Annotated in this window: 51 protein-coding genes (1 of these 51 cut by a window edge); 32 read left to right on the top strand and 19 right to left on the bottom strand. The window is 73.9% G+C overall.

Annotation, left to right across the window (positions count from 1 at the left end):
• Positions 1-24: 24 nt before the first annotated feature.
• The 6 genes from K7472_RS26515 to K7472_RS26490 all read left to right on the top strand — a co-directional run bounded on the left by K7472_RS26515 (position 25) and on the right by K7472_RS26490 (position 4,930).
• Positions 25-366, top strand: coding sequence for a hypothetical protein (locus K7472_RS26515; RefSeq protein WP_222981084.1), 342 nt, complete (start codon positions 25-27; stop codon positions 364-366).
• A 240-nt stretch (positions 367-606) separates the two neighbouring features.
• Positions 607-1,065 carry a helix-turn-helix domain-containing protein gene (locus K7472_RS26510; RefSeq protein ID WP_222981083.1) on the top strand — a complete coding sequence of 153 codons (459 nt, stop codon included), beginning with the start codon at positions 607-609 and terminating at the stop codon, positions 1,063-1,065.
• A 73-nt stretch (positions 1,066-1,138) separates the two neighbouring features.
• The gene (locus K7472_RS26505; protein ID WP_308014097.1) at positions 1,139-1,693 is read left to right on the top strand and encodes a ParH-like protein; all 555 of its coding nucleotides are present in this window, start codon (positions 1,139-1,141) and stop codon (positions 1,691-1,693) included.
• Complete coding sequence (locus K7472_RS26500; protein WP_222981082.1) at positions 1,686-2,939, top strand: MAB_1171c family putative transporter; 1,254 nt, start codon at positions 1,686-1,688, stop codon at positions 2,937-2,939. Before K7472_RS26505 ends, K7472_RS26500 begins: the two co-directional genes overlap by 8 nt.
• A 193-nt stretch (positions 2,940-3,132) precedes the next feature.
• Positions 3,133-3,312 carry a hypothetical protein gene (locus tag K7472_RS26495; protein ID WP_372458080.1) on the top strand — a complete coding sequence of 60 codons (180 nt, stop codon included), beginning with the start codon at positions 3,133-3,135 and terminating at the stop codon, positions 3,310-3,312.
• Between the two features lie 442 nt (positions 3,313-3,754).
• Positions 3,755-4,930, top strand: a complete 1,176-nt coding sequence (locus tag K7472_RS26490) for an acyl-CoA dehydrogenase family protein (protein WP_222981080.1) — start codon at positions 3,755-3,757, stop codon at positions 4,928-4,930.
• A 169-nt stretch (positions 4,931-5,099) separates the two neighbouring features.
• Here the strand turns inward: K7472_RS26490 and K7472_RS26485 are convergent, their stop codons facing one another.
• The gene (locus K7472_RS26485; RefSeq protein WP_222981079.1) at positions 5,100-5,582 is read right to left on the bottom strand and encodes a hypothetical protein; all 483 of its coding nucleotides are present in this window, start codon (positions 5,580-5,582) and stop codon (positions 5,100-5,102) included.
• A gap of 218 nt (positions 5,583-5,800) precedes the next feature.
• Between K7472_RS26485 and K7472_RS26480 the strand changes: the two genes are divergently transcribed.
• The 5 genes from K7472_RS26480 to fxsA all read left to right on the top strand — a co-directional run bounded on the left by K7472_RS26480 (position 5,801) and on the right by fxsA (position 11,705).
• Positions 5,801-6,241: an Lrp/AsnC family transcriptional regulator gene (locus K7472_RS26480; protein WP_109454256.1), complete on the top strand. Its 441-nt coding sequence runs from the start codon at positions 5,801-5,803 to the stop codon at positions 6,239-6,241.
• Between the two features lie 88 nt (positions 6,242-6,329).
• Complete coding sequence (locus tag K7472_RS26475; protein WP_222981078.1) at positions 6,330-7,949, top strand: amidohydrolase; 1,620 nt, start codon at positions 6,330-6,332, stop codon at positions 7,947-7,949.
• A 697-nt stretch (positions 7,950-8,646) separates the two neighbouring features.
• On the top strand, positions 8,647-10,320 hold the full coding sequence (gene lnt, locus K7472_RS26470) for an apolipoprotein N-acyltransferase (protein ID WP_372458074.1): 1,674 nt from the start codon (positions 8,647-8,649) through the stop codon (positions 10,318-10,320).
• Positions 10,317-11,111, top strand: a complete 795-nt coding sequence (locus K7472_RS26465) for a polyprenol monophosphomannose synthase (protein ID WP_222981077.1) — start codon at positions 10,317-10,319, stop codon at positions 11,109-11,111. Before lnt ends, K7472_RS26465 begins: the two co-directional genes overlap by 4 nt.
• A gap of 3 nt (positions 11,112-11,114) precedes the next feature.
• Positions 11,115-11,705 carry an FxsA family membrane protein gene (gene fxsA / locus K7472_RS26460; protein WP_222981076.1) on the top strand — a complete coding sequence of 197 codons (591 nt, stop codon included), beginning with the start codon at positions 11,115-11,117 and terminating at the stop codon, positions 11,703-11,705.
• A gap of 405 nt (positions 11,706-12,110) precedes the next feature.
• On the opposite strand, the gene K7472_RS26455 is transcribed toward fxsA, so the two are convergent.
• The 4 genes from K7472_RS26455 to yczE form a co-directional block, all read right to left on the bottom strand.
• On the bottom strand, positions 12,111-12,485 hold the full coding sequence (locus K7472_RS26455) for an RNA polymerase-binding protein RbpA (RefSeq protein ID WP_109454260.1): 375 nt from the start codon (positions 12,483-12,485) through the stop codon (positions 12,111-12,113).
• A 282-nt stretch (positions 12,486-12,767) separates the two neighbouring features.
• The gene (locus tag K7472_RS26450) at positions 12,768-14,141 is read right to left on the bottom strand and encodes an MFS transporter (RefSeq protein ID WP_222981104.1); all 1,374 of its coding nucleotides are present in this window, start codon (positions 14,139-14,141) and stop codon (positions 12,768-12,770) included.
• A gap of 95 nt (positions 14,142-14,236) precedes the next feature.
• On the bottom strand, positions 14,237-15,022 hold the full coding sequence (locus K7472_RS26445) for a glycerophosphodiester phosphodiesterase family protein (RefSeq protein WP_222981075.1): 786 nt from the start codon (positions 15,020-15,022) through the stop codon (positions 14,237-14,239).
• A gap of 23 nt (positions 15,023-15,045) precedes the next feature.
• Positions 15,046-15,651: a membrane protein YczE gene (gene yczE, locus K7472_RS26440; RefSeq protein WP_222981103.1), complete on the bottom strand. Its 606-nt coding sequence runs from the start codon at positions 15,649-15,651 to the stop codon at positions 15,046-15,048.
• Between the two features lie 231 nt (positions 15,652-15,882).
• Between yczE and yczR the strand changes: the two genes are divergently transcribed.
• Entirely contained in the window at positions 15,883-17,388 is a 1,506-nt protein-coding gene (yczR, locus tag K7472_RS26435; protein ID WP_222981074.1) for a MocR-like transcription factor YczR, read from the top strand.
• Positions 17,389-17,396: 8 nt separating this feature from the next.
• Here yczR and K7472_RS26430 read toward each other — a convergent pair whose 3' ends face one another.
• Both K7472_RS26430 and K7472_RS26425 read right to left on the bottom strand, forming a co-directional pair.
• A complete protein-coding gene (locus tag K7472_RS26430; RefSeq protein WP_222981073.1) occupies positions 17,397-19,082 on the bottom strand; it encodes a hypothetical protein in 1,686 nt (561 codons plus the stop codon).
• 125 nt (positions 19,083-19,207) lie between these two features.
• Entirely contained in the window at positions 19,208-19,402 is a 195-nt protein-coding gene (locus K7472_RS26425; RefSeq protein WP_109454264.1) for a hypothetical protein, read from the bottom strand.
• A gap of 178 nt (positions 19,403-19,580) precedes the next feature.
• Here K7472_RS26425 and K7472_RS26420 point away from each other — a divergent pair, with 178 nt between their 5' ends.
• A complete protein-coding gene (locus K7472_RS26420; protein WP_222981072.1) occupies positions 19,581-20,006 on the top strand; it encodes an ankyrin repeat domain-containing protein in 426 nt (141 codons plus the stop codon).
• Between the two features lie 71 nt (positions 20,007-20,077).
• Here the strand turns inward: K7472_RS26420 and K7472_RS26415 are convergent, their stop codons facing one another.
• Complete coding sequence (locus K7472_RS26415; protein ID WP_372458078.1) at positions 20,078-20,875, bottom strand: exodeoxyribonuclease III; 798 nt, start codon at positions 20,873-20,875, stop codon at positions 20,078-20,080.
• 113 nt (positions 20,876-20,988) lie between these two features.
• On the opposite strand from K7472_RS26415, the gene K7472_RS26410 reads away from it, so the two are divergent.
• The 3 genes from K7472_RS26410 to K7472_RS26400 all read left to right on the top strand — a co-directional run bounded on the left by K7472_RS26410 (position 20,989) and on the right by K7472_RS26400 (position 22,915).
• Complete coding sequence (locus tag K7472_RS26410; RefSeq protein WP_222981070.1) at positions 20,989-21,510, top strand: GNAT family N-acetyltransferase; 522 nt, start codon at positions 20,989-20,991, stop codon at positions 21,508-21,510.
• Positions 21,511-21,523: 13 nt separating this feature from the next.
• Positions 21,524-22,543 carry a GNAT family N-acetyltransferase gene (locus tag K7472_RS26405; protein WP_222981069.1) on the top strand — a complete coding sequence of 340 codons (1,020 nt, stop codon included), beginning with the start codon at positions 21,524-21,526 and terminating at the stop codon, positions 22,541-22,543.
• Positions 22,544-22,669: 126 nt separating this feature from the next.
• A complete protein-coding gene (locus K7472_RS26400; protein WP_222981068.1) occupies positions 22,670-22,915 on the top strand; it encodes a DUF397 domain-containing protein in 246 nt (81 codons plus the stop codon).
• Positions 22,916-22,992: 77 nt separating this feature from the next.
• Here the strand turns inward: K7472_RS26400 and K7472_RS26395 are convergent, their stop codons facing one another.
• Entirely contained in the window at positions 22,993-23,493 is a 501-nt protein-coding gene (locus tag K7472_RS26395) for an ATP-binding protein (RefSeq protein WP_222981067.1), read from the bottom strand.
• 225 nt (positions 23,494-23,718) lie between these two features.
• Here K7472_RS26395 and K7472_RS26390 point away from each other — a divergent pair, with 225 nt between their 5' ends.
• Together K7472_RS26390 and K7472_RS26385 are read left to right on the top strand one after the other, a co-directional pair.
• On the top strand, positions 23,719-24,600 hold the full coding sequence (locus K7472_RS26390; protein ID WP_222981066.1) for a Sco1979 family transcriptional regulator: 882 nt from the start codon (positions 23,719-23,721) through the stop codon (positions 24,598-24,600).
• Between the two features lie 115 nt (positions 24,601-24,715).
• Entirely contained in the window at positions 24,716-26,173 is a 1,458-nt protein-coding gene (locus K7472_RS26385; RefSeq protein ID WP_222981065.1) for an aldehyde dehydrogenase family protein, read from the top strand.
• Between the two features lie 24 nt (positions 26,174-26,197).
• On the opposite strand, the gene gad is transcribed toward K7472_RS26385, so the two are convergent.
• Positions 26,198-27,583: a glutamate decarboxylase gene (gene gad / locus K7472_RS26380; RefSeq protein ID WP_222981064.1), complete on the bottom strand. Its 1,386-nt coding sequence runs from the start codon at positions 27,581-27,583 to the stop codon at positions 26,198-26,200.
• Between the two features lie 175 nt (positions 27,584-27,758).
• Between gad and K7472_RS26375 the strand changes: the two genes are divergently transcribed.
• The 4 genes from K7472_RS26375 to lysX all read left to right on the top strand — a co-directional run bounded on the left by K7472_RS26375 (position 27,759) and on the right by lysX (position 33,922).
• On the top strand, positions 27,759-28,379 hold the full coding sequence (locus K7472_RS26375) for a cysteine hydrolase family protein (RefSeq protein WP_222981063.1): 621 nt from the start codon (positions 27,759-27,761) through the stop codon (positions 28,377-28,379).
• Positions 28,380-28,386: 7 nt separating this feature from the next.
• Entirely contained in the window at positions 28,387-29,286 is a 900-nt protein-coding gene (locus K7472_RS26370) for a GlxA family transcriptional regulator (protein ID WP_222981062.1), read from the top strand.
• A gap of 218 nt (positions 29,287-29,504) precedes the next feature.
• Positions 29,505-30,473, top strand: a complete 969-nt coding sequence (locus K7472_RS26365; RefSeq protein WP_222981061.1) for a TauD/TfdA family dioxygenase — start codon at positions 29,505-29,507, stop codon at positions 30,471-30,473.
• Positions 30,474-30,604: 131 nt separating this feature from the next.
• Positions 30,605-33,922, top strand: a complete 3,318-nt coding sequence (lysX, locus tag K7472_RS26360) for a bifunctional lysylphosphatidylglycerol synthetase/lysine--tRNA ligase LysX (protein WP_222981060.1) — start codon at positions 30,605-30,607, stop codon at positions 33,920-33,922.
• Positions 33,923-33,946: 24 nt separating this feature from the next.
• Here lysX and K7472_RS26355 read toward each other — a convergent pair whose 3' ends face one another.
• Positions 33,947-35,506 (bottom strand): PucR family transcriptional regulator, encoded by a 1,560-nt coding sequence (locus tag K7472_RS26355; protein WP_222981059.1) that lies wholly within the window; start codon positions 35,504-35,506, stop codon positions 33,947-33,949.
• Between the two features lie 278 nt (positions 35,507-35,784).
• On the opposite strand from K7472_RS26355, the gene K7472_RS26350 reads away from it, so the two are divergent.
• Entirely contained in the window at positions 35,785-36,621 is an 837-nt protein-coding gene (locus K7472_RS26350) for an FAD binding domain-containing protein (protein WP_222981058.1), read from the top strand.
• A 2-nt stretch (positions 36,622-36,623) separates the two neighbouring features.
• Complete coding sequence (locus K7472_RS26345; RefSeq protein ID WP_222981057.1) at positions 36,624-39,368, top strand: molybdopterin-dependent oxidoreductase; 2,745 nt, start codon at positions 36,624-36,626, stop codon at positions 39,366-39,368.
• Positions 39,369-39,412: 44 nt separating this feature from the next.
• Here the strand turns inward: K7472_RS26345 and K7472_RS26340 are convergent, their stop codons facing one another.
• A complete protein-coding gene (locus K7472_RS26340; protein ID WP_222981056.1) occupies positions 39,413-40,348 on the bottom strand; it encodes a trypsin-like serine peptidase in 936 nt (311 codons plus the stop codon).
• Between the two features lie 205 nt (positions 40,349-40,553).
• Between K7472_RS26340 and K7472_RS26335 the strand changes: the two genes are divergently transcribed.
• The gene (locus K7472_RS26335; RefSeq protein WP_252396267.1) at positions 40,554-41,195 is read left to right on the top strand and encodes a nucleoside/nucleotide kinase family protein; all 642 of its coding nucleotides are present in this window, start codon (positions 40,554-40,556) and stop codon (positions 41,193-41,195) included.
• Positions 41,196-41,228: 33 nt separating this feature from the next.
• On the opposite strand, the gene K7472_RS26330 is transcribed toward K7472_RS26335, so the two are convergent.
• From K7472_RS26330 to K7472_RS26320, 3 genes are all read right to left on the bottom strand, one after another.
• Complete coding sequence (locus K7472_RS26330; protein WP_222981054.1) at positions 41,229-41,891, bottom strand: TNT domain-containing protein; 663 nt, start codon at positions 41,889-41,891, stop codon at positions 41,229-41,231.
• 164 nt (positions 41,892-42,055) lie between these two features.
• Positions 42,056-43,558 carry a DHA2 family efflux MFS transporter permease subunit gene (locus K7472_RS26325; RefSeq protein WP_222981053.1) on the bottom strand — a complete coding sequence of 501 codons (1,503 nt, stop codon included), beginning with the start codon at positions 43,556-43,558 and terminating at the stop codon, positions 42,056-42,058.
• Between the two features lie 78 nt (positions 43,559-43,636).
• Positions 43,637-44,236 carry a TetR/AcrR family transcriptional regulator gene (locus tag K7472_RS26320; RefSeq protein ID WP_222981052.1) on the bottom strand — a complete coding sequence of 200 codons (600 nt, stop codon included), beginning with the start codon at positions 44,234-44,236 and terminating at the stop codon, positions 43,637-43,639.
• A gap of 696 nt (positions 44,237-44,932) precedes the next feature.
• On the opposite strand from K7472_RS26320, the gene K7472_RS26315 reads away from it, so the two are divergent.
• Both K7472_RS26315 and K7472_RS26310 read left to right on the top strand, forming a co-directional pair.
• Complete coding sequence (locus K7472_RS26315; RefSeq protein WP_222981051.1) at positions 44,933-45,607, top strand: YoaK family protein; 675 nt, start codon at positions 44,933-44,935, stop codon at positions 45,605-45,607.
• A 183-nt stretch (positions 45,608-45,790) separates the two neighbouring features.
• Positions 45,791-47,182 (top strand): NADP-dependent succinic semialdehyde dehydrogenase, encoded by a 1,392-nt coding sequence (locus tag K7472_RS26310; protein WP_222981050.1) that lies wholly within the window; start codon positions 45,791-45,793, stop codon positions 47,180-47,182.
• A 198-nt stretch (positions 47,183-47,380) separates the two neighbouring features.
• On the opposite strand, the gene K7472_RS26305 is transcribed toward K7472_RS26310, so the two are convergent.
• Positions 47,381-47,995 (bottom strand): histidine phosphatase family protein, encoded by a 615-nt coding sequence (locus K7472_RS26305; RefSeq protein ID WP_222981049.1) that lies wholly within the window; start codon positions 47,993-47,995, stop codon positions 47,381-47,383.
• 149 nt (positions 47,996-48,144) lie between these two features.
• On the opposite strand from K7472_RS26305, the gene K7472_RS26300 reads away from it, so the two are divergent.
• On the top strand, positions 48,145-49,581 hold the full coding sequence (locus K7472_RS26300) for a dihydrolipoyl dehydrogenase family protein (protein ID WP_222981048.1): 1,437 nt from the start codon (positions 48,145-48,147) through the stop codon (positions 49,579-49,581).
• A 72-nt stretch (positions 49,582-49,653) separates the two neighbouring features.
• On the opposite strand, the gene acs is transcribed toward K7472_RS26300, so the two are convergent.
• Complete coding sequence (gene acs, locus K7472_RS26295; protein ID WP_222981047.1) at positions 49,654-51,615, bottom strand: acetate--CoA ligase; 1,962 nt, start codon at positions 51,613-51,615, stop codon at positions 49,654-49,656.
• Between the two features lie 60 nt (positions 51,616-51,675).
• Positions 51,676-52,308 carry an acetate uptake transporter gene (locus K7472_RS26290; protein ID WP_222981046.1) on the bottom strand — a complete coding sequence of 211 codons (633 nt, stop codon included), beginning with the start codon at positions 52,306-52,308 and terminating at the stop codon, positions 51,676-51,678.
• A 357-nt stretch (positions 52,309-52,665) separates the two neighbouring features.
• Here K7472_RS26290 and K7472_RS26285 point away from each other — a divergent pair, with 357 nt between their 5' ends.
• The 4 genes from K7472_RS26285 to K7472_RS26270 are packed head-to-tail and all read left to right on the top strand — an operon-like array spanning position 52,666 to position 56,676.
• On the top strand, positions 52,666-53,535 hold the full coding sequence (locus K7472_RS26285) for a LytR/AlgR family response regulator transcription factor (protein ID WP_222981045.1): 870 nt from the start codon (positions 52,666-52,668) through the stop codon (positions 53,533-53,535).
• The gene (locus K7472_RS26280) at positions 53,532-53,912 is read left to right on the top strand and encodes a hypothetical protein (protein WP_222981044.1); all 381 of its coding nucleotides are present in this window, start codon (positions 53,532-53,534) and stop codon (positions 53,910-53,912) included. Before K7472_RS26285 ends, K7472_RS26280 begins: the two co-directional genes overlap by 4 nt.
• Positions 53,909-55,453 (top strand): sodium/solute symporter, encoded by a 1,545-nt coding sequence (locus tag K7472_RS26275; RefSeq protein ID WP_222981043.1) that lies wholly within the window; start codon positions 53,909-53,911, stop codon positions 55,451-55,453. Before K7472_RS26280 ends, K7472_RS26275 begins: the two co-directional genes overlap by 4 nt.
• Complete coding sequence (locus K7472_RS26270; RefSeq protein WP_222981042.1) at positions 55,450-56,676, top strand: GAF domain-containing sensor histidine kinase; 1,227 nt, start codon at positions 55,450-55,452, stop codon at positions 56,674-56,676. The genes K7472_RS26275 and K7472_RS26270 overlap by 4 nt, the downstream gene beginning before the upstream one ends.
• A 55-nt stretch (positions 56,677-56,731) precedes the next feature.
• Here K7472_RS26270 and K7472_RS26265 read toward each other — a convergent pair whose 3' ends face one another.
• Positions 56,732-57,153, bottom strand: the 3' portion of a protein-coding gene (locus K7472_RS26265; protein ID WP_222981041.1) for a TetR/AcrR family transcriptional regulator. Its footprint extends 229 nt past the window's final position; only the last 422 of its 651 coding nucleotides appear in the window; its start codon lies off the right edge, out of view; its stop codon occupies positions 56,732-56,734.

Genomic DNA, 57,153 nt, shown 5'->3' with positions numbered 1-57,153 from the left:
CGTCACGTGTGGTGAGGAGTCCCCATGCCCGAGTCCCGCGCCGGGTCCGGCGAAGCGGACACCTGTCCGGCCGTCTGCGGTCACACGCACCTGTTCCCGGGCGCGCGCTGCCGCGTCCAGGGGTTGTCCGACCCCCGTGCGTTCGCGGCGGACCCGTGGCCGGTCGAACTGGATCTGCGCTTCTCCGACGGGGTGGTCGCCGACGCACGACTGCGTACGGGGGGATCCGAGGGCGCGGTCCTCGTCGTCCCGCCCTACACCACGGGCGCCGGCACCCCGATCGACGCGCGCGCCTGGACGATCCGGGAGTTCGCCGGGACGGGGGACGAGGTCGAGCTGATCATCGGCAGGCACGCCTCGGCCTGAGCGGCATCGGGAGGCCGGGTGCGGCGAGGCCGCCGGTCTTCCGCTTGCACCGGCCGTGTCGATCGTGGCAACCGACCGCCAGTCCTCTGAATCCCTGGTTCCACCCGGCTGAAACCCATCAACTGGCGTGCGCGGTAAAGGGATGACATCGATGTGCCGCCAGCTAGGATGGATGGCGGGGTCGGTCGGGCGCGCGGTGACCGGGCCGTACCGACCGGGACGGATCGAGGGAGGTGGCGGATGGCTCCGCCGGAACCGACGGCGACACCTCGCCCGCAGGCGTCGACGCTGGCCGAGAAGATCGACGCGTTGTTCCGTGTCGTACGGCGGCCCAGTCACGAGCAGTTCAGCCACGAAGAGGTCGCCAAGGCGTGCCGCGAGGCCACCGGGGAGAGCTTCTCCGCGACCTACCTGTGGCAGTTGCGCACCGGCCGCCGGGACAACCCCACCAAACGCCATCTCGAAGCGCTCGCCCGGTTCTTCCAGGTGCCCGTCGCCTACTTCTTCGACGACGACCGCGGTGCCGCCATCGCCAAGGAACTGGAGTTGCTCGGCGCGCTGCGGGACGCGGGCGTGCGCAGCGTCGCGCTGCGCGCGGTGAACCTCTCGCCCGAAGGCGTGGGCACCATCAGCGACATGATCGACGTGATCGCCCGCCGGGAGCGCGGCGGTGGTGGCACTCTGGGGTCCGGCGACTGAGCGCGGTCCCGTGCTCGTCGGCCCGACCGGCGCGGGACCAGGCGCACTTGGCACGGCGGAAGAGGTACGGCGGGTGAGTACGGGTGGGCGCCTGCGCGCGCTGCGGGAGAGACGCCGACTGAAGCTGCGGTGCCGGCAGACCGTGGACGCGCTCGAACTGCCCCGCCCGTTCGACGCGTTCGCCTTCATCGCCTCGCTGGCCCGGACCCGGGGCAGGCCGATCGAACTCATACCGGTGACCGACCGCCCGCACACACCGTGCGGACTGCTGGTCACCACCGACCGTGCCGACTGCATTCTCTACGCGGCGGACACCACCCCCCTGCACCAGCAGCACATCCTGCTGCACGAGGCGGCCCACATCATCTGCGGCCATTACGACACCGCCCCCTCAGCCACCTCGGCCGCGCACGTGCTGATGCCCAACCTGCCCCCGGCGCTGGTCCAGCGCGTGCTGGGACGCACGGTCTACACCGAACCGCAGGAACGCGAGGCCGAACTCGTCGCGTCGCTGATCCGGTGCCGGGCCGCCCGCGACGACGGACTGCGGCCACCGGCCCTCGTTCCGCGCAACCGGGTCGAGTCGCTGCTCAGCCCGCCGGACGGCCGTGGTCCACGCCGTGGTTGAGCTGATCGCGTACGTGGCGGCGGCCGTGCTCGCCGGATTCGGCGGCTACCGTGTCCTGCTCGCACGCGGCTCCGGCGCGGACCCCGCGCAGCGCTACGTCTGCGGCTTCGCGCTCTGCCTCGGTGTGTCCTTCGTCCTGCTGACCCCGGCGACGCTCGCCTGGCTGGACGCCGTACTGCCGGGCGTCGTGGTCGAGTTGGCGGGTGACTCGGTGAAGACGGCGGGCCTGAGCTTCCTCGCCCTGCTGGCGCTCTCGCTGACGAACGAGACCCCTTACGCGCCCGGGGGCGTCGCCGCCGGCCCCGGGCCCGACCCCGTACGGCCGGACCTGCGGCACCACGTGCTGGTCGCGATCGCCGTCCAACTGGTCTCCGCAGTCCTGCTGTTGGGTGCCGAGCCCAGCATGCGCGGCGGCTCCATGGCGGTCCACGGGCCGGCCGCGCGGATCCTGCTCTCGTCCTACGACGCGTTGTTCACCTGCTACGCCATCTGGTGCCTGCTGGTGCTGACCCGGGTGATCGTGCCGCACATGCGCCGCGCCGGGCCCGGGCCCCTGCGCTTCGGCCTCGAACTGACCACCGCGGCGATCGTGGTCGGCGCGCTGTGGACCGCGTGGTCCCTGGACGACGTGGCCGACGTGCTGGCCGGCGGCGTGCAGGACGGCGGTGAGGACACGCTCTCCAACGTGCTCGGTGTGATCTGCGCCGTGCTGACGGTGTCCGGCGCCACCGTGACGCTGTGGGGAACCCGGCTGGCGACCCCGTTGCGCTGGCTGCGGGCGCACCGGCGGCACCGCGCGCTGGAGCCGCTGTGGTCCGCGCTGCACGCCGAACTTCCCGAGATCGCGCTGGCCCCGGGGCGGCCGTCACGCCGACTGCCGCCCTGGCGTGCCGAGTTCGCGCTCTACCGCCGCATCATCGAGATCCACGACGCGGCCCTGGCGTTGCGCCCCTACCACGATCCGCACGTGGCCTCCTGGATCGCCGACCGGGACCCGGCCGGTCCCGGCGGGGCCGTGGTGGAGGCGGCCGTCCTCGCCGCGGCCCTGGAGAACCGCAGGCACGGCCGCCGCCACGTGGACGACCCGGACGCCGGGCACCCCGCCCCGACGCTCCCGGGCACCATCGACGCCGAGGCGCTGTGGCTGGTGCAGGTGGCCGAGGCGTTCCGCGCCTCACCGGTGACCGCGTACGTCCGCGGGCAGGCGGCGCGCACGGCGCTCACCGGCGCGGCGCGCGAGGACTGACCGGGCGCACGGCACGCCCTGCCCTTGTGGCGGCGCGCGCCGACGCGCCCTGCCGTCGCGGTACTTGGCCCGGGGCTCGCTGTCCGGAAGCTGTGCGGCGAACGGTACGATCAACGGCGCCGATGGCAGGAACATGCTCGATGCATGGAGGCCCCTGCCGAGAACCCGACCGAGGAGCACCACGTTGTCCCGTGTGAAGACCGCGTCCCGTGTGCGGACCGCCGCCGCGGCCGTCACCCTGGCCGCCACCGCCGTGCTGGCCACCGGCTGCGCGAGCCACCACCACACCACGACCGTGGTCCACCACACCGTCGTCCACCACACGGTGACCCACCACGTCGTCACGCACCACGTCGTCACCCACCGTCACTGAGCGCGGGACATGCTGGACGGCCGGGTCGTACGGGAGGACACGAGCGCCCGCCGACCGGCTCGGCACGCTGCCCGATCCGCGCGACGCCCGGCCCGATCCGGTCTACCGGCTGATGGCGTTCGAGCGGATCGCCTGAGCGGCCCGCGCTGACGCGGCGACCGCCGGGCCGGGAGCCGGGTGCGGGGTCGCATTCCGGCTCGCGCTACGGCGTGTGTGGCTCGAATGCGACGGGTGCGACCGCCGCGCCCCCGCCCGCGCCCTCGCGCGGCCTTGCCACCCCGTGACGAACAGCGCCCGATCGGGCATACTCCAACCGCCACAGACCGCTGATCAGCCCAGACCGCGACCCGGCGGGAGATCATCGGCCGAGGGTACATCCATGCGGCGGCGCTGCCCCACCCCTGGCCCGCCGCCGACCCGCCCGACAGGGAGGAGCGCCGCCATGCCCGCCGACGGCCCGCAGCCGGTCGAACGTCACCTGCCCACCGAGGAGGCCCGCGACCTGCTCGGCCTCACCCGCGACATCGCCGCGCGGGAGATCCGGCCACGGACCGCCGAGGAGGAGGACGCGGGGCGCTTCCCGCGCGAGGTCTTCACCACCATCGGCGCGGCCGGTCTGCTGGGCCTGCCGTACCCGGCCGAGTACGGCGGCGGCGAGCAGCCGTACGAGGTCTACCTCCAGGTCCTCGAAGAGCTGGCCGCGATCCGCCTCACCGTGGGCCTCGGCGTCAGCGTCCACACCCTCGCCTGCCACGCGCTCGCCGAGTTCGGCACCAAGGAGCAGCGCGCGGAGCACCTCGACGCCATGCTGGGCGGCGAACTCCTGGGCGCCTACTGCCTGTCCGAGCCCAGCGCGGGCTCCGACGCCGCCAGCCTGCGCACCCGCGCCACGCGCGACGGCGACCACTGGGTGATCGAGGGCACCAAGGCGTGGATCACCCACGGCGGCGTGGCCGACTTCTACACGGTGCTGGCCCGCACCGGCGCCGACGGACCGCGCGGTATCACGGCGTTCCTGGTCCCCGGCGACGCGGAGGGCCTGAGCGCGGCGGCCCCGGAACGCAAGATGGGCCTGAAGGGCTCGCCCACCGCGCAGGTCCACTTCGACGGCGTACGGGTGCCCGACACCCGGCGGGTCGGCGAGGAGGGCCAGGGCTTCTCCATCGCGCTGTCCGCCCTGGACTCCGGCCGCCTCGGCATCGCCGCCTGCGCGACAGGCGTCGCGCAGGGCGCACTGGACGAGGCGCTGCGATTCCTCGCCGAGCGGCGGCAGTTCGGCCGCCCGCTGGTCGACTTCCAGGGGCTGCGCTTCATGCTCGCCGACATGGCCACCGCGATCGAGGCGGGCCGCGCGCTCTACCTGGCCGCCGCCCGGCTGCGGGACGCCGGGCAGCCGTTCGGCAAGCAGGCGGCGATGGCCAAGCTGCTGTGCACCGACACCGCGATGAAGGTGACCACGGACGCGGTCCAGCTGATGGGCGGCTACGGCTACACCGCCGACTTCCCCGCCGAGCGCTACATGCGGGAGGCCAAGGTGCTCCAGATCGTGGAGGGCACCAACCAGATCCAGCGCATGGTGATCGCCCGGCACATCGCGGGCCCGGAGAGCCGGGACTAGCCCGTACGGAAAGGGGGCCGTACCGCCAGGCGGTACGGCCCCCTTTCCGTATCCGACGTGCCGCCGTCCGTCATCAGAAGTGACGGGAGATCAATTACCTTGATGGTGACGAGAGTTGACGGGTCGTCCGATCAAGGCGATGAATCGGCCGATTTCCACTGCCGGCCCGTCAGGCGTGCGGCGCGCGCATCTCGGGGAGGCGCATCGGGCGCGATCCCGGGCCGCCCGCGTGCGAGAACGGCTGGGTGCGCCAGTCGAGTCCGGCGGGCAGGGTGAGCAGGGCGGCGACGTCCCCCTCGGCCCCCTCCTCGTCCTCCTCGACCGGCCGGGCGTCCGCGACCGAACGGCCGGAACCGGCGCACACGGTGAGACCGAACGGGTTCCACGGCGACGGGCACTGCGCGTGCTCCGGGAGCGTCTCCTCGTCCGCGAGCAGCGCTATCGGCCGGGCGCAGTCCGGGCAGTGCACCCGGAAGATGCCGAAGGCCTCCTCGTCGAGGTCGTCCAACTCCCCAACGGCCTGCGGCGTGTTGAGCTGCTCGCCGGTGGTGTCGGTGTCGTCCTCGACGGCCTGCGGAACGGCCTGGCCGGGCTCGTCTTCGAGCGCGGACCGCGTGCGGTCACCGCGGCCTTGCCGCTTCAATGCGCGCATGGTGGTTCTCCCCCTGTGACGGGCGCCCCTTGGCGGGCGGGTCGGGCCGGACGCGACGTCCACGGCCCGAGCAGAGCATTTCCCGCCACGCCCAACCGATAATCTCCCCGGCATCATCCTGCCGGAGCACGGCCTGTGGCATTCGTCACACGAGGGGGCGCACGGGGCGCGCGGCTCCACGCGCCCCCTGGTCCCCGCGAGGCGATAGGTTGGGCGGCGTGGAGGAGCTGGACCGGCGGATCGTGGAGCTGCTCGTCGCCGATGGGCGGATGAGCTACACCGACCTGGGCAAGGCCACCGGCCTGTCCACCTCGGCGGTGCACCAGCGGGTGCGCAGGCTGGAGCAGCGCGGGGTGATCCGCGGCTACGCGGCGATCGTCGACCCCGAGGCGGTCGGCCTGTCCCTGACCGCGTTCATCTCGGTCGCGCCCTTCGACCCGAGCGCCCCCGACGACATCGCGGACCGGCTCGCCGACGTCCCCGAGATCGAGGCCTGCCACAGCGTGGCGGGGGAGGAGAACTACATCCTCAAGGTCCGCGTGGCCACCCCGGGCGCGCTGGAACACCTGCTGGCCCGCATCCGCAGCCTCGCCGGCGTCTCCACCCGCACCACCGTGGTCCTCTCCACGCCCTACGAGGCCCGCCCCCCGCACCTGTAACCCCGTCGCGCCGCCCTCCGCCCGAGCCGCGCCGCCGTCGATCAACCCGGGTGCGGCCACGCGGCGGACAGGCGCCAGACTGGTGCGCATGAACGACGAGCGCCCCCCGGGCACCGTGCTGCTGCGCAACGGCAGCGTGTACAGCCCCGCCGACCCCTTCGCCACCGCCATGGTCACCGACGGCGCCACCGTCGCGTGGATCGGCTCCGAGGGCGCGGCGGACGGCTTCGCCGACTCCGTGGACGAGGTCGTGGACCTGGACGGTGCCCTGGTCACCCCGGCGTTCACCGACGCCCACGTGCACACCACCTCCACCGGCCTCGCGCTCACCGGGCTCGACCTGGGCACCGCCACCGGCCTGGCCGACGCCCTCGCCCGGGTCGCCGCGCACGCCGCCGCCCGCCCCGACGACCAGGTGCTGCTGGGACACGGCTGGGACGAGACCCGCTGGCCCGAGCGCCGTCCGCCGTCCCGCGCCGAACTCGACGCCGCCTGCGCCGGCCGTCCTCTCTACCTCAGCCGCACCGACGTCCACTCGGCGCTGGCCAGCACCGCGCTGGCGCACGTGGCCCGCAGGCTGGACGGCTACCACGACGACGCCCCGCTGACCCGCGACGCCCACCACGCCGTGCGCCGTGCCGCCCTGGCGGCCGTCAGCCCCGCCCAGCGCGCCGACGCCCAGCGCGCCGCGCTGCGGCACGCCGCCTCCCAGGGCATCGCCACCCTGCACGAGTGCGCCGGCCCCGACATCTCCTCGCAGGACGACCTCACCGGCCTGCTCGCGCTGGCCGCCGCCGAGCCGGGACCCCGGGTCTTCGGCTACTGGGCGCAGGCCGTGAGCCGCCCCGCCGACCTGGACGCGATCCGCGACCTCGGCGCGCTCGGCGCCGCCGGGGACCTGTTCGTCGACGGCTCCCTCGGCTCCCACACCGCCTGCCTGAGCGGCCCGTACGCGGACGCCGACCACACCGGCACCGCGTACCTGACGGCCGAGCGCATCGCCGACCACGTGACGGTGTGCACCGAAGGCGGTGTCCAGGCCGGGTTCCACGCCATCGGGGACGCCGCGGTCGCCGCCGTGCTCGACGGGGTGCGCCGGGCCGCCGCCCGCGTCGGCGTCGAGCGCGTACGCGCCGCCCGGCACCGGGTCGAGCACGCCGAGATGCTGGACGCCGCCGCCATCGCGGGCTTCGCCGAACTCGGCCTGGTCGCCTCCGTCCAGCCCGCCTTCGACGCGGCGTGGGGCGGCGACGCGGGCATGTACGCGGACCGCCTCGGCGCCGACCGCGCCCGCGGCCTCAACCCGTACGCCGCCCTGCTCAAGGCGGGCGTGCCGCTGGCCCTCGGCTCCGACAGCCCGGTCACCCCGCTGGACCCCTGGGGCACGGTGCGCGCCGCCGCGTTCCACCGCACCCCGGAGCACCGGATCTCGGTGCGCGCCGCCTTCACCGCCCACACCCGCGGCGGCTGGCGGGCGATCCGGCGCGACGACGCGGGGACCCTGGTGCCCGGCGCGCCGGCCGACTACGCCGTCTGGGGGACCGGCGACCTCGTCGTCCAGGTGCCCGACGAGCGCGTCGCCAACTGGTCGACCGACCCCCGCTCCGGCACCCCCGGACTGCCCGACCTCACCCCCGGCGAGCCCCTCCCGCGGGCCCTGCGCACCGTCGTGGCGGGCCGTGTCGTGCACGAGCGGCCGAACGAGTGACCCGCGGCGGCACGCGTACCGCCGAACGATGATCCCTCGGCCTGTCGCGCCCGCCCGACAGGCCCCGCACTGACCTGCTGATTTGTCGAATTGCCGCAGGTCACACGGGTGTTGACAGGCTGCGGTCGCGGGCGAGTAGGTTCGGCGGAGTCCACCACAGGACGTCCGACCCGGGATCCCTCGTGCTTCCCGGCGACCGCAGGCAGCTGGGCCATGGGGTGGCGCGCCGCACGTGCGCACCACCACTGGGAGCCAGGTCCAGGGCTCGCGGTACGCCGAGCACGACCCGCCAGGGCCCCTTCCCCGCCCGGCGGGTCAGGGGGGATGCCGCCCGGGCGGCGGGTGCGACCCGGGTGGGGCCCGGACGTTCAGTAGACAACGGCTCTCGGTCGATCCGCAGCCAGCGGGTTCCAGGTCGGCCCGAAGGGCGTTCCGGGCCCCCATCCGCAGTCCACCGCACCGCACGCGCCGTGTGCGCCGACGCGGCCCCGTCCCGGCGGGACGCCCCCGAGAGGGGACCGTTGGGGAAAGACCGGGCAAAGCGACCCGTGGCCAACCCTTTGCGCCCCCGTACGCCGTCCTGGCACCGTGGCGTTGTACCGTCACTGGACCACGGGTGGCTCAGCCGCCCGGCCGTCCGCGCCGCGACCGTCCCCCAGGTGTCCGCGGCGGCAGAAGCAGAAGAGGTAAGACCCGCGTGTCTCCGCGTCCCGACACCGCCACCGCGTCGCCACCCGGCGGTACGGGCCGAGAACCCGAGGGCGCGCAGGGTGGCCAGGCCGAAGCCGCCGGGCCGCGCGGGCCCGGCCGGGTGCGCCGGATGGCCGCCGCTCTGCGTGCCGACTGGCGTCGCAGCGTGCTGGCCGCCCTCAGCGGTCTGGCGCTGGCCGCGGCCTTCCCGCCGTACGGCTACTGGCAGCTGTCCGTCGTCGCGGTGACCGCGCTCGCCCTGCTCACCAAGGGCAGACGGCCGAAGCAGGCCGCCTGGACCGGCTTCGTCTTCGCGGTGCCGTTCTTCATCTGGCTGCTGCAGTGGCTGCACGTCGTCGGCTGGGACGCCGTGGTGGGCCTGTCGGTCATCGAGGCGGCCTTCTTCGTCCCGCTCGGCGCGGCGCTCGCCCTGATCTCACGGCTGCCCGGCTGGCCGCTGTGGGGCGCCTGCCTGTGGGTGGCCGAGGAGGCGGCCCGCGACCGGTTGCCGTTCGGCGGCTTCCCGTGGGGGCGGCTGGCGTTCGCCAACGCCGGATCGCCCTTCACCCCGCTCGCGGCGCTCGGCGGGGCACCGCTGGTCACCTTCGGCGTCGCGCTGTGCGGCGGACTGCTGGCCGCGGGCGCCCTGGCCCTGTGGCGACTGCGCGCCGAGGGCCGCACCGTGCGCGCCGTCACCGGCGTGGCGGGCCGGGTCGTGCTGGCCGCCGCCGTGCTGTGCGTCGGGTTCGCGGTGCCGGTGCCCACCAAGGCGGACGGCACCATGCGGGTCGCCGTCGTGCAGGGCAACGTCGCCCGCCCCGGCATGCACTTCCTGGGCCGCCCGATGCAGATCCTCGACAACCACGTCCAGGCCACCCTGCAACTGGCCAAGGACATCCAGGCGGGCCGCGCGCCCAAGCCGGACCTGGTGATCTGGCCGGAGAACTCCTCCGACCTCGACCCGTTCGCCTATCCGCAGGCCTACACGAAGATCACCCAGGCGGTACGGGCGGTCGGCGTGCCGGTGCTGGTCGGCGCGCTGGTCGACGGCCCCGACACCCAGCACGTGCAGAACGAGGGCATCCTGTGGGACCCGCTGAGCGGCCCGGGCGCGGAGTACACCAAGCAGCACCCCGTGCCGTTCGGCGAGTACGTGCCGTTCCGCAAGGAGCTCACCAAGGTCATCAGCCGCCTCAACGAGATCCCCAAGGACTTCTACCCCGGCAAGCACACCGGTGTGATGCAGATGGGCCCGGCGAAGCTCGGTGACGTCATCTGCTTCGAGGTCGCCTACGACGGCATCGTCCGCGACACCGTGGACGCCGGCGCCCGCGCCATCGTCGTGCAGACCAACAACGCCACCTACGGGCGCAGCGGCCAGCCGGAGCAGCAGCTCGCCATGTACCGGCTGCGCGCCGTCGAGCACGGCCGCGCGGTCGTCGCGGCGGCCACCAGCGGCATCAGCGCCCTCGTCGCCCCGAACGGCAAGGTCGAGGCGCACACGAAGGAATTCACCCGCGCGGTCCTCGACGTCAACCTCCCGTTGCGCGACCAGACCACCGTGGCGGACCGGATCGGCGAGGTACCGGAGTGGACACTCGCTATCGTGGGCGTCCTGTCCTGCGCCGCCGCGATCCGGCTGAGCCGGCGGGGACGTCCGGAACGTAAGGGGAAGCAGTGAACGACGGCGGAAAGGCCACCCTCGGCGACACCAGGGGCAGGCAGTTCGGTCCGCTCGGCGAGGTCCTGGTCATCATCCCGACCTACAACGAAGCCGAGAACGTCCAGCCGATCGTGGGCCGGGTGCGGGCCGCGGTGCCCGAGGCACACGTGCTGGTCGCCGACGACAACAGCCCGGACGGCACCGGCAAGCTCGCCGACGAACTCGCCGACGCGGACGACCACGTCCACGTGCTGCACCGCAAGGGCAAGGAGGGGCTCGGCGCCGCGTACCTGGCGGGCTTCCGCTGGGGCATCGACCACGGCTACGGGGTGCTGGTCGAGATGGACGCCGACGGCTCCCACCAGCCGGAGGAACTGCCCCGGCTGCTGACCGCCCTCAAGGGGGCCGACCTGGTGCTCGGGTCGCGCTGGATCCCCGGCGGGCGGGTCGTCAACTGGCCCAAGTCGCGCGAGGTCCTCTCCCGCGGCGGCAGCACCTACTCGCGGCTCATGCTCGGCGTCCCGATCCGCGACGTCACCGGCGGCTACCGGGCCTTCCGCAAGGAGACCTTGGAGGGCCTGGGCATGGACGAGGTGGCCTCGGCGGGCTACTGCTTCCAGGTCGACCTGGCCTGGCGCGCCGTTAAAAAGGGCTTCCACGTGGTGGAGGTGCCGATCACCTTCGTCGAGCGCGAACGCGGCGACTCCAAGATGAGCCGCAACATCGTCGTCGAGGCGCTGTGGCGGGTCACCACCTGGGGCGTCGGCGACCGCGTCACCCGGTTGCGCGGCGGAGCCAGGCACAATTGAGGCATGACCTCCGGCACGCCTGATCCCCGCACCCGCCAGCGGCGGCCCCAGGGCCGCTCCCGCGTCCGCACCGCCGTCCTGCTGACGGCGGCGGTGTGGGCGGTGCTGGAGATCTGGCTGCTGATCGTGGTGGCCCACGCCATCGGGGGCGGCACCGTGCTGCTGCTCCTGCTGGCGGGCCTGGTGCTCGGCGGCATCGCGGTCAAGCGGGCCGGCCGCCGGGCCTGGCAGAGCCTGACCGCCTCCGCCCGGTCCGGGGAGGCGGTACCCGGTTCGCACGCGGGCGGCGCGGGCCTGGCGATGCTGGGCGGACTGCTGCTGATGGTCCCCGGCTTCGTCTCCGACGCGGTCGGGCTGCTGTACCTCTTCCCGCCGACCCGCAAGCTGCTGGCCGCCGGGGCGGGCGCGCTGACCCGCAGGCTCGGCGCCCGCCAGTACCCGCCCGGCTCGTTCGGCGACGCCTTCCAGCAGGCGAGGATGCACATGCCGGACGGCAAGGTGGTCCCGGGCGAGGTGGTCCACGACGACCACCCCTCCGGCGCACAATCCGACGGCGCCCAGGACAGCCCGCCGTGGGGCAGGCTGCCGCGCTAGCGGCGCCCGCAGCGGAGACATGGTGCGACGGACGCGCGCCCGATGGCGGCGCGACAGGGACCCGGCCCCGGAGCAGCGCGGCAAGGACCCTGCCCGCCTCGGCGCTCCCGCGCCCCCCGGCGCTCTGACGACCACCCGCGCCCACACGAACGCAGCTGGCAGCCGTCCGTCCCGCGCGCCGCGGAGCGGCGGCGTCGCCCGCGCCCTCACGACCGGCGGCGGCAGCCGTCCGTCCCGCGCGCAGCGCAGCCGCAGGGCGCCATCCAGCCCCCGACCGCCGCACGAGGCACCCCAAAGAGCCGCGCGCAGCGCGAAACGCACGCACGCGAACGGGCCTGACGCCACGCTCTCGCGTGGTCGCCGGCCCGTTCGCGTCGCTCGCCGCCCTGGGGCGCTTCGCGCTGGTTATGCCGTCTTGCGGTTGTCGCGCGGATGCACCGCGATGTTCATCCCACCGGAGCGCAGGACCGCCAGCCGCTCGGCCAGCACCTCCTCCAGCTCCTCCCGCGTGCGACGCTCCATGAGCATGTCCCAGTGCGTGCGCGCGGGCTTGGTCTTCTTCTCCTCGGGGCCCTCTCCGTCCACCAGAAGAGCCTGAGCACCGCAGGCGCGGCACTCCCACTCCGGCGGAATCTCAGCCTCCATAGAGAACGGCATCTCGAATCGATGGCCGTTCTGGCATGCGTACTCCACCGTCTGGCGCGGGGCCAGATCGATGCCGCGGTCGGTCTCGTAGCTGGTGGCCCCGAGTCGCGTGCCGCGGAGAGCTCGCTCACTCATGAATCGTGCCTCCCGGGCTTGTCGCCCACAGGACAGGTGTCGCTGTCGTCGTCATCCGGTCAACGTCCGGCCGGCGGTGAAGATTCCCGAAATCGGAACATGGGCCCGCCGGAGGCGCTGCGCGCCGCCTGTCTCTTTCGCGCCGCCCCATTTTGTACCCGTCGCCGCCCGTTTTGTCACATCTGACAGGAGATATCACCCGTCGTTTTCGTATCGTCAGCGCGCAGTAACGGTCCATCCGCCTGGCCAACGGCGTACACTACCCGCCCCGAGCCCCAGGACCTAAATCACATCCGGCACCGGGCGACCGGTGGCCGCCACCGCGCGTGCCACCGGCACCCGCGCCAGCAGCACGAAACCGACCGCGAAGAACACCACCAGGGACACGATGGCCACCCGGTAGCTCCCGGTCAGCTGGAACGCGAGCCCGAACATCAGGGGCCCAAGCCAACTCGTGCCCCGGTCGCTCACCTGGTACACCGCGAAGTACTCCGCTTCCTTGCCGACCGGCACCAGGTGCGAGAAGAGCGAACGCGACAGCGCCTGGCTGCCGCCCAGCACCATGCCGATCGCCGCCGCCAGCACGAAGAACCCGATCGGCTGCCCCGCGGGCAGGAAGTATCCGATGCCCACGGTGGCCGTCCAGGCCACCAGTGAGCCCAGCACCGTGCGCTTGGCGCCGAAGCGCCGGGCCAGCCGGCCCAGCAGCAGCGCCCCGGCCACCGCCAGCACCTGCACCAGCAGCACGGCCGCGATCAACGTCGTCTGGCCCAGCTTCAGTTGCTCGGAGCCGTACAGCGAGGCCTGCGAGATCACCGTCTGCACGCCGTCGTTGTAGATCAGGTAGGCGAGCAGGAAGCTCAGCGTCAGCGGATAGCGCCGCAAGTCCCGCACGGTTTCGGCCAGTTGCCGGAAGCCCTGCCCGACCCCCGCGGAATCGGCCGTCCGCGTCACGGGGCGGTCGCGCAGCCCGATCAGCGGCACCAGCGTCCAGATCGCCCACCACACCCCGGCCGAGGCCAGGCACAGCCGCACGGCCGTGGTCTTCGTCAGCCCGAACGCGTCGTGGTCCAGGAAGAGCGCGAGGTTGACGACGAGCATCCCCGCCCCGGCCACGTAGCCGGAGGCCCAGCCGCGCGAGGAGACCGCGTCGCGTTCGTGCGGCTCGGCGATCTGCGGCAGGTAAGCGTTGTAGACGACGATGGACGTGCTGTAGCTGACGTTGGCGACGACCAGCAGCAGGCCGCCCAGCAGATAGCGGTCACCGTGCAGGAAGAACATGCCCGCGGTGGCGGCGGCGCCGATGTAGGCGAACAGTCCCATCACCGGCTTCTTGCGCCCGGTCCGGTCGGCGATCGCGCCCGCCAGCGGCATCACGAACACCGACAGCAGCACGGAGGCGGAGACGGCGTAGGCGAAGTACGCCCCCGCGCGCACCGGGATGCCCAGCGGATGGACGAAGCCGTGCGCGTCGGCCGCGGCGTTGGTGATGTCGGTGAGGTACGGGCCGAGGAAGACCGTCAGCACGCTGGTCGAGAAGACGGTGACGGCGAAGTCGTAGACGTACCACGCGCGCTGCTCGCGCCGCCGCGCCGGATCCGGCGTCGTCGCGTGGACGCCGGTCCCGGCATCCGTGCCGGAGGCGTCGTCGGCCACGGCCGTCACAGCCGTGGTGTCCTTCTCGCGCGAGCCCACGCTGTCCCCTCGTCGGTCCCCGTCGTCCGCGCCGCCCAGGGCGGGCGGGGGCGCGCTCAGACCGGATCCGGCCAGGCCCCTCGCTCGGCCAGCACGGCGCGCAGCGTCTCGATGTGATCGGTCATGATGCCATCGACGCCCAGGTCCAGCAGCGCCGACATCCGGTCGCGATCGTTCACCGTCCACACGTGAACCTGCAAGCCCCTGTGACGCGCGGCACGCAGGAAGCGCCGGTCGACCACCGCCACCGGCCCCGACCGGTCCGGCACCTGCACGCAGACCGCCCGGCCCGGCACCGCCGCCCGCGCCGGATCCGGCACCGACCGCTCGAAGGGGCTGCGCAGCCGCAGCGCCAGCACCTCGCGCACCCCCATCGAGGTCGCCAGCCGGGGCCCGGCCAGCCGCCGCACCGCGTCCAGGCGGGCCTGCGAGAACGAGCCGACGCACACCCGGTCCCAGGCGTCCGCCGCGCGGATCGCCTCCACCAGCGGGGCGATCGCGCCGGGCGCCTTGACGTCGATGTTGAACCGGGCGCCGGGGAACTCCTCCAGCAGGTCGGCGAACAGGGGCACCGGTTCGCGGCCCGCCACCTTCGCCCTGCGCACCTCGCGCCACGGCAGGTCGGCGATCGCGCCCTTGCCGTCGGTCACCCGGTCCAGCGTCGCGTCGTGCAGGGCCACCAGCGTGCCGTCCGACGTGGCATGCACGTCCGTCTCCAGGTAGCGGTAGCCCAGGTCCACCGCGCGGCGGAAGGCGGTCACGGTGTTCTCCAGGCCGTCCGCCGCACCGCCGCGGTGGGCGAAGGCGATCGGGCCCGGATGGTCGAGGTAGGGGTGCGTCACGCAGGCAGTATGACCTGATCGCGTCACGCGTGATCATCCGTGTGGCCGACGTCATGACGCGTCCCGCCCCCGGGCAGCGCGAAGACCCGCAGGAACAGCTGGGCCAGCGGTCCGATCGCCAGGGCGTACGCGAGCGTGCCGACGCCCACCGAGCCGCCGAGCACGAAACCGGCGACCAGGACGGTCACCTCGATGCAGGTGCGCACCAGCCGCAGGGAACGCCCGGTGCGCCGGTGCAGGCCCGTCATCAGGCCGTCGCGGGGCCCGGGGCCGAAGCGCGCGGAGATGTACAGGCCGGTGGCCACTCCGTTGAGCGCGATCGCCGCGGCGAGCAGCGGCACGCGGACCGCGAGGGCGTGCGGGGCGGGCACCAGGTCGAGCGTCGCGGTCATCGACAGGCCGACCACGAAGACGTTGGAGACCGTGCCGAGTCCGGGCCGCTGGCGCATCGGCCACCACAGCAGCAGCACCAGCGCGCCCACGATGATCGACACCGTGCCGATGCCGATCCCGGTGTGCCGGGCGAGGCCCTGGTGCAGCACGTCCCACGGGTCGAGGCCGAGCCCGGCGCGCACCAGCAGCGCGTCGCTCACGCCGTACAGCACCAGGCCCACGTAGAGGTGGACCAGCCGCCGGGCGACGCGCCGCGTGGACGCGCGGTCCGGCGGGCCGACGCGCCGGGGACGGGCCGACGAGTGGACCGGCGGGTGGCTCGGCGTCGGTGCGGTGGACGGGTCGGCTGGAGCGGGTGTAACGGGCAAAACGGGCACCCCCTGGTGAGACCGGCTGATCGCATGCCACTCTGGACGCAGGTCGCGGTCCAATTCCACGGCCAATCCGGGGAAGGTGGACTGGTTCGCATGACTCAGTGGAGTGCCACCGTGGGAGCCGCCCAACTGGCACGGCTGCTCGCGCCGCAGGACGAGGCCGCCGCCCGCGACAACGGCCGACGGGTGCCCGCGTACCGCGGACTCGCCGAGCGGGTACGGCTGTTGGTGCTCGAAGGCCGCGTACCGGTCGCCGCCCGGCTGCCCGCCGAGCGCGAACTCGCCGTCGCGCTGGGCGTCAGCCGGACCACCGTCGCCGCCGCCTACGAAGCGCTGCGCGCCGAGGGCTTCGTCAAGTCCCGCAGGGGAGCGGGCAGTTGGACCGCCGTCCCGGACGGCCGCCCGGTGCCCGCCGGAGGTCTCGAACCGCTGCCGCCGGAGACCGCCGCCTCCGTCATCGACCTGGGCTGCGCCGCGCTGCCCGCGCCCGAGCCGTGGCTGACCCGGGCCATCGAGGGCGCCCTGCCCGAACTGCCCGGCTACGCCGCCACCCACGGCGACTACCCCGCGGGCCTGCCGACGCTGCGCGAGGCGATCGCCGACCACTACACCGCGCGCGGCGTGCCGACGATGCCCGAGCAGATCATGGTGACCACCGGCGCGATGGGCGCGGTCGCCGCCGCCTCCCGGCTGCTGGCCGGACCCGGCGAGCGCATCGCGGTCGAGTCGCCCAGCTATGCCAACGTGCTGCAACTGCTGCGGGAGAACGGCGCGCGCATCGTGCCGGTCGCCATGGCGGACGGTGCCGCCGGATGGGACCTGGCCGCCTGGCGGCGCGTACTGCGCGACGCCGCGCCGCGCATGGCGTACGTCATCCCCGACTTCCACAACCCCACCGGCGTCCTGATCGGCGACGAGCAGCGCCGGGAACTGGTCGAGGCGGCACGCGCCTCCGGCGTGGTGCTGGTCGCCGACGAGACGATGGCGGAACTGGCCATCGACCCGGTGGGCGGCATGCCGCGCCCGCTCGCCTCGTTCGACAAGGGCGGCGGCACCGTGCTGACCGTGGGCTCGGCCAGCAAGACCTTCTGGGCGGGCATGCGGATCGGCTGGGTACGTGCCGCGCCCGAGGTCGTACGGCACATGGTCGCCGCCCGCGCCTACCTCGACCTCGGCTCACCGGTCGTCGAACAGCTCGCGGTGGCCTGGCTGCTGCGTGGCGAGGGCTGGGGGCGCGCCCTGGACCTCCGGCGTGAGCAGGCCAGGGCCAACCGCGACGCGCTGGTGGACGCGCTGCGCCGCCGGGTGCCGGACTGGGAGTTCGAGGTCCCGGCGGGCGGGCTGACGATGTGGGTGCGCACCGGCGACGTCTCCGGTTCGCGGCTGGCGGTCGCGGGGGAGCAGTTCGGGGTGCGGGTGCCCTCCGGGCCGAGGTTCGGCGTGGACGGCGCCTTCGAGGGCTACATCCGGCTGCCGTTCAGCGCCCAGGCGACGGTGGCCGACGAAGCGGTGGCCCGGCTGGAGCGGGCGGCCGAGGCGGTCCGCGCGGGCGGCCCGGCGTTCGGCCTCCAGTCCGCGGCGGCGTCGCTGGTGGCCTGAGCCCCAGGTCAGCCCTCCGTCACGTCGACGGTCTCCCGCCGCGGCGCCTTCGCCGGATCGGGCGCGGCGAGCCGCATCGCGGGCGCCTCGGCCAGATCCCCGGACGACGCCTTCGTCATGTCCACCGGGGACGCCTTGGTCATGTCCACCGGAGCGGCCTTCGTCATGCTCACCGCCGCGGGCGTCGTCGGCAGCAGGGCCAGCACCGCTCTGCGGTGGCCGTCCTCGGTCTCCTCGTCGTGCGGGTCGGGCGTGGCCGGCACCTGGAGCCGGTGCACCGGACCGTCGCCCAGCCGGGCGTAGCCGCGCCCCGCGGGCGTCTCCCCGGACGGCGTGGTGTGCGGCGGCACGCCGAGGACCGCCTCCACCTGGTCGGCCCCGGCCGGGCCCAGCACCACGCGGGCCCGGGTGTGTCCGCGTACCGTCGCGCCCAGCGCGTCCGCCGCGTCCAGGGCGTCCGCGATCGCCACCGTCACGCCTGCGGCGCGTCCGTGCAGCAGCGGGGTCTCCAGCAGTTCCTGCGGGTCGGGACGGCCCTCGACCTGGGCGAGCTGGCTGAGCGCGGTCGGCCGGTCGGCCAGCACCCACAGCGGCCGGCGGCAGTCTTCGGGCGCCGGACGTCCCGCCTGCCGGGCCCGGTTGACGGCGATCAGCCGCCGCTGGGTCTCGTGCGCGGCCCACTCCAGCACCGCGAGCGTCCCGGCGAGTCCGCTCTCGACGGCGAGCACGCCCGGCCGCCCGGCCAGGAACGCGTAGTCCCCGGTCCCCGCTCCGTCCACCACGACCACGTCGCCGTGGTGCAGCGCCTGGAGGGCCAGCGACCGCAGCAGCGTGGTGGTGCCGCTGCCGGCCCGGCCCAGGGCGAGCAGGTGCGGCTCCGTGGAGCGCGGGCCGGTGCGCCACACCACCGGTGGCGCGTTCCGGCTGCGGTCGCCGTCGCGCACCGGGATGGTGCGCCGCACGTGCAGGTCGTCGGTGAAGCCGAGGACGGTCTCGCCCGGCGCCGTGACGAACCGCTGCGCGCCGATTCCGGTGGCCAGCGGCGGGAGCGCGGTGAGGGTGAGGTGGTTGTCCTCCTCGTCCCAGTCGAAGCGGTACTCCCTGCCGCGCCCGGCCTTGGCGTGCAGCAGCCGTTCGACGCGGGCCCGTGAGGCGGGCTCGCCGTCGGTGAAGTAGGCGGGGTAGCGCAGCCGCAGACGCGTCAGCCGCCCCTCCTCGAAGACGTGGGAGGCGAACGCCTGCTGCCAGTCGCCGTCGTGCGCGTAGAGCGGTGCCGGGTCGTTCGGGTCCGACAGGTAGGGCACCAGCGCCTCGTAGAGCGCCTTGAGCTTGGCGGCCTCGACCGGGTCCGGCCCCTCCGGCTCCGGCGGGGTGCGGTCCCGGCCCGCCCACCCCGCCGATCCCATCAGCCCGATCACGGCAAGCAGCGGCCCGTACGGCATCAGCGCGACCACGGCGACCCCCGTCGCCACCAGCAGCAGCGCGGGGCCCCGCTTGTCCTTGGGCGCCGCCTTCCACCAGTCGCGGGCCCACGCCAGATGGTGCCGCAGCCCGCGGCCGATCGTCAGGACCGGCTGGAGGACGTCCCCGGCGCCTTCGGCCGCGGACCGCGCGGCCCGGGCGACGTCTCGCCCGCGGGCCAGCGACGGCCGGGCCCTGTTGGTCAGGATGCTGGGGAGGGGTCGCCGGGCCACGAGTGCTCCAGAAGGTGCGGGGGCGGGGGATCGGGGCCCGGAGCGGGACGCCCCGGTCCGGGCCCTGCGGGAGGGAAGGCCGTCCCGTCGCAGCCGGCGGTGGACCGGCTGCCGGCCGGCTCGGGCTAGATCTTGATCCCGCCGAGCATGCTTGCCAGGCTGGCGCCGCCCGCCTTGATGCTCGGCGCGATGGCGGTCCCGGCGAGGTAGAAGCCGAACAGCGAGCAGACGATGGCGTGCGAGACCTTGAGCCCGTCCTTGCGGAAGAACAGGAAGGCGATGATGCCGAGCAGGACGACGCCGGAGATGGTCAGGATCATGGGTTCTCCTGTGGGCTAGGGACGGTCACCATGAGTGTCACCACGATCGCAAAAAGTAATAAACGGTTAAAGGGGTCATTCGGGTGATTACTCGGACTGTTCACCGGGGTGGCGGGAGAGCCGTCCCGGGCGGCTCGACGGGTGCGCCGGACCGCGTGCCCGCATAGGGTGAGGCGCCATGACGCACTCCACCCCGGGGGTAGGCCCCGAGTCCGAGCCCGCGCACGACCCCGAGGTCATCCAGCTCGCCGCCAAGGTCTTCGACCTCGCCCGGCAGGGCACCACCGACACCCTTGCCGCCTACGTGGACGCGGGCGTGCCGGCCAACCTGCACAACGACCGCGGTGACACGCTGCTGATGCTCGCCGCCTACCACGGCCACGCGGAGACGGTCGCCGCCCTGCTGGCGCGCGGCGCGGACCCCGACCGGGCCAACGACCGGGGCCAGACCCCCCTGGCCGGGGCGGTCTTCAAGGGGGAGGACGCGGTGGTCACCGCGCTGCTGGACGGCGGCGCCGATCCGCTCGCGGGCACGCCGTCGGCGCTGGACACCGCCAGGATGTTCGGCAAGCAGGAGCTGGTGACCCGCTTCGAACGCGGCTGACCCGGTCCCGTCCCCCGAAGGCGTGGCTGACCCGGGCCCGTCCCCCGGAAGACGGGGCGGGGGCCCGGCCGTCAGACGCGGTACGTGACCGTCACCGGCGCGTGGTCCGACCAGCGCTCGGCGTGCGTGGCCGCCTGCTCCACCACCGCCTCGACCGCCCGCGCGGCCAGGCCCGGCGTCGCCACGTGGTAGTCGATGCGCCACCCCGCGTCGTTGTCGAACGCCCTGCCCCGGTAAGACCACCACGAGTACGGCCCGGTGGCCTGCGGGTGCAGGGCGCGCACCACGTCCACGTAGCCGGTCCCGTCGAAGACACCGGACAGCCAGGCGCGCTCCTCCGGGAGGAATCCGGCGTTGCGCGTGTTGGCCCGCCAGTTCTTCAGGTCCGCCTCGCGGTGCGCGATGTTCCAGTCGCCGCAGACCAGCACCTCACGCCCGGCCGCCTCGGCCCGCGCCTTCAACTCGCCCAGATGGACGGCGAATTCCTTGCAAAACCGGTCCTTCTCCGCCTGTCGCTCGGTGCCCACCTCTCCGGAGGGCAGGTAGAGGCTGGCGACGGTCAGGCCCGGCAGGTCCGCCTCGACGTAGCGGCCCGAGGTGTCGAACTCGTCCGAGCCGAATCCCACCCGCACCCGCTCGGGCTCGCGCCGGGTGTAGAGCGCGACGCCCGCCCGGCCCTTCGCCGCCGCCGGGGCGTGCACCGCGTACCAGCCGTCCGGCTCCCGCACCCCGTCGGGCAGCTGCGCGGCCTCGGCCCGCACCTCCTGCAGGCACACCACGTCGGCCGCGGTCCCCGCCAGCCACGGCACGAAGCCCTTCCTGGCGGCGGCACGCAATCCGTTGACGTTCACCGACGACACGGTCAGCACGGGCATCCTCCGATCGGCACGACAGCCCCGGCAGCCTACGGGACCCGCGCGCCGATGCCCGCCCCGGCCGCAGGTCACGACGGGGTGGGCCGGCCGTCCCGTACCCTGCCGGGGTGGAGATACGACACGTGCGCTACGACCACCCGGACGCGGTGCTGCTGACGGCACGGGTGCAGCAGGAGTACGTGGAGCGGTACGGCGACCCCGACGCGACCCCGGTCGACCCGGGCGACTTCGAGCCGCCGCGCGGGCTCTTCCTCGTCGCCTACCTCGACGGGGTGCCGGTGGCCACCGGCGGGTGGCGCGCGCAGGACGCCTCGCCGGAAGGGCACGAGGACGGCGACGCCGAGCTGAAGCGGATGTACGTGGTCCCCGAGGCGCGCGGACGCGGCCTCGCCCGGCAGGTCCTGGCCGCGCTGGAGGACAGCGCCGCCGCCGCGGGGCGCTCCCGGATGGTGCTGGAGACCGGCACCAGGCAGCCGGAGGCCATCGCGCTGTACGTCTCCTGCGGCTACGTGCCGATCACCAAGTTCGGGCTGTACCGGGACGATCCGCTGAGCCGCTGCTTCGGCACGGACCTGGCCGTGCGCCCGGTCCGTGGGAACGTCTTGCAGGCCGAGGTGCCGGGCCGTTAGCGTCCGGCCCACCATGACCTTCGCCATCGCGCCCATGTCGGCCGAGCACGTGCCGGAGTCCGCCGCCCTCCTCGACCGCTGGTACGGCAGAGCGCGCAGACCCCGCGGGTACGCGGGCGTCGGCGGCCGGGGCGCCGCCGCACCCGACCACGACGGCGAGGCGGTGATATCCGCGCTGCTCGGCGCGGTCGGCGCACAGAGCGCGCTGGCCCGCGACAGCCGCTCCCGGCTGGCGGGATACCTCATCGCCGCGCCCACCGAGGGCCTCGGCGACGAGCGGCCCGACGACCACGGGCACGCGGGCAGCGCCCTGGTGGGACACGGCGGCCATGCCCTGCACCCGGGCCAGGAGACCGCCGTGCTGCGCGAGTTGTACGCGGCGGTGTCCGAACGCCTGGTGGCGCGCGGGCGGTTGGTGCACCACGTGTGGCTCCCGGCGGACGACACCGTGGCGATGGCGTGGTTCCGGCTGGGCTTCGGACTGGAACAGCTGCGCGGCCTGATGCCGGTGCGGGCCACCGGACGGCAGCCGCGCGGTGTCGAGGGCCTGTCGATCCGCCGCGCCGGACCCGCCGACCTCGCGGCGGTCGGACGGATGGCGGCCGACGCGGCGGCCCACCGCAGACAGGCGGGCATGTTCCAGCCGCAGCCCGAGGACGTGCTGATCCGCCAGCGCCTGCGGTACGCGGACGCCCTGGCCGATCCGTGCTGCGGCGCGTGGCTGGCGGTGCGGCGCGGCGAGGAGGCCGGGATGATCGTGCTGACCCCGGCCCCGCCCGGCCCCTTCATCCCGGAGGCGACCGCCGAACTGGCGGAGGCGTACGTCGAGCCGTCCTCGCGCGGCGAGGGCGTCAGCAGGGTGCTGCTGGCCACGGCCCTGGCCTGGGCGTACGGCAGGGGCTACCGCCAGGTCGCGGCGACCTGGCCCACCGCCTCCCGGCTCTCGGCCGGTCACTGGCCCAGCCTGGGATTCGCGCCGGTCGCCTACCGGCTGTGCAGAGTCCTGGACCCGCGCGTCGCCGAACGCGACTGACGCTGCGTCAGACCGACAATAACCGGCCCATGGGAACGGATTTGCGCGGGGTGGATGCACGCGCAGCTGCATGTGCATCGCGCTATCATTCCCGCCGGTGAGAACGCACGTTCCAGGAGGTTGAGAGTGCGGCGCACGTACAACGGCATGGCTGCCACCGAACTCCAGGGCGTCGTGTGGTGCAAGAGCCGGCGCAGCAACTCGCAGGGAACGTGCGTGGAGTTGGCGAAGCTGCCGGACGGTGACGTGGCGGTGCGCAACTCCCGTTTCCCGGAAGGGCCCGCGCTGATATACACCCGCGCCGAGATCGAGGCGCTGCTGCTCGGTGTGAAGGACGGCGAGTTCGACCATCTGGTGCGCCCGGCGACCTGACGGCCCGACCCCGCGCGGTCTCGCCCCCTTGGCGGAATTCACCGTATTCCCGCCGTGTTATCGGGCTCGTATTCCGATCAGTCGGCGGTGTGCGCCGGTATCGGAAAGAGCGCCCAGACGACCTTTCCGCTCCCCGGCAGCGGGTGCCATCCCCAGGCCCCGCTGCACGACTCGACCAGGTGCAGGCCGCGGCCGGACTCGGCCGCGAAGTCCGGCGTGGTCGGGACCGGTCCGCGATCGCTGGGATCGCGGACCGAGCACACCACGCGCGACGCCCAGTGGGCCAGGCTCAGCCGGACCGGCGCGGTGGTGGAGGTCTGCGCGGCGTTCGGGTGCGGCCCCGTGCCCGTCCCGACGCCGTGCCGCAGCGCGTTGGTGACCAGTTCGGAGGTCACCAGCGCGACGTTGTCGAACAGCTCCGCCAGGTCCCAGCCGGCGAGCGTGGCCCGGGTGAAGCGCCTCGCCTGCGCCACGGACTCGTACCGGGCGAGCAGTTCGCACGCCGAGGACGCCAGCCGGTCCGTCGCGGGCGCCACGCCCTTTAAGGGGGCGAGGACGCTGGGGCCGTCACTCCTCATGGCAGACACCTCGGCTGTCGTGAGCTGTGTTCGACGTGTGCACGACGAACATCGTCCCCAACGCCGTTCCCGTATGCAAGGGCGGATGCACGTGCATCTGCAAACTTGGCATATGCAGGCGCAGGTTCACGTGCATCGATTCGGCCATCGGCCGGTGAAGCGCTGGTCCGCGGGGCCGGGGAAGGTGGCAGACTGCGCCTGTTCGTCGTCAGGAGGGGCCATCCAATGTCGGCAGATCAGTCCGCGGGCACGCAGCCCGGCGGCGGATCGATGGTGCGGCGGATCCTGCTCGGCTCGCAGTTGCGCAGGCTGCGGGAGTCGCGCGGGGTCACGAGGGAGGACGCCGGGTACTCGATCCGGGCGTCGGAGTCCAAGATCAGCCGGATGGAACTCGGCCGGGTGAGCTTCAAGGAACGCGACGTCGCGGATCTGCTCACTCTTTACGGTGTCACCGAACAGGCCGAGCGCGACGCCCTGCTGGGGCTCGCCCGGGAGGCCAACGTCACCGGCTGGTGGCACAGTTACGGCGACGTGCTGCCTGGCTGGTTCCAGACGTACGTCGGCCTGGAGGAGTCGGCCTCCGCCCTCTCCACCTTCGAGGTGCAGTTCGTCCACGGCCTGTTGCAGACCGAGGAGTACGCCCGCGGCGTCGTCCTGCTCGGACAGCCCAACGCCTCGCAGGACGAGGTGGCGCGCCGGGTGGACCTGCGCATGCGCCGCCAGAAGATCCTGGCGGGCGACCGCTGCCCCGGCTTCACCGTGGTGCACGACGAGGCGGCGCTGCGCAGGCCGTTCGGCGGCCGGGCGGCGATGCGCGGACAACTGGAACGGCTGCTGGAGATGTCGGACCACCCGGGCGTGGACCTGCGTGTCATGCCGTTCGCGCGAGGCGGCCACGCGGCGGAGAGCGGCGCGTTCACCGTCCTGGGATTCCCCGAGTCCGATCTGCCCGACGTGGTCTATCTGGAACAGCTCACCAGCGCGCTCTACATCGACAAGCGCGACGAAGTGGCGCAATACGTGAGGGTGATGGACCGCCTCCTCGCCGACAGCCTCACCCCGGAAGCCACCCGGGATCTGCTGCGCTCCCTTCTGCGCGAGCTGTGAGCCGTGCGCGCCGACCACTCGTGACGCGACGTCAACTCGCTTGCCGAATCCGTATTATGAGGCCGCATCAGAACAATTCCCGCGCGCCCGACCCCGACCCCGCGAGAGGTATGGCATGTCCCTTTCTTCCGAATTGGCGCTCCAGTGCATCGACGGTGAATGGAAGTCCGGGAGCGGCTCCTGGGACATCATCGACTTCAACCCGTACAACGGTGAGAAGATCGCGGCCATAACCGTCGCCACCGTGGCCGAGGTCGACCAGGCCTACCGGGCGGCGGAGCGGGCGCAGCGGGAATGGGCCAGGGTCAACCCGTACCAGCGGCGGATGGTCTTCGAGCGGGCGCTGCGCGTCATCGAGGAGCGCGAGCGGGAGATCACCGAGACCATCATCGAGGAACTCGGCGGCACCCACCTGAAGGCGGGCTTCGAACTCGCCCTGTCCAAGGACATGTTGCGCGAGGCGATGCAACTGGCGCTGCGCGCCGAGGGACGGATCCTGCCCTCGCCGGTGGACGGCAAGGAGAACCGCCTCTACCGGCTGCCGGTCGGCGTGGTGGGTGTGATCAGCCCGTTCAACTTCCCGTTCTTCCTGTCGCTGAAGTCGGTGGCCCCGGCGCTCGCGCTGGGCAACGGGGTGGTGCTCAAGCCGCACCAGAACACCCCGATCGTCGGCGGCACCCTGATCGCGAGGATCTTCGAGGAGGCCGGTCTGCCCGCCGGGCTGCTCAACGTGGTGGTCACCGACATCGCCGAGATCGGCGACGCGCTCATCGAGCACCCGGTGCCCAAGGTGATCTCCTTCACCGGTTCCGACAAGGTCGGCCGCCACGTCGCCCAGGTCGCCGCCGGACACTTCAAGCGCACGGTCCTCGAACTCGGCGGCAACAGCGCCCTGATCGTGCTCGACGACGCCGACCTCGACTACGCGGTCGACGCCGCGGTCTTCAGCCGCTTCGCCCACCAGGGTCAGGTGTGCATGGCGGCCAACCGCGTGCTGGTCGACCGCACGGTGGAGAAGGAGTTCAGCGAGCGCTTCGTCGCCAAGATCCGCACCCTGAAGGTGGGCGACCCGCAGGACCCGGCCACCCACATCGGCCCGCTGATCAACTCCACCCAGGCCGACAGCATCGAGGCGCAGGTCAGCGCCGCCATCGAGGCCGGTGCCACACCGCTGCTGCGCGGCAGTACGGACGGCACCATGATGGAGCCGACCGTGCTGGGCGCGGTCCCGGCCGGCGCGCCGATCCTGACCTCCGAGATCTTCGGCCCGGTCGCCCTGGTCATCCCGTTCGACGACGAGGACGAGGCGGTGCGGATCGCCAACGACACGCCGTTCGGCCTCAGCGGCGCCGTGCACACCGCCGACACCGAGCGCGGGGTGCGCGTCGCCCAGCGCATCGACGCGGGCATGGTCCACGTCAACGACGGCACCATCGCCGACGAGCCGATCGTGGCGTTCGGCGGCGAGAAGAACTCCGGCGTGGGACGGCTGGGCGGCGACGCCACGGTGGAGGCCTTCACCACGGTCAAGTGGATCTCCGTCCAGCACGGCCGCAGCGCCTTCCCGTTCTGACCGCTCGCGGGGCCGGGGGAGCGGTCAGTGGTGGAAGCCCGGCTGCTCCTTCGCCCCGCCGACGCCACGGCGGTTGAGCTCGGCGACCGCCTTCTCGATGTCCGCCAGCAGCAGTGTGGCCAGGTCCCGGCTGACGCCGTGCCGGACCACCACCCGCTGCACCACGATGTCGTCACGGTCGGCGGGCAGCGGGTAGGTCGGCACCTGCCAGCCGCGCATCCGCAGCCGCTCCGACAGGTCGTAGAGGGTCCAACTGTCCGGCTGGTCCTCGGGCTTCATCGTCCAGCACACCACCGGCAGTCCCGTCCTGCCGTCGTGCAGGACCGTGAACGGCCCCAACGCGCCGACGGCGTCGGCGAGTTCGACGGCTGTGTCGGCGCACGCCCGCTGCACGTCGTGGTACCCCTGACGCCCCAGCCGCAGCAGGTTGTAGTACTGCGCGACCACCTCGCCGCCGGGACGGCTGAAGTTGAGCGCGAAGGTCGGCATGTCGCCGCCCAGGTAGTCGACGTGGAAGACGAGTTCGTCGGGGAGTTCGGCGGCGTCACGCCAGACGACCCAGCCCACGCCGAGCGGCGCGAGCCCGAACTTGTGGCCGGAGGAGTTGATGCTCTTGACCCGCTCCAGCCTGAAGTCCCACACCAGGTCCGGCTGGAGGAACGGAGCCACGAAGCCGCCGCTGGCCGCGTCCACGTGCATCGGGATGTCGAGACCCTTGGTGCGTTGCAGTGCGTCCAGTGCCTGCGCCACGGCGGCCACCGGCTCGTACCCGCCGGTGAAGGTGACGCCGAGTGTCGTGACGACGCCGATGGTGTTCTCGTCGCAGTAGTCGGCCAGCTGCTCCGGCCGCATCGTCAGGCTGTCCTTGAGCAACGGGATCTGCCGCAGCTCGACGTCGAAGTAGCGGCCGAACTTCTCCCAGCACACCTGGACCGGACCGCACACCAGGTTGGGCCGGTCGGCCGGCTGTCCCGCCGCGCGGCGCCGGGCACGCCAGCGGCGTTGCAGCGCCAGGCCCGCCAGCATCGCGGCCTCGCTGGAGCCGGTGGTGGAACACCCCATGGTGGTCGCGCCCTGAGGCGAGTTCCACAGGTCGGCGAGGATGTGCACGCACCGCGACTCCAGTTCGGCCGTCTGCGGGTACTCGTCCTTGTCCACCAGGTTCTTGTCGAGCGTCTCGGCCATGATGGCCTTGACCTCGGGCTCGACCCAGGTGGTGCAGAAGGTGGCGAGGTTCTGCCGGGAGTTGCCGTCCAGCGCGAGCTCGTCGTGGACCAGCCCGAACGCGGTGCGGGCGGCCATCGACTCGTCCGGGATGCGATAGCGCGGCAGCGCCTCGCCCGCCCAGGGCAGGGCGTACAGGTCGTCGGGTGCTTGCTGGCGGTCGCGGTCGACGCGGTGCAGTGCCATGGGACCTCCTGGGGGTCACCTCCATCGTGCAACGCCTGCCCACCGGGCGCCCGCCGCAATGCCGAGGACCCCGCCGGGTCCTTCGCGGGCGCCCGCCCGGCGCTGACCGGATCGTTCCGCATCGAGGCATGATGGTGTCTGTCGCGGAACGCGGCGCACCGGCCAGGATCGGATCATGAACAACGCACTCGTCGTCATCGACGTCCAGGAGTCCTTCCGGCAGCGGCCCGACTGGCAGGCCGTCTCCGAGCCCGCCGTCGCGGCCAAGGCGGCCCGTCTCGTCGACGCCGCCCGGGAACGCGGCGACCTGGTGGTCTGGGTGCTGCATAGCGAGCCCGGCAGCGGCACCGTCTTCGACCCCGCCGGCGGCCACGTCCGGCTGATCGAGGGCCTGCGGGAGCGCGAGGGCGAGCCGGTGATCACCAAGACCTCGCACAACGCCTTCACCACCACCAACCTCCAGCAGCTGCTGACCAGCCGGGGCGTGGGCGCCTTGACGATCTGCGGCATCCGCACCGAGCAGTGCTGCGAGACCACCGCCCGGCTCGCCTCCGACCTCGGCTACGAGGTCACCTTCGTGATCGACGCGACCGCGACCACCCCGCGCGAACACCGCGACGCCCCGGCCGGCCGCACCCTGGAGGAGATCCTCGCCGACCCGCGCACCCTGTCCACCGCCGACATCCTGACCCGCACCGAGTACGCGCTGGCCGGGCGCTTCGCCACCATCGCCACCGTGGACGAACTGGCCGGCCCCCGCGCGTCGGCCGAGCCCGCGGCGACCTCGAGGAGCTGACCGGATCGTGCCCCGCGTCGTCTTCCTGCTCGCGCCGCAGGTCCACCTGCTGAATCTGGCGGGGCCCGCCCAGGTGTTCTCCACCGCCGCGGACCTCGGCCACGACTACCGCCTGGAGTACGTGGCCGAGCGGGAGGACGTGCCGAGCGCGCAGGGCCTGCCGCTGCGCGCCCGCGTCGCATGGCCCGCCACCGCCCCCGACGACCTGCTGGTCGTCCCCGGCTGGCGCGCGTCGGCGCCGGACGGGGCGCCCGGTGAGGCGGCGCTGCGGCGGCTGCGCGCCCACCACGCGGCGGGCGGCACGGTGGCGAGTGTCTGTTCCGGCGTACGGGCGCTGGGCGCCGCGGGCCTGCTGGACGGACGGCGGTGCACCACGCACCACGAGATCCAGGACGAGCTCGCCCGCCGCCACCCGCGGGCCGAGCTGGTGCGCGACGTGCTCTACGTGACCGACGACCGCGTCGTCACCTCCGCCGGGATCGCCAGCGGCATCGACCTCGCCCTGCACCTCGTCGCGGTCCGGCACGGCCCCGCGGCGGCGGCCAGGGTCGCCCGTTCGATGGTGGTCTACGCCCGGCGCAACGGCGACGACCGGCAGGAGGGCGCGATGCTGCGCCACCGCGCGCACCTGAGCGACGCGGTGCACCGCGCCCAGGACCTCATCGAGGCCCGTTTCACCGGCACCCTGCGGCTGTCCGCGCTGGCCGCCGAGACCGGGGTCAGCGAACGCACCCTGACCCGCCGGTTCACCGCCGCCACCGGGCTCACCCCGCTGCGCTACCAGCAGGTGCTGCGGGTCGAGCGCGCGGAGCACCTCATCGGCCACGGCACGACGGTGGAGGCCGCGGCCCGCGCGGTCGGCTTCGAGGACGCCCGCATGCTGCGCCGCCTGCGCGCGAGAGGATGAGCCGCGCGCGCAGCGGTCCGGGCCGAAGCCGGCCCGTCCCGCGACGCCGCACGCTCTCCGGCGGGCTCATTCGACACGCTCTCCGGCGGGCTCACGCGACACGCTCCCCGGCAAGCTCAGATGTTGCTCAAGGAATGACCCCGCGTGGACGGGCGTGATTCGGCCGGGGTTACCGTCGAGCACGACCCGAGCGCCCCGCACGAGGAGAACCTGACGGCATGTCTGACGTTCCGCCGCAGCGCGTGATCATCCCCGGCGACGTCACCGCGTCCCTGTCGGCGGATCTGCGCGAACCCGGCGGCGTCGACGGACTGCTGCCGGACGACGACCCCGGCGCGTACGGCGGGACGGGCGCCAAGCTCCTGCGCAACCACCTTCCGGCCGCCGTCCTGGAGCGCCTGACCGCCTGGCGCCGGGAGCCCGAACCCTGGCTGACGGTCGGCAACCTGCCGCGGCCGCGGGACTTCGTGCCCACCCCGCGGGACGGCTTCGCCGACGAGAACGCGCTGACCGTGCCCAACCTCGTCCACCTCGGCCTGCTGCGCCTGCTCGGGGTGACGCCGGTCGCGTACCGCTGGGAGAACGAGGGGCGGCTGATGCGCAACGTCGCGCCCCGGCCCGGCTCCGCCGGAGCCCTGACCTCCTGGGGCTCGACCGCCCCGCTGGACTGGCACACCGACGACTCCGTGCTCGACCACCACGACGGCGCGGGCCCGGCGGACGCCATACCGCACTACCTGTCGTTCTACGGGATGCGCAACGAGGAGCGGGTGCCGACCGACCTGCTGGATGTGGACACGGTCCTCGCCGGGCTGCCCCGCTGGACCCACGACGACCTGCGGCGACCGGAGTTCGCGGTCAGCGCGCCCGAGTCGTACGCGCCCGCCGACGGCGACCGCCCCGCGCGGGAGGCCGTGCCGCTGCTGTGGACGCTGCCCGACGGGCACGACGCCGTGCGGTACGGGCCCGGCCGGATCACCGGGCGCACGACGCGGGCCGTGCGGGCGCTGACCCGGTTCGAGCAGCGCCTCGGCGAGCTGGAGGGCGGGTCGGTGCTGGTCGGGGCGGGCGACTTCCACATCTTCGACAACCGCAGGGTGCTGCACCGCCGGGTGCCCTTCCAGCCGGCCGCGCAGGAGACGGCCCGCTGGCTGCGCCGCTGCTACGCCCGGGCCCGCCAGGACTGAGCGCACCGGTCGCGAGGCCACCCCCGTACGGCGGGTGCTCCGCAGGGCGAACCCGGGCGGGCCTGGATACCGTGGATCGTGGCGGAACCGGCGCTTGCGGCGCCCGGGCCCGGCACGACACCAGGAGGGCCATGAGCAGCGCCGAGGGCACCACGGGAACCGGGGTGTGGCAGCGCTTCCTGGCCCGCGTCCCGGCCTGGCTCGGCGCCTTCTTCGGCGCCCTGGGCGTGCTGTGCGCGGTCACCGCCGTCATCGCGCCGCTGCGCCACCTGCTCGCGCCGGTGCTGCGCTTCATCGACGACTGGCTGGTGCCCGCCTCGCCCAACCTCGCCTACGCGGTCTTCCTGCTGCTGCTGTCCGGCGCGCTGCTGGCCAGGAAACGCGCCGCCTGGTGGTGGGTCACCTTCTACGTGGGCCTGGTGCTGCTCGCCGAGGCGCTGACGGTGACCATGGTCAGTGTCACCGAGTCCGCGGTGTCCATCGCCATCACCGCCGCCGTCTTCGCGGTGCTGATCCTCGGGCGGGCGCAGTTCCCGGCCCGGGTGCGGCGCGGCGCGTTCTGGCGGGCGCTGGGCGTGCTGCTGCTCGGCCTCGTGGTGGCGGTGCTGGCCGGATGGGCGCTGGTGGCCGCCTTCCACGGCGGCCTTCCGGCCCGGCAGTGGCTGCTGTGGTCGGCCAACCGGGTGCTGGGCGGCCTGACCAGCACCCGCCACTTCACCGGGCGCCCGCCGCACACCATCGACTTCTTCCTCGGCCTGTTCGGCGCGCTGGCGCTGCTGAACGCCGCCCGGGTGCTGTTCCGTTCCCAGAAGGCGCAGGCGGCGCTCCACCCGGACGAGGAGGCCCGCCTGCGGGCACTGCTGGCCCGCGACGGCTCGCAGGACTCCCTGGGCTACTTCGCCACCCGGCGGGACAAGGCCGTCGTCTTCGCGCCCGGCGGCGGCGCGGCCGTCACCTACCGCGTCGAGGCCGGCGTGTGCCTGGCCAGCTCCGACCCGGTGGGGGAGCGTGGCTCGTGGAACGCGGCGATCGGCGCCTGGCTGGACCTGGCCCGCGCCTACGCGTGGGTGCCCGCCGTGATGGGCGCCGGCGAGGACGGCGCCAGGGCCTACGCCAAGGCCGGGCTCAACGCCCTGCAACTGGGCGACGAGGCGATCCTGGAACCGGCGCGCTTCGACCTGTCGGGCCGCGACATGCGGGTGACCCGGCAGGCGGTCAACCGGGTGCGCCGCACCGGGATGACCACCCGGATGCGCCGCCACCGCGACCTGACGCAGGAGGAGATGGACGCGGTCGTCAAGCTCGCCGACGACTGGCGCGACACCGAGGTCGAACGCGGCTTCTCGATGGCACTCGGCCGCCTCGGCGACCCCGCGGACGGCGACTGCCTGCTGGCCGAGGCGCTCACCGCGGACGGCGGGACAGCGGCCCTGCTGTCCTTCGTGCCCTGGGGACCCGACGGCATCTCGCTGGACGTGATGCGCCGCGACCGTTCCGCGCCCAACGGGATCATGGAGTTCATGGTCGCCGAACTCATGGCGCAGGGAGCCAGGTTGGGCGTCAGGCGGGTCTCGCTCAACTTCGCGGTCTTCCGTTCCGTCTTCGAGGAGGGCGCCCGCATCGGCGCCGGCCCCGTGCTGCGGATGTGGCGCCGGATGCTGCTGTTCTTCTCCAAATGGTGGCAACTGGAGGCGCTCTACCGCTCCAACGTCAAGTACCAGCCGCAGTGGAACCCGCGCTTCCTGTGCTTCGCCGAAGGCCGCATGCTCGCCCGCATCGGCATCGCCGCGGGCATCGCCGAGGGGTTCGTGGACTTCCCCCGGCTCGGCCGCCGCCGCCCCCAGGGCGTCCGGCCGCCGGTCAGCGCCGCGCCGCTGCCGCCGCTCACCGAGAAGGACCTCGCCCTCGCGGCCGCCCCCGAACGCAAGGCCAAGCGTCAACCGCCGGGCGAGGGAGAGGAGTTGGCGGGCCTGCCGGAGCAGGTGCGGGTGCGGCACGAGAAGCTGCGCAGGCTGATCGCCGACGGCGTCGAGCCCTACCCGGTCGACGCCGCTCCCACCCGCACCCTCGCCCAGGTCCGCACGGCACACCCCGCCCTCGCGCCCGGGGACCGCACCGGCGAACACGTGGTGGTCGCCGGACGGCTGATGCTGCGCCGCGACTTCGGCGGCGTGGTCTTCGCCGTGCTGCGCGACTGGTCGGGAGACCTCCAGGTGATGCTGGACCGCGACGAGTCGGGCGCGGCGGAACTCACCCGGTTCACCAAGGACGCCGACCTCGGCGACCACGTGGAGGTCACCGGTGAGATCGGCGCCAGCCGCACCGGCGAACCCTCGGTGCTGGTCTCCTCCTGGCGGCTCATCGCCAAGTGCCTGCACCCGCTGCCGGACAAGCGGCGGGGCCTGACCGACCCGGAGGCCCGGGTCAGGCAGCGCTACCTCGACCTGGTGGTGCGCCCGGAAGCGCGCCGGGTGGTCAGGGCCCGCGGCGCCGCCGTGCAGGCCCTCCGTTCCGGACTGCTGGAACGCGGCTACCTGGAGGTCGAGACCCCGATGCTCCAGCAGGTCCACGGCGGCGCCAACGCCCGCCCGTTCACCACCCACATCAACGCCTACGACCTCGACCTGTACCTGCGCATCGCCCCCGAGCTGTACCTGAAGCGGCTGTGCGTGGGCGGCGTGGAACGGGTCTTCGAACTGGGCCGCACCTTCCGCAACGAGGGCACCTCCTACAAGCACAACCCCGAGTTCACCATGCTGGAGGCCTACCAGGCGTTCGCCGACTACGACACCATGTTGCGGCTCACCCGCGAGCTGATCCAGTCCGCCGCCACGGCCGCCAACGGCGCCTGCGTGGCGCGCAAGGCCGACGCGGACGGCCGCCTCGTGGACCACGACATCTCGGGTGAGTGGCCGGTCAAGACGGTCCACGGCGCGCTGTCCGAGGCGCTGGGCGAGCAGGTCGACCCCGACACCGACGTCAAACGCCTCAAGGCGCTGTGCGACCGCGCCGACGTGCCGTACGCCAAGGGCATGGGGCGCGGCGACATCGTGCTGGAGATGTACGAGCGGCTGGTGGAGGAGCCCACCCGACTGCCCACGTTCTACAAGGACTTCCCCACCGACGTCTCCCCGCTCACCCGCCAGCACCGCGCCGACCCCCGGCTCGCCGAACGCTGGGACCTGGTCGCGTTCGGCACCGAACTCGGCACCGCCTACTCGGAGTTGATCAACCCGGTGGAGCAGCGGCGGCGGCTGACCGCCCAGTCCCTGCTGGCCGCAGGCGGCGACCCGGAGGCGATGGAACTGGACGAGGACTTCCTGACCGCGCTGGAGTACGCCATGCCGCCCACCGGTGGCCTGGGCATCGGCGTCGACCGGCTGGTGATGTTCCTGACCGGCCTGACGATCCGCGAGACCCTGCCGTTCCCGCTCGTGCGACGGCACTGAAGCGATCACTGACGGCACGTCATCTCAGGCGCACAGCAAAGCCGTTCGCAAGTCGATGCGGTCCTCCAGGCGGGAGAGATCCTTGCCGGTGAGGTGTTCGATCCGCTGGATGCGGTAGTGCACGGTGTTGACGTGGACGTGCAACTGCTCGGCGGTGCGCACCCACGAGCCGCCCTGGGCGAGGAAGACCTCCAGGGTGTCCAGCAGCGTCCCGCCGGTGCGCCGGTCGTGGGCGTCGAGCGGCCCCAGCAGCCGGTGCCGGAACGCGTCGCGCACCGCCGCGGGCACCCCCGCGATCAGGTCCCGCAGCGTCAGCATCGCGTCCCCGAATCCCACCGTGGCCCGGCCCTGCCCGGCCGAGGCGGCCGTCAGCGCGTAGCGGGCCTCGCGCAGCGCGCCGGGCAGCGCCGCCGCGGACGGCACCGCCTCGCTCACCCCCGCGCGCAGCGCCGTCGCCGGGACCAGCGCCTGCAACCGCCGCCACACGGGGGCGAGTTCGGCGGCCAGCGCCTCGGTCGCGCCGGGGGTCGTGGCCAGCACGGCCACCGCCGTGCCCTCACCGTCGCCGCCCACCGCGAACGGCAGGTCCACCACCGTGCCCAGCGCCTCCGCCAGCGCCCAGCGCGCCGTACGCCCGCCGTCGTCCGCCGAGGCCGAGGAGGCCTGCGCCCGCGCGGTCAGCACCACCAGCGGGCCCTCACCCGGCAGGCCGCACTCCGCCAGCGCGCCGCCCACCACCGTGCCCTGCGCCCGGCCCCGCGCCAGCAGCGCCGCGAGCCGGTCGGCGGCGTCGTGGCGCGCGGCCTCCCGTGCCGCACCGCGGGCCCGGTGCAGGCCGACGAAGTCGGCGATCTCCCGCAGCACCCGCGGCGGCGGCGTCCCGGCCGACGGGTGCGCGTAGACGTACCACGTGCCGAGCGGCGACCGCGCGTGGGCGTCCACCGCCACCAGCCCGTCCGGCTCGCCGCCCGGCAGCGCGGCCAGCGCCGCCGCGACCGCCTCGGGGTCCGGCGCCGGGCAGCCCCGCACCGTCGCGGCCACCCGGCCGGTCGGCGTCACCACCGAGCACACCGCGTCCCCGAGATGGGTGAAAGCCCTGGTCAGAAGGGTCTCCAGCGGCGCGTCCGCGGCCAGCAGGGCGTGCAGGTCCTGGCGCACGGCGTCGGGCAACGCGGTCAAGCCGCGCTGCGTGTGGCTGAGGTCGCCCCACAGCCGCAGGTAGACGGTGTCGGTGATCGCGCGGAAGCTGGTGTGCGGCGGGACCGACAGCAGCGGCACCCGGTGCTCCCGGCAGGCGCGCACCAGCGGTTCCGGCACCGCGCCGTGCGTCTCCTCCCCGGCCAGCAGCGCGGCGGCGCCGGTCTCGCGCAGTGCCGCGGCGAAGCGGTCGGCGGCGGCCCCGCCGTCCTGCGGCCGCCACCACACCAGGCCGCTCAGGACGATCTCGCCGCGCTGGAGGTAGCGCACCGGGTCCGCCAGGTCGGTCGCGGTCACCCCGGTGACCTCGGCGCGCAGGAGCTCCTCCTCGCCCCAGACCAGAGCCAGGTCCAGTCCCGTCAGCCGCAGAAGGTCTTCGACGTGCACGTGCGCTCCTTGCCCGGTACCACCGCGCCCCGCGGCGCGGCTCCCCGTCGGTCGGCGAACGCATCCACCACCCGAACAGGGGTGTCCGCATGGTAATTGCGATGCCGTTCGGTGCAAATCCCCGGCAAATGCGCACTGGATGATCCTCCAGTGAGGAACGCGTCGTATGGCCGAAAACCGTGTGTCGCACCAGTCGTGGCGCCCGGCGCGGCATTGCTTCAATCACCGCGTCGAGGGCCGCGCCGCGTGGGCCCGGCACGAACGAAGGCGGGACGATCATGGACCTGGGCACCGTGACGCAGATGCGCGACGCCCGCCGCCGCGAGCAGTGGCGGCCGGGCGACGCCTACCTGGGCGGCGGCACCTACCTGTTCTCCGAGCCCCAGCCGCACATCCGCAGACTCGTCGACCTCGGGTCGATGGGCTGGGAGCCGCTGGAGGTCACACCGGACGGCCTGGTCATCGCCGCCACCTGCACCGTCGCGCAGCTGAACCGGTTCACCGCGCCGCCCGGCTGGCAGGCCTGCCACCCGCTGATCGAGCAGTGCTGCCGCTCGTTCCTGGCCTCGTTCAAGATCTGGAACATGGCCACCGTGGGCGGCAACATCTGCAACGCGCTGCCCGCGGGCCCCATGATCTCGCTCACCGCCGCCCTGGAGGGCGAAGCCACCCTGCTCGCGCTGGACGGCGGGGTGCGGCGGCTGCCGGTCGCCGAATTCGTCACCGGCAACGGCCGCAAGGTGCTGCGCGAGGGCGAGCTGCTGCGCTCGGTGACCCTGCCCACGTACGCGCTGCGCTCGCGCACCGCCTTCCGCCAGGGCTCCCTGCACCGGCTGGGACGCTCGGCGGCGCTGGTCATCGGACGGCACGACCCGGCGGACGGCTCGTTTACCCTGACCGTGACCGCCTCCACGCCGCGCCCGGTGCGGCTGTGGTTCCCGCTGCCGCCCGCCGCCGCTCAGCTGCGGGCCGCGCTGGAGCAGGCGGTCCCGCCGGGCGCGTGGTTCGACGACATCTACGGACTGCCCGAGTGGCGCCGCCACCTGACGCTGCGGTTCGCCGAGGAGATCCGCGCCGAGCTGACGACCGCGCCGGTGGCGCCGGGGGAGGAGTGACGATGCGACTGCGCGTCAACGGACGGGAGTTCGACGAGGAGCCGCGTGCGGGGCAGTGCCTGCGCACCTTCCTGCGCGGGCTCGGCTGGTTCGGCGTGAAGAAGGGCTGCGACGCGGGCGACTGCGGCGCGTGCACGGTGCACGTCGACGGCGAACCGGTGCACAGCTGCCTCTACCCGGCGCTGCGCGCCCGCGACCGCGCGGTGACCACCGTGGAGGGACTCGCCCCCGCCGACGGCGAACTCCATCGCGTGCAGCGGGGGTTCCTCGACGCGCAGGGCTTCCAGTGCGGCTTCTGCACCGCCGGTTTCCTGATGACGACGGCCGCCCTGGACGACGACAAGCGCGCCGACCTGCCACGCGCCTTCAAGGGCAACCTGTGCCGCTGCACCGGCTACCGGGCCATCGAGGACGCCGTGCGAGGGGTGAAGCACACCGAGGAGCCCGCGCCCGGCGAGAGCGTGGGCCGCAACCTGCCCGCCCCGGCCGGACCGCAGGTGGTCACCGGCACCGCCCGCTACACCTTCGACGTCGCCGTGGACGGCCTGCTCCACCTGAAGATCCTGCGCTCGCCGCACCCGCACGCCCGCATCCGGGCCATCGACACCACCCGGGCCCTCGCCGTCCCCGGCGTGCGTGCCGTGCTCACCCACCACGACGCGCCCGAGCGCCTGTTCTCCACCGCCCGCCACGAGCATCCCGAGGAGGACCCCGACGACACCCGCGTCCTGGACGACGTGGTGCGGTACGTCGGCCAGCGCGTCGCCGCCGTCGTCGCCGACAGCGAGGCCGCCGCCGAGGAGGGCTGCCGCCGCGTCGAGGTGGACTACGAGGAACTGCCGTACGTCATCGACCCGGAGGAGGCCATGCGCCCGGGCGCCCCGGTGATCCACCCCAAGGGCGACGAGGCCCGCATCGCCCGCCCACAGGACAACGTGGTGGGCGAGACGCACGGCGAGGTCGGCGACGTCGAGGCGGGGTTCGCGCAGTCCGACGTCCTGCACGAGCAGACCTTCCGCACCCAGCGCGTCCAGCACGCCAGCCTGGAGACGCACGGAGCGGTGGCCTGGTTCGAGGGTGACTTCGACGCGCCGGACGGCCGGCTCGTGGTGCGCTCCAGCACCCAGACCCCGTTCCTGACCCGGCGGGCGCTGTGCACGCTGTACGACCTGCCGCAGGAGAAGGTCCGGGTGGTCGCGGGCCGGGTCGGCGGCGGCTTCGGCGGCAAGCAGGAGATGCTGGTCGAGGACATCGTGGTGCTCGCCGCGCTGCGCACCCGCCGCCCGGTCAAGCTGGAGTACACCCGCCCCGAGCAGTTCTTCGGCGCCACCACCCGGCACCCCTTCACCATCGAGGTCAAGGCCGGGGCGAGCCGCGACGGGCTGTTGAAGTCGATGCGGATGCGGATCGTCTCCAACACCGGCGCCTACGGCAACCACGGCCCGGCCGTGCTGTTCCACGGCTGCGGCGAGTCGTTCGCCGTCTACCGCTGCCCCAACAAGAAGGTCGACGGGTACGCCGTCTACACCAACACCGTGCCCGCCGGCGCCTTCCGCGGCTACGGGCTCGGGCAGGTCGTCTTCGCCGTGGAGTCGGTGATGGACGAACTCGCCCGCCGCCTGGACCTCGACCCGATGGAGTTCCGCCGCCGCAACATCATCGCCGCCGACGAGGAGATGATCGCGCCCGGCGGCGTGGAGGAGGACCTGCACATCGGCTCCTACGGCCTGGACACGTGCGTGGAGGTGGTGCGCCGCGCGATCGCCGAACCCGATCACGGCGAGGCACCGCCGGACGGCTGGCTGGTCGGCCAGGGCGCCGCGCTGTCGATGATCGCCACCGGCCCGCCCGGCGGCCACATCGCCGACGCCAGGGTGGTGCTCCAGCCCGACGGCGGCTACGAACTGTCCGTCGGCACCGCGGAGTTCGGCAACGGCACGACAACCGTGCACCGCCAGATCGCGGCGGGCGAACTGGGCACCACCGTCGACCGCGTGACGATCCGTCAGTCCGACACCGACGTGGTGCGCCACGACACCGGCGCCTTCGGGTCGACCGGCACGGTGGTCGCGGGCAAGGCGACCCTGCGCGCCTCGCAGGCACTGGCCGCGCTCGTGCTGGACTTCGCCGCCCAACACCTGGGCGTGGCCCGTGAGTCGTGCGCGATGGCCGAGGACGCCGTGGTGTGCGCCGGGCGCCGGGTACCGCTGAAGGAGCTGTACGAGGCCGCCCGCACGGCGGACCGGGAACTGGCCGCGGACGGCCACTTCGGCGGCACCCCGCGGTCGGTCGCCTTCAACGCCCAGTGGTTCAGGGTCGCCGTCGACCCCGCCTCCGGCGAGATCCGCATCCTGCGCAGCGTGCACGCGGCCGACGCCGGTCAGGTGATGAACCCCATGCAGTGCCGGGGGCAGGTCGAGGGCGGCGTCGCCCAGGCGCTCGGGGCCACCCTGTTCGAGGAGGTGGTGGTGGACGAGCGCGGCGCCGTCACCACGGCCGCGTTCCGCCGTTACCACCTGCCGACCTACGCGGACACCCCGCGCACCGAGGTGCACTTCACGCCCACTCGCGACGCCATCGGCCCGCTCGGCGCGAAGTCGATGAGCGAGAGCCCGTTCAACCCGGTCGCCCCGGCGCTCGCCAACGCGCTGCGCGACGCCACCGGGGTCCGCTTCACCAGGCTGCCGCTGACCCGCGACCGGGTGTGGCTGGGACTGCGGGACCACGGAGTGGCGCGGGAGGCGTGAACTGCCGCCGGATCGCGCCGCGTTGACCGAGCGGGTGCGCGGCCTCAGGAGTCGGCGACGGCCTCCTGGTACAGGTCGCGCACCTGCTGCCCGAAGACGCTGCTGTACGACAGGTACGGCACCGTGCCACCGCCCAGATAGCCGCCGACGACACCGACCACGGAACCGCTGCCGTCCGCGCGCGCTCCCGCCAGCCACGGGCTGCCGCTGGTGCCGCCGCTGAACCCGGGGCAGTACACGCGCAGCCGGTCGGGGGCCGGTGCGGTCGCGGTGCCGTCGCACACCACCGGGGTGTCCACGTCACGCGGATACCCCGTCAGCCGCACCGGACCCGGGCCGCGGCCGAAGGCGACGGGGTTGCCGCCGACCACGTCCTCGATCTCGCGGCCGTGCAGCGGCTCGATCACCAGGAACGCCACGTCGGCGTCCGGATCCGTCTCCCAGACCCAACTGGGCGCCACGAACGCGCTGCTGACCCGCCAGACCCCGGCCGGTTCCGTTCCGTCCTCACCCACGCCCGGGGCGAAGCCGAGGCCGGTCAGGTAACTGCCGCCCGCGCCGCCGTGCACGCAGTGCGCCGCGGTGATCACCAGGTCACGGTGCGGGCTGTCGACGACGCTGCCCGTGCAGTAGTGACTGGGCTGCTCCGCGAGGTGCAGGACGGTGCCCACCCGGTACGTCGGCGGATAGGCGGGCGGGGGAGCGGAGGGCTTCGGTGACGCGGTGGGCGCGACCCGGCCCGCCCCGCCGGGCGTCGGCCACGCGAGAGGACCGGAACCGGCACGGCGCGCCCCGGGAGGCGCCCCGGCGCGATCCGCGGGCCCGCCGTGCGCCGTGGCGGTGCGCACCACGTCGTGCGCGGAGCCCGCGCCCACCGCCGGACGTTCCACGGTGCCCATCGAGGACAGCCAGAACGCGGTCAGGCAGGCCAGCGCCGCTCCCCCCGCGCCCAGCACCCCGGCCCTGCCGAACCACCTCACGCTGTCCTCCCCGGGCCGCCGGACATCAGGAGGCGCCCAGCCCGCGCCCCTGGCAGATGATCCGACGACCCGGCGCACCACGGCGGCCCGACACTCACCCGCTCACCCTCCCGGGGGACGCTGACGGGGACAGTCGGAGGACCACCGGCGCCGTCTCGCGCGGGTGTTCGGCCCCCGGCGGGCGGACGTGAGGCGTTCGGGCAGGATGGCGGGTGTGCGGTTCACACCTGTCTCCTGGCCCCGGCTCACCGACGCCCTCGCCGACCGGATCACGGCGCTCGCCCCGCTCGACGGCGCCGCGTGGCCCAGGGTGGTGGTGGACGGTGCGCCCGCGGCCCGCACCGGCGAACTCGCCGACGCGCTGGCCGAGGCGCTGCGCACGCGCGGCCGCCGGACGCTCAGGGTGAGCGCGGACGGCTTCTGGCGGCCCGCCTCGGTCCGGCTGGAGTACGGGCACCGGGACGTCGACGCGTACTACGACCTGTGGCTGGACACCGGCGCGTTGTGGCGCGAGGTCTTCGGCCCGTTGAGCCCCGGCGGCGACGGGCGGACGCTGCCCTCGCTGTGGGATCCGGTCGCCGACCGCGCGACCCGGGCCCCCTACGTGACGCTCCCGCCGGGCTCCGTGCTGCTGCTCGACGGACCGCTGCTGCTGGGCCGGGGCTTCCCGGTCGACCTCGGCGCCCACCTGCGGCTCTCCCCGGGCGCGCTGGCCCGCCGCACCCCGGATGCCGACCGCTGGACGCTGCCCGCCTTCGGCCGTTACGACGAGGAGGTCGACCCCGGCGCGACGGCGGACATCGTGGTGCGCTGCGACGACCCCCGCCACCCCGCGTGGTCGCAGTGAACGGCCTTGCAGGGGGCGAGGGTTGACGGTGCGTCAGGTAAGCCGTTCCAGGTAGCCGTTGGTGACCAGCCAGCCCACGTTGAGCTGCGACGGCGCGCCCGGCAGCAGGCTCGCGTCCAGCTGGTACTGCCGGCCGCGTCCGGGCTGCCCGAACCACGGCGCGATCGGCCCGGCGTCCACGCTGAACGCCTTGACCACCCGGTAGTCGTGGTAGTTGCAGCCCGCCGCGGGCGTGCCGTCCAGACTCTGCGGCGGGATGGACCGCTCCGCGTACGGCAGGCCCTCCGGTGCGAGGAACGCGCCGTACTCGCTGCCGTAGCGGTCGATGTCCTGGCCCGGGCGCAGCGCCTGGTGCCATTCGACGGGCGTGCCGTCGGGGCGGGTGACGTAACCGTCCGCCGGCGGGTAGATCCAGCCGCCCTGGCCCGAGTTGGCCGCCGCGTCGTAGTAGCGGGCGAGGAACGCCCGGTCGCCGAGGCCACCGGTGCGCCGGTAGCCGATCAGCTGGTGGCCGACCCGGCCGCGGTCCGGAAGCTGCTCGGGGCCGAGCCGGGCGTCCTGGTCGAAGTACCCGGCCGAGCAGGCCGCGGAGTGCGCGTGCGCCGACGGCGAGGCGGCCGTGGCGGGCGCCGCCACGGCCACCGGGAGGAGGAACGCGCTGGCGAACAGCGCCGCGACGAACCGGCGAACCCTCATGTGAGCCCCTGTCTGGAGACGGCGGAAGCGGTCGGTCGCCCATGCTAGGAGTACGGGGATCATCACACGCGGTGAACTCCGCAAGTGTGATCGTCGGTTCGTACTCCGGGCGACCGACCGCTTCCGCGGGGCCCGTCCGGTCCGTCAGACGGTGCCGGGAGACGTCACATGTGGACGACCGGCGCCGCGGCGGAGTCCTGCGACGGCTTGCCGCCGCGGTACATCAGGGCGGTGATGACCAGACCGGCGACGAAGAACCCGGCCGACCACCAGTACGCGGTGGAGTAGCTGTGCAACTGCGCCTGGGCGGCCAGTACCGGGGTCGGCCGCTTGCCCGACATGTAGTGGGTGGCGGCGCTGGCGGCCAGGGTGTTCAGCAGCGCGGTTCCGACCGAACCGCCCACCTGCTGCATGGTGTTGACGGTGGCGGACGCCACGCCCGCGTCCCGCGGCCCGATGCGGTCGGTGGCCAGGCTCATCGCGGGCGGCATGACCAGGCCGAGGCCGAGGCCCATCACGATCAGCGGCGGCAGCACGTCGGCCGCGTAGGTGCTGTGCAGCCCGAGGTTGGTCAGCCACGCCATGCCGACCGCGGCCATGCCCATGCCCAGCGGCACGATCGGGCGCGGGCCGACGCGCGGCACCAGCACGTTGGTCGCCAGCTGCGCGGTGACCATCAGCGAACCGATCATCGGCAGGAACGCGAGCCCCGTGGTGACCGGAGTGTAGCGCAGCGTCGTCTGCAGGTAGTAGGTGAGGAAGAGGAACACGCCGAACATGCCGGCGCCGGAGATGGCGACGGTGATGAACGACGCGCCGCGGTTGCGGTCCAGCAGCACCCGCAGCGGCAGCAGCGGGTGGCTCGCCCGGCGCTGCCAGGCGGCGAACGCCGCGATCAGCACGACGCCGGCGACCAGGAAACCCCAGGTCAGCGGCGAACCCCAGTGGTGGGTCTCGGCGTTGGAGAAGCCGTAGACCACGCCGAACAGACCGGCGGAGACCAGGAGGGTGCCGGGCAGGTCCAGCTTGGGCCGGTCGGCCGGGGCGCCGGGCTTGAGCAGCACCAGGCCGCCGATGAACGCGATGACGGCGAAGATGAGGTTGACGTACAGCGTCCAGCGCCAGCTGAGGTGCTCGGTCAGCACACCGCCGAGCAGCAGGCCGATGCCGCCGCCCGCGCCCGCGATGGCGCCGTAGATGCCGAACGCCTTCGCGCGCTCCTTGGCGTCGGTGAACGTGATGTTGAGCAGCGCCAGCGCGGCCGGGGCGAGCATGGCGCCGAACAGGCCCTGCAACGCCCGCCCGGTGACGAGCAGGTCGAAGCCCTGGGCGGCACCGGCGAGCGCGGAGGCACCCGCGAAGCCGAGGACGCCCACCAGAAAGACGATCTTGCGGCCGACCAGGTCGGCGAGGCGTCCGCCGAGCAGCAGCAGGCTGCCGAAGGCGAGCGAATAGGCGGTGACGATCCACTGGCGGTTGCCGTCGGAGAACCCGAGGGCCCGCTGCGCGGACGGCAGGGCGATGTTGACGACGGTGGCGTCCAGCACGACCATCAGCTGGGCGATGCCGATCACGGCGAGGACGAACCAGCGGTTGGCGGCCGGGTGTTCGCCGCCGCCGCGCTCCGCGGCGAGGCCGACCGGGTGGTCGGCGGTGGTCTGGGACATGGCGTGGTCCTTGGGCTCGGGGTGGGTCTGGTGCTCGGGTGGGGGCGGCCCGGTGGCGTGGCGTCCGGGCGGCCGCTGTCAGCTGTTGAGGAGCGCGGGCAGGACGACCGCGTCGATGTAGCGCGTCATGTAGGCGGCGTCCGCGAAGCGGTCCTCGAGGATCTTGCGGGCGGGGAGCGCCGCGACCAGCATCGGCAGGAAGAACTCGGCCGCCTTGGTGTCCGCGCGGATCTCACCGCGGGCGACGGCGCGTTCCAGCATCGCGTCCAGTACGGCGCGTTCCGGCTCGATGAGGGCCTGGCGCATGGCGTCGCCGAGTTCCGGATGGCCGTCGCAGGCGTGTCCGACGGCGGCCAGCAGCGCGGTGTCGCCCGGGGCCACGTGCTCGACGCGGTGGGCGACCTCCAACAGGTCGCCGCGCAGGCTCCCGGTGTCGATGCCCGCGCTGTAGACCGGCTTGAGGTGCCGCAGCGCGGCGGCGACCAGTTCGGGCTTGCCCTTCCACTGCCGGTAGAGCGTCGCCTTGCTGGTGCGGGCCCGGGCGGCGACGGCGTCCATGGTCATCGCCTCGTAGCCCGCGCCGCGCAGCTCGTCCAGCACGGCGGCGTAGAGCTTTGCCTCGCGGTCCGGGGTGAGGCGGGTGCGGCGGGCCGGCGCCTGTCCGGCTTCCGTGGTCATGTGCCCACCTCCCTGGAGGTCTCCGGAGGCCGTGCGATCGGCGGTCCCCGGGCGGTCGGGCGGAGCTCTGGCGCCCCAGCCTCGAACGAAACTGTTTCGTACAGCTCTACGGTAGGCCAGGCTCTATCGAAACGCAAGAGTTTCGCTAGCGGGGGTCAAGCGGGAATCCGGCGGAGGTCGAGCGGGAATCGGGACCGCCACGGACGGACCAGGCGGTACTGCCCTGGACGGACCAGTCGGCCGCGCGCGTACGGCATTTCGGGGGCAACGCTGGTGACGGACGGGTACCCGGCCGGATCCAGGGCAGGAGCGGGCCAGAACGACCCGAACCGACAGGAAGGTGGAGGTTGTCGTGCTGCGACTGCTGCGACGTCCGGAACGACCAGGACAGCCCGGACCCGGGAGGGCGCAGGCCGCGCCCGCCTGGACCAGCCCGCACCCCGACCCCGTGCCGCCGAGGCCGACGCCCGCGCCGCCCCCCGGACCGCAGCCAGGGCCCGCCCCTGGGCCCGCGCCCGTGCCGGAGCCGGACCCCGTGCCCGCGCCGCCGCCCGGCCCTGGGCCGGGACCGCTGCCCGACCCGGTGCCCACGCCCCCGCCGCCGGGACCGGGCCCCGAGCCGGGTCCTGAACCCGTGCCCGACCCCGGGCCGCTGCGGTAGTGACGCACGGGCCGGGCCGGGCGGAGCACCTGGCCATGACCCTGCTGTCAGCCGCCTCCGGGGCCGTGGACGCGCTCGCGTTCACGGCCCTGGGCCATGTCTTCGCCGGAGTCATGACCGGCAACCTCGCCCTGCTGGGCATCGCCTGCGGCGGCGACCGCTTCGGCGACGTCGCGGCGCCGCTGATCGCGCTGGCCGGATACGTCGCGGGAACGGCCGCCGCCGCACGCTATTGCGGGCCCCGGCCGGACGGCCCGGGGGAGGGCTGGCCGACGCGCACGCTGGCGGTGCTGGCCGCGGAGGTCGTCCTGCTCGCGCTGAACGCCGTGGCCTGGGCCGTCGGCGGAGCGCCGCCCACCGGAGCGCCGCGCGACGTGCTGCTGGGTGTCGCCGCCGTCGCGATGGGCGCGCAGTCGGGCGCGATGCTGGGCGCCGGTACCGCCGCGCGCCCGTCGACCTACCTCACCGGCGCGCTGACCACGTTCGTCAGCCGGGCGGCGGCGGGCGCCCCTCAGGAGACGGGACGCTGGGTGCCGATCCGGCTCGGCGCGCTCGCGGCCGGCGCCGGGGCGGCCGCCGCCCTCCACCGGGGCGCGGCGCCGTGGGCGGCGGCGCTGCCTCCGCTGCTCGTCGCGGCCGGTGCGCTCACCGCCGCCCGGGCCCGCCGCGAGCGGGGCCGGACGGCTGCGGCGGCGCCCCAGGAGGCGTGAAGGTGGCGCTCCAGGAGGCGTAAATCGGTGAATACGGGGCACGTGGTGCTTGCGGTTCGCGGGGCGGGCCCGCGTGGCCTCGCGCGGGCGACGCGCCCCGGCAGGACCGGCCGACGACCCGGGCCCGGCCGGCCCGCGCCGGACCATCACCCGGGCTCCAGCAGGCTTCGAGGAGGACGTGCCATGCCCATCGCAACCGTCAATCCGGCGACCGGGGAGACCCTCAAGACGTTCGAACCGCACGGACCCGACGAGATCGAGGCGACCGTCGCCCGGGCCGCGTCCGCCTTCCGCGAGTACCGCACGACGAGCTTCGCCGAACGCTCCGAGCTGATGCGGCGCGCCGCCGACCTGCTGGAGAAGGACCGCGACGAGATCGCCGCGATCATGACCACCGAGATGGGCAAGACGCTCGCCGCCGCCCGCGCGGAGGCCGCCAAGTGCGTCAAGGCCATGCGCTGGTACGCCGAGCGCGCCGAGGGACTGCTCGCCGACGAGCGGGTGGACACCGCCGACGTGGAGGACTCCGGCGGCAGCCGGGCGTACGTGCGCTACCGGCCGCTGGGCGTCGTGCTGGCCGTGATGCCGTGGAACTTCCCGCTGTGGCAGGTCGTGCGCTTCGCGGCACCTGCCTTGATGGCGGGCAACGTCGGGCTGCTCAAGCACGCCTCCAACGTGCCGCAGACCGCCCTCTACCTCGGCGACCTCTTCCGCCGCGCGGGCTTCCCCGAGGGCTGCTTCGCCACCCTGCTGATCGGCTCGCGGGAGGTGGAGGGGGTACTGCGCGACTCCAGGGTCGCCGCCGCCACGCTGACCGGCAGCGAGCCCGCCGGACGCTCCGTCGCCTCGATCGCGGGCGACGAGGTGAAGAAGACCGTGCTCGAACTCGGCGGCAGCGACCCGTACATCGTGCTGCCCTCCGCCGACGTAGCCGCCGCCGCGAAGACCGCGGTCACCGCGCGCGTGCAGAACAACGGGCAGTCGTGCATCGCCGCCAAGCGCTTCATCGTGCACACGGACGTCCACGACGAGTTCGCCGAACGCTTCGTGGCGGGCATGGCGGCGCTGAGCGTCGGCGACCCGATGCGGGAGGGCACGGACGTCGGTCCCGTCTCCAGCGAGCAGGGCCGCGCCGACCTGGAGGAACTGGTGGACGACGCCACCGCGCGCGGCGCGACGGCGCTGTGCGGCGGACGGCGGCCCCAGGACCAGCCCAAGGGCTGGTTCTACGAACCCACCGTGCTCGCCGGGGTCACCCCCGACATGCGCATCCACCACGAGGAGGCGTTCGGCCCGGTCGCGACCCTGTACCGGGTGCCCGACCTGGACGCCGCCGTCGACCTCGCCAACGACACGCCGTTCGGCCTGAGTTCGAACGTGTGGACCTCCGACAACGCCGAACAGCACCGCTGCGTACGGGACTTGCAGGCGGGCGGCATCTTCTTCAACGGCATGACGGCCTCGCACCCCGCGATGCCCTTCGGCGGCGTCAAGCGCTCCGGCTACGGGCGCGAGCTGGCGGACCACGGCATCCGCGAGTTCTGCAACGCCACCACCGTCTGGTACGGCCGTTGAGCGACGGGGACGCCGACGGGGACGGCGACGGCGACGGTCGGTCCCAGGTCATCGAGCCGGCCGTGGTCCTCGACTGCGCGGCCCGTTCGACGACCGCGGGTGGCTGACCGTCGTGCCGGCCGACCCGGAGGGCGACGAGTTCTGCCTCATCGTCCCGCCGGGCGACCTGCCGACCAGGGGCTGAGCCGCCCGGGAGCGCTACGCGGGCGGCTGCTGGTTCCACGACGCCACGACCGGGCGGTCGTGCTCGGTGCCCAGACGGCTCACCGTGGCCGTGTCCAGCCGGAACAGGGCGCCGCCGGACGCGGGCAGCCCGAGCCGCCGGGCCGTGATCACCCGCAGGATGTGGGCGTGCGCCACCAGCACCACGTCGCCGCCCTCGCCGTCGAGGTCCGCGTCGCGCAGCGCGGCGTCCACCTGCTTCAGCACCCGGTCGGCGCGTTCCCCCACCTGCGTCGGGCTCTCGCCGGGATGACCGTCCGGTCCGGAGGCCACCCCGTCGGTCCACAGGTCCCACTCCGGGCGGGTGCGGTGGATCTCCACCGTGGTGATCCCCTCGTAGGCGCCGTAGTCCCACTCGTGCAGCTCGGGGTCGAGGACCGCGTCGCGCAGGCCCGCCAGCTCGGCGGTCCTGCGGGCCCGCGCCATCGGGCTGGTCAAGGTGAGCGCGATCCGCCGCCCGGCCAGCAGTGGCACCAGGGAACGCGCCTGGTCCTCGCCCCGGCTGGTCAGCGGCAGGTCCGTCCAGCTGGTGTGCTTTCCCGACCGGCTCCACTCCGTCTCGCCGTGCCGGATCAGAATCAACTCGCCCATGTGCGTTCCTGCCTCGTTTCCTGGCGCGGTGGCGCCGTCGCGTGTCACGCTCGGCACCATCTTGCTCGATCGCCGGCCGGGGCGCGGATGCGGGCGTCCGCGGGCTGCCGGAGGATGACCGGCGAGGACACCCACCGGGAGGCGGCACCGTGGATCAGGAGCACACGTACGACGTCGTGGTCGTCGGCGCAGGACCGACCGGCGAGAACCTGGCGGACCGCGCCCACGCGGCGGGCCTGAGCGTCGCCGTCGTGGAGAGCGAACTCGTCGGCGGCGAGTGCTCGTACTGGGCCTGCATGCCGAGCAAAGCGCTGCTGCGCCCGCACACCGCGCTCGCCGAGGCCCGCAGGCTCCCCGGCGCCCGCGAGGCGGTCGGCGCCACCCTGGACGCGGCGGCCGTGCTCGCCCGGCGCGACGACTTCGCCGCGCACTGGAAGGACGACGGCCAGGCCGAGTGGGTGCGCGGCGCCGGACTCGACCTGGTACGCGGACACGGCAGGCTCGACGGGCCCCGCCGGGTCGCCGTGGACACTCCCGACGGCTCCCGCGTGCTGCTCACCGCACGCCACGCGGTCGCCGTCTGCACCGGCACCCGCGCCGCGCTGCCCGACCTGCCGGGCCTCGCGGCGGCGGGCGTGTGGACCAGCCGGGAGGCCACCAGCGCCAAGGAGGTGCCGGGTCGCCTCGCGGTGGTCGGCGGCGGCGTGGTGGCCGTGGAGATGGCGACCGCGTGGCGGGCCCTGGGCAGCGAGGTCACCCTGCTGGTGCGCGGCGACGGACTGCTGCCGCGCATGGAGCCGTTCGCCGGTGAGCTGGTCGCCGAGGGGCTGACCGCCACCGGAGTGAAGATCAGCAACCGGGTCTCGGTGTCCGCGGTGGACCGCCCGGCGCCCGCGGCACCGGTGACCCTGACGCTCGACGTCGGCGGTGAACTCGTCGCCGACGAGGTGCTGTTCGCGACCGGACGCGCCCCGAGGACCGACGACCTCGGCCTGGAGACGGTCGGCCTGGCTCCCGGCGACTGGCTGACGGTGGACGACTCCTGCCGGGTGACCGGGGTCGACGGCGACTGGCTCTACGCCGCAGGGGACGTCAACCACCGTGCGCTGCTGACCCATCAGGGCAAGTACCAGGCGCGGATCGCGGGCGCCGTCATCGGAGCCGTCGCGCAGGGCGAGCCCCTCGACCCCGCCCCCTGGGGCCCGCACCGGGCCACCGCCGACGTCGAGGCCGTGCCGCAGGTCGTCTTCACCGACCCGGAGGCCGCCTCGGTCGGCCCGACGGCCAAGGAGGCCGAGGAGGCGGGCCGCCGCGTCCACGTCGTCGACTACGACCTGGCGCAGGTGGCGGGCTCGGCGCTGTACGGCGACGACTACCGGGGCCGGGCCAGGATGGTGGTGGACGCCAACAGCGAACGCCTGGTCGGCGTCACCTTCGTCGGCCCGGGCGTCGGCGAGCTGCTGCACTCCGCGACCGTCGCGGTGGCCGCGCAGACCCCGATCAGCCGCCTGTGGCACGCCGTTCCCTCGTACCCGACGATCAGCGAGGTGTGGCTGCGGCTGCTGGAGGCGTACCGCGACCGGTAGTCCGGGCGGAGGTACGACGGGCCCGGGACCGCCGCCCGACGGACGGCGGTCCCGGGCCCCGCACGTGCGCGCTCACTCCTCCGACGCGGCGCCCGGCAGCTTGGACTGGATGAGGTCCATGACCGTGCTGTCGGTGAGCGTGGTGACGTCACCCAGCTCACGGTTCTCCGCCACGTCGCGCAGCAGTCGTCGCATGATCTTGCCGGAGCGGGTCTTGGGCAGTTCCGACACCGGCAGGACGCGCTTGGGCTTGGCGATGGCGCCCAGCGCCGAGCCCACGTGGTCGCGCAGTTCCGCCACGAGGTCCTCCGTCTCGGTGGCGCCGCCGCGCAGGATGACGAACGCGACGATGGCCTGCCCGGTCGTCGGGTCCGCCGCACCGACGACGGCCGCCTCGGCGACCTTGGGGTGCGAGACGAGGGCGGACTCGACCTCGGTGGTGGAGATGTTGTGCCCCGACACGAGCATCACGTCGTCCACCCGGCCGAGCAGCCAGAGATCGCCGTCGTCGTCCTTCTTCGCCCCGTCACCCGCGAAGTACCGCCCCTCGAAACGCGACCAGTAGGTGTCGACATACCGCTGGTCGTCCCCCCAGATCGTGCGCAGCATGCCGGGCCACGGCTCCGTCAGCACCAGGTAGCCGCCCGCGCCGTCCGGCACCTCACGGCTCTCGTCGTCCACGACGGTCGCCGCGATGCCGGGCATCGGGGTCTGCGCGGAACCGGGCTTGGTGGCCGTCACGCCCGGCAGCGGGCTGATCATGATGCCGCCGGTCTCGGTCTGCCACCAGGTGTCCACGATCGGGCAGCGGTCCCCGCCGATGTTCTTGCGGTACCACATCCACGCCTCGGGGTTGATCGGCTCCCCGACGCTGCCCAGGACCCGCAGGCTGGACAGGTCGAAGCGGGCCGGGATCTCCTCGCCCCACTTCATGCAGGTGCGGATCGCGGTGGGCGCCGTGTAGAAGACCGACACCCGGTGCTTGGCGATGATCTCCCACCAGCGGCCCTGGTGCGGGGTGTCCGGCGTCCCCTCGTAGATCACCTGGGTCGCCGCGTTCGACAGCGGCCCGTAGACGATGTACGAGTGCCCGGTCACCCAGCCGATGTCCGCGCTGCACCAGTACACGTCCGTCTCGGGCTTGAGGTCGAAGACGGCGTGGTGGGTGTAGCTGACCTGGGTGAGGTAGCCGCCGGACGTGTGCAGGATGCCCTTGGGCCTGCCCGTCGTGCCGGAGGTGTAGAGGATGAACAACGGGTGCTCGGCGCCGAACGCCTGCGGCTCGTGCTCGGCGGACTGTGCCTCGACCACCTCGTGCCACCACACGTCGCGGCCCTCGTGCCAGTCCACGTCCTGCCCGGTGCGCCGCACCACCAGCACGCTGCGCACCCGCCCGGCGCCCGGCCTGGTGAGCGCCTCGTCCACCGCGGGCTTGAGCGCGGACGGCTTGCCGCGCCGCCAGCCGCCGTCCGCGGTGATGACGACCCGGGCGTCGGCGTCGTCGATGCGGGTGGCCAGCGCGTCCGCCGAGAAGCCGCCGAACACTACCGAGTGCGGCGCGCCGATACGGGCGCAGGCCAGCATCGAGATCACCGCCTCCGGGATCATCGGCAGGTAGATCGCGACCCGGTCGCCCTTCTCCACCCCCAGCCCGGTCAGCGCGTTGGCCGCTTTGCACACCTCGTCCTTGAGCTGGGCGTAGGTGAGGTCCCGGGTGTCACCGGGCTCGCCCTCGAAGTGCAGCGCCACGCGGTCGCCGAGCCCCGCCTCGACATGCCGGTCCACGCAGTTGTACGCGACGTTCAGCTCACCGTCGGCGAACCACTTGGCGAACGGCGGGTTCGACCAGTCCAGCGTCTGCTGCGGCTCGGTCGCCCAGCTGAGCCTGCGCGCCTGCTCCGCCCAGAAGGCCGGCCGGTCGGCGGCGGCCCGCTCGTACACCTCGGCGGTCACGTTGGCGGCGGCGGCCAGCGCGGGCGGGGGCGGGAAGCGCCGCTCCTCGCGCAGCAGGTTCGACAACGTTTCGTCGGACACCATCACTCCTGGGGCTGGTCGGTGCTGTGCGGCCGGGTGCCGCCGGTCGGTACTGCCGGTTCAGGACAACGGCCAGGTCGGCACCACCGAACGCTTCCACGTCGCGTTGGTCACGACCGCGAACGACGCGTACCAGGCGATGACCGCCGTGATCAGCCCGACCCAGCCGCCCGCCTTGGCGACGTCGGCCGACTGCGCGAACTCGCCCGCCGCGAGCAGGATGAACGTCATCGACAGCGCCACGAACACCCCGAGCACGGCGCCGTTGACGCGCAGCGCGGCCACCGTCATGTACACCGTGAAGATCGCCCACACCAGCAGGTACAGGCCCGTCGCCTGGTGCGCGGTGGCCAGGGGCAGCGTCGGCGCCACGTAGCGCGCGAGGAGCGCGTACGACAGCCAGAACGCGCCGTAGGAGGTGAACGCGGTCGCGCCGAAGGTGTTGCGGTTGCGGAACTCCCACATGCCGGCCAGGAGTTGGGCGAGCCCGCCGAAGGCCAGCGCCAGCGGCAGCACGACGCCCGCCAGCCCCGCGTTGATGAGATTGGCGTTGAAGCAGCTCAGGACGAACGTGGTGGTGGCGAACGCGCCCAGGCCCAGCGGTGCCGGATCGGCGACGCCGGTCCCGGTGGCCGACGCGGGCGGCGGGCTCGACGGGGTCTCGGGAGCGGCGGGCGGAACGGTACTGGCCATGGCTGGCCTCCTGGTCTCGTCGAAGTCATCGGGTCGTCGGGCACACGGGTGTTCGGGTCCACGGACGCGCGGCGTCGCGGCTGCTCACGGGCGGGTGTGGGGGCGCGCGGCGGACGGCGTCCGGGGCGCGCCGCCGTTGCGGACCGCGGGCCCCCGCGCGGACAGCGGCGCCCGGCGGTCACGCTAGGAACGCGACACGCGGACAACGAGGGGACCCGCCACCGGCCGTCGCCGAACGGTCACTCCGGTGCGACGAACGGTCCTGACGCACCGGCAGGAGTGAAGACGCGGTACGGGCGGTTGACGCACGCCGTGGGACGGCCCGTCGCCCCGGCGGCTCAACTAGACTCCGGCGCCATGCTGCGCGTGCTGGCCGTGGACGACGAGGTTCCCGCGCTGGGGGAACTGCTCTATCTGCTGCGCGCGGACCCGCGGATCGCCCGGGCGGACGGCGCGACCGACGCCACCGACGTGCTGCGCCGCCTCGGCCGCACCCCGGGGGAGCCCTTCGGCGGCCCGGACCCGTACGACCTCACCGGCGATGCGGGGCAGCGGAGTTGCGCGCAGGACGGGGGCGGCGGCGCTTATGGCGGTGGACCGGACGGGCCGGGGGTGCTCGACGCGGTCTTCCTCGACATCCGGCTGCCGGGCCTCGGCGGGCTGGACCTGGCACGGCTGCTGGGGCGCTTCGCCCGGCCGCCGCTGATCGTCTTCGTCACCGCCCACGAGGAGTTCGCGGTGCGCGCCTTCGACCTGGAGGCGGTCGACTACCTGCTCAAGCCGGTCCGCCGCGAACGTCTCGCGGAAGCCGTGCGCAGGGTCGACGAGCTGGTGCACGGCACGCCCGTGACCGCCCGCGGCGCCCCCGCGGACGAGGTGATCCCGGTCGAACTCGGCGGCGTCACCCGCTTCGTGCGCCCCGACGAGGTGACGTACGCTCAGGCACACGGCGACTACGCTCGGCTGCACACCGTCGGCGGCGCGGGCGGCCACCTGGTGCGCGTCGCGCTGTCCACGCTGGAGGACCGGTGGCGCGAACGCGGATTCGTCCGGGTGCACCGCCGCTATCTGGTGGCGCTGTGGGCCATCGACGAACTGCGCACGGACGGCGGCAACATGAGCGTGAGGGTGGGGCGCGAACGGCTGTCGGTGAGCCGCCGCCACGCCCGCGAGCTGCGCGACCTGCTGGTGCGCGGCGCGGCACACCGTGTGCGGGGCGGCAGTTGACGGGCGGGCCGGTGCGGCGCGAGGTGGTCACCGGCGGCCGGTGCGACCCGTCGCGCGGCGCGGCGGGAGCGACTGACACCGAGCCGTCGACTCGGGACGACGCGCGGCTGCGCGCCCTGGTGCGGGCGCAGTTGCGCGCCGCCCTGACCGCCGTGGCCGCCCTCGCGGTGCCGCTCGGCGCGCTGCCCCTGCTGCTGGACCGCGTACCTGCCGTCTCCCGCACCAGGATCGGCGGCGTGGGCGTCACCTGGCCGCTGCTCGGTGTCGCGGGCTACCCGCTGATGTACCTCATCGGCCGCTGGTACGTCACCCGGGCCGAGGCCAACGAGGCCCGCTACCAAGGTGGTTGCCCCGACCAGGAGGACGGCCCCCGGTGAGCGGCGCGTACGGCGGCGTGGCGGTCGCCGCGGTGGCGCTGGCCACCGTGCTGGTCGGCGCGCTCGGCCTGCGCGTCTCGCGCACCACCGACGACTTCTACGTCGCGTCCCGCACGGTGCGGCCCGGACTCAACGCGGCGGCCATCAGCGGCGAGTACCTGTCCGCCGCGTCGTTCCTCGGCATCGCGGGCCTCGTCCTGGCGCACGGCGCGGACATGCTCTGGTACCCGGTCGGCTACACGGCCGGATACCTGGTGCTGCTGGTCCTCGTAGCCGCGCCGCTGCGCAGGTCGGGCGCGTACACGCTGCCGGACTTCGCGCAGGACCGGCTGGAGTCGGTGACGGTGCGCCGGATCGCCGCGGTCCTCGTCGTCGGGATCGGGTGGCTGTACCTGCTGCCCCAACTCCAGGGCGCGGGGCTGACGTTGCGCACGGCGACCGGGGCGCCGCGCTGGGCCGGCGGGGCCGTTGTGTCGGTCGTGGTCGCCGCCGACGTCGCCGCGGGCGGCATGCGCAGCATCACCCTCGTGCAGGCGTTCCAGTACTGGCTGAAGCTCACCGCGCTGCTGGTGCCCGTCGTCTTCCTGCTGCTGGTCTGGCACGGCGACGGCAGCCCCGGCGGACCGGCCGCCGTCCACGCGACGGTCACCGGAGGCGGCACCGGGCCCCATCCGCTGTACGCCACCTACGGGTTGATCCTCGCCACCTTCCTCGGCGCGATGGGCCTGCCGCACGTCGTCGTCCGCTTCTACACCAGCCCGCACGGCCGCGCCGCCCGCCGCACCACCCTGGTGGTCCTCGTCCTGGTCGGCGCCTTCTACCTGCTGCCGCCGCTGTACGGGGCGCTGGCCCGGGTCTACGCGCCCGACCTGGCCGCCACCGGCGACCCGGACGCGGCCGTGCTCGTGCTGCCGGAGCGCATGATCGGCGGCACCGGGGGAGGACTGCTGGGCGCGCTGCTGGTCGGCGGGGCGTTCGCCGCCTTCCTGTCCACCTCCTGCGGGCTGACCGTCTCGACGGCCGGAGTGCTGGCCCAGGACGTGCTGCCCTCGGTCGGAGTGCGGTCGTTCCGCTGGGCCACGCTGCTCGCGGTGGCCGCGCCGGCCGCGCTCACCCTCTCGGCGGCCGGACTGCCGGTGGCCGACACGGTCGGTCTGGCCTTCGCGGTGGCCGCCTCGTCGTTCTGCCCGTTGCTGCTGCTGGGCATCTGGTGGCGCGGGCTGACACCACCGGGCGCCGCCGCGGGCATGCTGGCGGGCGGCGGTCTCGCCCTGGGCGCGGTCGCCGCCACGATCGCCGGATGGCCCCGCCACGGCTGGCCGCAGGCTCTGATGGCGTGGCCCGCGGTCTGGTCGGTCCCGGTGGGCTTCGTCACCATGATCGCGGTCTCGCTCGCCACCCGCGGCGCGATCCCGCCCGGCACCACGGCTGCGATGCACCGGCTGCACCGCCCGGAACCCGTGCCGCCGACGCCCCGCGACCCGGCGGGCGTGCCGCGTGCGGCGCGCGTGCCGCGTCCGTGGCGCGGGGCGGGCCGGTGAGCGCCCAGGCGGGGGTCCCGCTCGCCGTCTGCGCGCTGGCGTGCGGGGGCGCCGCCGTGCTGGGCGCGGTGCTGGACCGGGTGTCGAGGGCGGGTGGCCCGCGGCGCCGACCGGGCACGTCCGTGGCGTGCCGCGTGGCGGCGGCCGGTGAGCCGCTGCGCGACGGCCTCGGACCGGCGGCGGCACGCAGGACGGTACGCGCACTGCGGCCCGCGCTGGACGCCGTCGCGGTCTGCCTCACCGACACGCACGCCGTCCTCGCCTGGGACGGCCCGGACGAAGGCCGCCGCGACGCGGCGATGCGGGACGTCCGCCGCGCGCTGGACGAGGGACGCGTGGTCGTCACGTCACCGGCCCCGGCTCGTCTCCCGGGCGACGACGCGTCCGGTGCCGTGCTGCGCCTCGCCGCGGCCCCGCTCGTCGCGGAGGGCCGAGTGCTCGGCGCGCTGGCCGTCCACGCCCGCGCCGACGGGCCCGGCCTCGCGCGAGAGGTCGCCGAGGCGGCCCGCTGGTGTTCGCTGCGGCTGGAACTGGCCGGACTCGACGCGTTGCGCACGCGGCTGCGCGACGCCGAGACGCGGGCGCTGCGGGCGCAGATCTCCCCGCACTTCATCTTCAACTCCCTGGCCGCCATCGCCTCCTTCGTCCGGACCGACCCCGAGCGGGCCCGCGAACTCCTGCTGGAGTTCGCCGACTTCACGAGGTACTCCTTCCGCTCCAGCGGCGACTTCACCACGCTCGCGGAGGAACTTCACTCCATCGAGCGGTACTTGACGCTGGTACGCGCCCGGTTCGGCGACCGGCTCGCGGTCACCCTGCGGATCGCGCCGGAGGTGCTGCCCGTCGCGCTGCCCTTCCTGTGCCTGCAACCCCTCGTGGAGAACGCCGTCAAGCACGGAGTCGAGGGCCGCCCCGACCACGGCCGCGTCACCATCACCGCCGACGACGAGGGCGCCCAGGCGCGCGTGGTGATCGAGGACGACGGCGCGGGCATGGACCCGGCCCGGCTGCGTGCCGTCCTGCGCGGCGACGGCGGCCCCCGCACCGGCATCGGCCTGGCCAACGTCGACGAGCGGCTGCGCCAGACCTACGGCGACGCGTACGGCCTGGTCATGGAGACCGCGCCGGGCGCGGGCATGAAGATCACCGTGCGCGTCCCGAAGTACCGCCCCGGCGTCCGCGCCACGCCGACGGGCACGACTCCGCCGCGGGGACCGACGTGACGCGCCGTTCCGCCCCCGTCAGCCGTCCCACGCCCTCCGCCGCCGTGCCCTGAGGTCACGTGCCGGTGGCGACGCTGGGGGTGGCCAGGCCCGCCAGCAGGCGGTCCAGGACCAGCCCGGCGTCCTCGCGGGCCGCGGCGGTGTCCTCGGAACGCGCGATGTACAAGCTGGCCTCGGAGATCAGCGCGGCCAGCATGCGGGTCAGCGGCGCCACCGGCAGGTCCTCGATGCGGCCCTCCTGGATCGACTCGGTGAGCGCCTCGGCCAGGAGCAGGTAGCCGTGCTGCTCCACCAGCGCGTCCCAGGCGCTGTGCCCCAGCACGGCCGGCCCCTCGATGAGCACGATCCGCTGGAAGTCGGCGTCCGTGCAGGCGTCCAGGAACGACTGGAATCCGCTGCGCAGCAGCTGCCAGGCGTCCCCCGGGTGCGCCTCGGCCCTGCGGGTCTCCTGCTCGACCAGCCGCTCCGCCATCTCCT

This window comes from Streptantibioticus parmotrematis (assembly GCF_019890615.1).
Taxonomy (GTDB): Bacteria; Actinomycetota; Actinomycetes; order Streptomycetales; family Streptomycetaceae; genus Streptantibioticus_D; species Streptantibioticus_D parmotrematis.
Note: the sequence above shows the minus strand (reverse complement) of the source record. Positions and strands in the feature narration are given on the sequence as shown.

Bases quoted from the DNA above. Each gene is read 5' to 3' on its own strand.
- K7472_RS26390 (WP_222981066.1), top strand. From the start codon at position 23,719: ATGTCGGCAGATCAGTCCGCGGGCACGCAGCCCGGCGGCGGATCGATG.
- K7472_RS26420 (WP_222981072.1), top strand. From the start codon at position 19,581: ATGACGCACTCCACCCCGGGGGTAGGCCCCGAGTCCGAGCCCGCGCAC.
- K7472_RS26330 (WP_222981054.1), bottom strand. From the start codon at position 41,891: ATGAGGGTTCGCCGGTTCGTCGCGGCGCTGTTCGCCAGCGCGTTCCTC.
- K7472_RS26335 (WP_252396267.1), top strand. From the start codon at position 40,554: ATGGCGGGTGTGCGGTTCACACCTGTCTCCTGGCCCCGGCTCACCGAC.
- gad (WP_222981064.1), bottom strand. From the start codon at position 27,583: ATGGCACTGCACCGCGTCGACCGCGACCGCCAGCAAGCACCCGACGAC.
- K7472_RS26405 (WP_222981069.1), top strand. From the start codon at position 21,524: ATGACCTTCGCCATCGCGCCCATGTCGGCCGAGCACGTGCCGGAGTCC.
- K7472_RS26475 (WP_222981078.1), top strand. From the start codon at position 6,330: ATGAACGACGAGCGCCCCCCGGGCACCGTGCTGCTGCGCAACGGCAGC.
- fxsA (WP_222981076.1), top strand. From the start codon at position 11,115: ATGACCTCCGGCACGCCTGATCCCCGCACCCGCCAGCGGCGGCCCCAG.
- K7472_RS26455 (WP_109454260.1), bottom strand. From the start codon at position 12,485: ATGAGTGAGCGAGCTCTCCGCGGCACGCGACTCGGGGCCACCAGCTAC.
- K7472_RS26510 (WP_222981083.1), top strand. From the start codon at position 607: ATGGCTCCGCCGGAACCGACGGCGACACCTCGCCCGCAGGCGTCGACG.
- K7472_RS26425 (WP_109454264.1), bottom strand. From the start codon at position 19,402: ATGATCCTGACCATCTCCGGCGTCGTCCTGCTCGGCATCATCGCCTTC.
- K7472_RS26485 (WP_222981079.1), bottom strand. From the start codon at position 5,582: ATGCGCGCATTGAAGCGGCAAGGCCGCGGTGACCGCACGCGGTCCGCG.
- K7472_RS26395 (WP_222981067.1), bottom strand. From the start codon at position 23,493: ATGAGGAGTGACGGCCCCAGCGTCCTCGCCCCCTTAAAGGGCGTGGCG.
- K7472_RS26385 (WP_222981065.1), top strand. From the start codon at position 24,716: ATGTCCCTTTCTTCCGAATTGGCGCTCCAGTGCATCGACGGTGAATGG.
- K7472_RS26290 (WP_222981046.1), bottom strand. From the start codon at position 52,308: ATGGCCAGTACCGTTCCGCCCGCCGCTCCCGAGACCCCGTCGAGCCCG.
- K7472_RS26490 (WP_222981080.1), top strand. From the start codon at position 3,755: ATGCCCGCCGACGGCCCGCAGCCGGTCGAACGTCACCTGCCCACCGAG.
- K7472_RS26345 (WP_222981057.1), top strand. From the start codon at position 36,624: ATGCGACTGCGCGTCAACGGACGGGAGTTCGACGAGGAGCCGCGTGCG.
- yczR (WP_222981074.1), top strand. From the start codon at position 15,883: ATGACTCAGTGGAGTGCCACCGTGGGAGCCGCCCAACTGGCACGGCTG.
- K7472_RS26325 (WP_222981053.1), bottom strand. From the start codon at position 43,558: ATGTCCCAGACCACCGCCGACCACCCGGTCGGCCTCGCCGCGGAGCGC.
- K7472_RS26315 (WP_222981051.1), top strand. From the start codon at position 44,933: ATGACCCTGCTGTCAGCCGCCTCCGGGGCCGTGGACGCGCTCGCGTTC.
- K7472_RS26285 (WP_222981045.1), top strand. From the start codon at position 52,666: ATGCTGCGCGTGCTGGCCGTGGACGACGAGGTTCCCGCGCTGGGGGAA.
- lysX (WP_222981060.1), top strand. From the start codon at position 30,605: ATGAGCAGCGCCGAGGGCACCACGGGAACCGGGGTGTGGCAGCGCTTC.
- K7472_RS26310 (WP_222981050.1), top strand. From the start codon at position 45,791: ATGCCCATCGCAACCGTCAATCCGGCGACCGGGGAGACCCTCAAGACG.
- K7472_RS26320 (WP_222981052.1), bottom strand. From the start codon at position 44,236: ATGACCACGGAAGCCGGACAGGCGCCGGCCCGCCGCACCCGCCTCACC.
- K7472_RS26515 (WP_222981084.1), top strand. From the start codon at position 25: ATGCCCGAGTCCCGCGCCGGGTCCGGCGAAGCGGACACCTGTCCGGCC.
- K7472_RS26375 (WP_222981063.1), top strand. From the start codon at position 27,759: ATGAACAACGCACTCGTCGTCATCGACGTCCAGGAGTCCTTCCGGCAG.
- K7472_RS26365 (WP_222981061.1), top strand. From the start codon at position 29,505: ATGTCTGACGTTCCGCCGCAGCGCGTGATCATCCCCGGCGACGTCACC.
- K7472_RS26350 (WP_222981058.1), top strand. From the start codon at position 35,785: ATGGACCTGGGCACCGTGACGCAGATGCGCGACGCCCGCCGCCGCGAG.
- K7472_RS26305 (WP_222981049.1), bottom strand. From the start codon at position 47,995: ATGGGCGAGTTGATTCTGATCCGGCACGGCGAGACGGAGTGGAGCCGG.